Source organism: Streptomyces sp. H51, from assembly GCF_035656535.1.
Lineage (GTDB): Bacteria > Actinomycetota > Actinomycetes > Streptomycetales > Streptomycetaceae > Streptomyces.
Map to the genome: position 1 here is coordinate 1 of NZ_JAYMHD010000070.1, position 57,671 is coordinate 57,671.

42 protein-coding genes and 2 pseudogenes (1 of these 44 running past the window's edge) are annotated in these 57,671 nt (G+C 72.2%); 30 read left to right on the plus strand and 14 right to left on the minus strand.

All coding sequences use genetic code 11. The features are described 5' to 3' along the window. Positions 1-182, minus strand: a pseudogene (locus tag VKA29_RS25380) (hypothetical protein); the annotation flags it as partial. Here VKA29_RS25380 and VKA29_RS25385 point away from each other — a divergent pair. From VKA29_RS25385 to VKA29_RS25405, 5 genes are all read left to right on the plus strand, one after another. After that, a complete protein-coding gene (locus VKA29_RS25385; protein WP_324788293.1) occupies positions 112-4,851 on the plus strand; it encodes an SDR family NAD(P)-dependent oxidoreductase in 4,740 nt (1,579 codons plus the stop codon). The pseudogene VKA29_RS25380 and the gene VKA29_RS25385 sit on opposite strands and share 71 nt — an antisense overlap. Before the next feature lie 71 nt (positions 4,852-4,922). Next, complete coding sequence (locus VKA29_RS25390; protein ID WP_324788294.1) at positions 4,923-5,309, plus strand: nuclear transport factor 2 family protein; 387 nt, start codon at positions 4,923-4,925, stop codon at positions 5,307-5,309. An 83-nt stretch (positions 5,310-5,392) separates the two neighbouring features. Then, the gene (locus VKA29_RS25395) at positions 5,393-6,175 is read left to right on the plus strand and encodes a thioesterase II family protein (protein ID WP_324788295.1); all 783 of its coding nucleotides are present in this window, start codon (positions 5,393-5,395) and stop codon (positions 6,173-6,175) included. 45 nt (positions 6,176-6,220) lie between these two features. Beyond that, the gene (locus VKA29_RS25400) at positions 6,221-7,048 is read left to right on the plus strand and encodes a class I SAM-dependent methyltransferase (protein WP_324788296.1); all 828 of its coding nucleotides are present in this window, start codon (positions 6,221-6,223) and stop codon (positions 7,046-7,048) included. A gap of 161 nt (positions 7,049-7,209) precedes the next feature. Next, the gene (locus VKA29_RS25405; protein WP_324788297.1) at positions 7,210-8,115 is read left to right on the plus strand and encodes a tyrosine-protein phosphatase; all 906 of its coding nucleotides are present in this window, start codon (positions 7,210-7,212) and stop codon (positions 8,113-8,115) included. Positions 8,116-8,356: 241 nt separating this feature from the next. On the opposite strand, the gene VKA29_RS25410 is transcribed toward VKA29_RS25405, so the two are convergent. Beyond that, a complete protein-coding gene (locus tag VKA29_RS25410; protein WP_324788298.1) occupies positions 8,357-8,611 on the minus strand; it encodes a ferredoxin in 255 nt (84 codons plus the stop codon). Further along, positions 8,608-9,702: a cytochrome P450 gene (locus VKA29_RS25415; RefSeq protein ID WP_324788299.1), complete on the minus strand. Its 1,095-nt coding sequence runs from the start codon at positions 9,700-9,702 to the stop codon at positions 8,608-8,610. The genes VKA29_RS25410 and VKA29_RS25415 overlap by 4 nt, the downstream gene beginning before the upstream one ends. 410 nt (positions 9,703-10,112) lie before the next feature. Here VKA29_RS25415 and VKA29_RS25420 point away from each other — a divergent pair, with 410 nt between their 5' ends. Then, entirely contained in the window at positions 10,113-11,081 is a 969-nt protein-coding gene (locus VKA29_RS25420) for an ABC transporter ATP-binding protein (protein WP_324788300.1), read from the plus strand. Next, a complete protein-coding gene (locus VKA29_RS25425; RefSeq protein WP_324788301.1) occupies positions 11,078-12,706 on the plus strand; it encodes a hypothetical protein in 1,629 nt (542 codons plus the stop codon). The genes VKA29_RS25420 and VKA29_RS25425 overlap by 4 nt, the downstream gene beginning before the upstream one ends. 67 nt (positions 12,707-12,773) lie before the next feature. Here the strand turns inward: VKA29_RS25425 and VKA29_RS25430 are convergent, their stop codons facing one another. Beyond that, a complete protein-coding gene (locus VKA29_RS25430; RefSeq protein ID WP_324788302.1) occupies positions 12,774-13,223 on the minus strand; it encodes a nuclear transport factor 2 family protein in 450 nt (149 codons plus the stop codon). Between the two features lie 23 nt (positions 13,224-13,246). Next, positions 13,247-13,690, minus strand: a complete 444-nt coding sequence (locus VKA29_RS25435; protein WP_324788303.1) for a nuclear transport factor 2 family protein — start codon at positions 13,688-13,690, stop codon at positions 13,247-13,249. Between the two features lie 233 nt (positions 13,691-13,923). Here VKA29_RS25435 and VKA29_RS25440 point away from each other — a divergent pair, with 233 nt between their 5' ends. The 3 genes from VKA29_RS25440 (at position 13,924) to VKA29_RS25450 (ending at position 19,048) form a co-directional block, all read left to right on the plus strand. Beyond that, complete coding sequence (locus tag VKA29_RS25440; protein ID WP_324788304.1) at positions 13,924-15,342, plus strand: FAD-dependent oxidoreductase; 1,419 nt, start codon at positions 13,924-13,926, stop codon at positions 15,340-15,342. A gap of 63 nt (positions 15,343-15,405) precedes the next feature. Next, positions 15,406-18,162 (plus strand): helix-turn-helix transcriptional regulator, encoded by a 2,757-nt coding sequence (locus VKA29_RS25445; RefSeq protein ID WP_324788305.1) that lies wholly within the window; start codon positions 15,406-15,408, stop codon positions 18,160-18,162. Positions 18,163-18,289: 127 nt separating this feature from the next. Then, a complete protein-coding gene (locus VKA29_RS25450; RefSeq protein WP_324788306.1) occupies positions 18,290-19,048 on the plus strand; it encodes a thioesterase II family protein in 759 nt (252 codons plus the stop codon). Positions 19,049-19,100: 52 nt separating this feature from the next. On the opposite strand, the gene ccrA is transcribed toward VKA29_RS25450, so the two are convergent. Further along, positions 19,101-20,468, minus strand: a complete 1,368-nt coding sequence (ccrA, locus tag VKA29_RS25455; RefSeq protein ID WP_324788307.1) for a crotonyl-CoA carboxylase/reductase — start codon at positions 20,466-20,468, stop codon at positions 19,101-19,103. Positions 20,469-20,679: 211 nt separating this feature from the next. Here ccrA and VKA29_RS25460 point away from each other — a divergent pair, with 211 nt between their 5' ends. The 3 genes from VKA29_RS25460 (at position 20,680) to VKA29_RS25470 (ending at position 23,607) form a co-directional block, all read left to right on the plus strand. Beyond that, complete coding sequence (locus VKA29_RS25460; RefSeq protein WP_324788308.1) at positions 20,680-21,516, plus strand: class I SAM-dependent methyltransferase; 837 nt, start codon at positions 20,680-20,682, stop codon at positions 21,514-21,516. A gap of 449 nt (positions 21,517-21,965) precedes the next feature. Further along, positions 21,966-22,982, plus strand: a complete 1,017-nt coding sequence (locus VKA29_RS25465; RefSeq protein ID WP_324788309.1) for a zinc-dependent alcohol dehydrogenase family protein — start codon at positions 21,966-21,968, stop codon at positions 22,980-22,982. A 214-nt stretch (positions 22,983-23,196) separates the two neighbouring features. Further along, a complete protein-coding gene (locus VKA29_RS25470) occupies positions 23,197-23,607 on the plus strand; it encodes a cupin domain-containing protein (protein WP_324788310.1) in 411 nt (136 codons plus the stop codon). 112 nt (positions 23,608-23,719) lie between these two features. On the opposite strand, the gene VKA29_RS25475 is transcribed toward VKA29_RS25470, so the two are convergent. Next, entirely contained in the window at positions 23,720-24,247 is a 528-nt protein-coding gene (locus tag VKA29_RS25475) for a DinB family protein (protein ID WP_324788311.1), read from the minus strand. 158 nt (positions 24,248-24,405) lie between these two features. On the opposite strand from VKA29_RS25475, the pseudogene VKA29_RS25480 reads away from it, so the two are divergent. From VKA29_RS25480 to VKA29_RS25510, 6 genes and pseudogenes are all read left to right on the plus strand, one after another. Beyond that, positions 24,406-25,053 (plus strand): annotated as a pseudogene (locus tag VKA29_RS25480) (class I SAM-dependent methyltransferase); the annotation flags it as partial. Positions 25,054-25,068: 15 nt separating this feature from the next. Then, complete coding sequence (locus tag VKA29_RS25485) at positions 25,069-25,746, plus strand: helix-turn-helix domain-containing protein (protein WP_324788403.1); 678 nt, start codon at positions 25,069-25,071, stop codon at positions 25,744-25,746. Next, a complete protein-coding gene (locus tag VKA29_RS25490) occupies positions 25,743-26,375 on the plus strand; it encodes a TetR/AcrR family transcriptional regulator (protein WP_324788312.1) in 633 nt (210 codons plus the stop codon). Before VKA29_RS25485 ends, VKA29_RS25490 begins: the two co-directional genes overlap by 4 nt. Positions 26,376-26,744: 369 nt before the next feature. Continuing rightward, positions 26,745-27,518 carry a polysaccharide deacetylase family protein gene (locus VKA29_RS25500; RefSeq protein WP_324788404.1) on the plus strand — a complete coding sequence of 258 codons (774 nt, stop codon included), beginning with the start codon at positions 26,745-26,747 and terminating at the stop codon, positions 27,516-27,518. Between the two features lie 127 nt (positions 27,519-27,645). After that, positions 27,646-27,999 carry a hypothetical protein gene (locus VKA29_RS25505; protein ID WP_324788313.1) on the plus strand — a complete coding sequence of 118 codons (354 nt, stop codon included), beginning with the start codon at positions 27,646-27,648 and terminating at the stop codon, positions 27,997-27,999. After that, entirely contained in the window at positions 27,999-30,557 is a 2,559-nt protein-coding gene (locus VKA29_RS25510; protein WP_324788314.1) for a DUF4132 domain-containing protein, read from the plus strand. Before VKA29_RS25505 ends, VKA29_RS25510 begins: the two co-directional genes overlap by 1 nt. 54 nt (positions 30,558-30,611) lie before the next feature. On the opposite strand, the gene VKA29_RS25515 is transcribed toward VKA29_RS25510, so the two are convergent. Continuing rightward, the gene (locus VKA29_RS25515; RefSeq protein ID WP_324788315.1) at positions 30,612-32,015 is read right to left on the minus strand and encodes a PLP-dependent aminotransferase family protein; all 1,404 of its coding nucleotides are present in this window, start codon (positions 32,013-32,015) and stop codon (positions 30,612-30,614) included. A gap of 75 nt (positions 32,016-32,090) precedes the next feature. Between VKA29_RS25515 and VKA29_RS25520 the strand changes: the two genes are divergently transcribed. Continuing rightward, positions 32,091-33,479 carry a pyridoxal phosphate-dependent decarboxylase family protein gene (locus VKA29_RS25520; RefSeq protein WP_324788316.1) on the plus strand — a complete coding sequence of 463 codons (1,389 nt, stop codon included), beginning with the start codon at positions 32,091-32,093 and terminating at the stop codon, positions 33,477-33,479. Positions 33,480-33,574: 95 nt separating this feature from the next. Further along, positions 33,575-34,474: an NAD-dependent epimerase/dehydratase family protein gene (locus tag VKA29_RS25525; protein WP_324788317.1), complete on the plus strand. Its 900-nt coding sequence runs from the start codon at positions 33,575-33,577 to the stop codon at positions 34,472-34,474. Positions 34,475-34,654: 180 nt separating this feature from the next. Here the strand turns inward: VKA29_RS25525 and VKA29_RS25530 are convergent, their stop codons facing one another. Continuing rightward, complete coding sequence (locus VKA29_RS25530; RefSeq protein WP_324788318.1) at positions 34,655-35,176, minus strand: MarR family transcriptional regulator; 522 nt, start codon at positions 35,174-35,176, stop codon at positions 34,655-34,657. Positions 35,177-35,215: 39 nt separating this feature from the next. Here VKA29_RS25530 and VKA29_RS25535 point away from each other — a divergent pair, with 39 nt between their 5' ends. Continuing rightward, a complete protein-coding gene (locus VKA29_RS25535; protein ID WP_324788319.1) occupies positions 35,216-36,148 on the plus strand; it encodes an EamA family transporter in 933 nt (310 codons plus the stop codon). Positions 36,149-36,414: 266 nt separating this feature from the next. Here VKA29_RS25535 and VKA29_RS25540 read toward each other — a convergent pair whose 3' ends face one another. Beyond that, entirely contained in the window at positions 36,415-38,016 is a 1,602-nt protein-coding gene (locus tag VKA29_RS25540) for a protein kinase domain-containing protein (RefSeq protein WP_324788320.1), read from the minus strand. 574 nt (positions 38,017-38,590) lie between these two features. Here VKA29_RS25540 and VKA29_RS25545 point away from each other — a divergent pair. Continuing rightward, positions 38,591-39,034 carry an ATP-binding protein gene (locus tag VKA29_RS25545; protein ID WP_324788321.1) on the plus strand — a complete coding sequence of 148 codons (444 nt, stop codon included), beginning with the start codon at positions 38,591-38,593 and terminating at the stop codon, positions 39,032-39,034. A 302-nt stretch (positions 39,035-39,336) separates the two neighbouring features. Here the strand turns inward: VKA29_RS25545 and VKA29_RS25550 are convergent, their stop codons facing one another. From VKA29_RS25550 to VKA29_RS25560, 3 genes are all read right to left on the minus strand, one after another. After that, the gene (locus tag VKA29_RS25550) at positions 39,337-40,002 is read right to left on the minus strand and encodes a hypothetical protein (protein WP_324788322.1); all 666 of its coding nucleotides are present in this window, start codon (positions 40,000-40,002) and stop codon (positions 39,337-39,339) included. 254 nt (positions 40,003-40,256) lie between these two features. Next, complete coding sequence (locus tag VKA29_RS25555) at positions 40,257-42,521, minus strand: heavy metal translocating P-type ATPase (protein ID WP_324788323.1); 2,265 nt, start codon at positions 42,519-42,521, stop codon at positions 40,257-40,259. Between the two features lie 131 nt (positions 42,522-42,652). Beyond that, a complete protein-coding gene (locus VKA29_RS25560; protein WP_324788324.1) occupies positions 42,653-42,940 on the minus strand; it encodes a heavy-metal-associated domain-containing protein in 288 nt (95 codons plus the stop codon). Between the two features lie 151 nt (positions 42,941-43,091). On the opposite strand from VKA29_RS25560, the gene VKA29_RS25565 reads away from it, so the two are divergent. Then, positions 43,092-44,072, plus strand: a complete 981-nt coding sequence (locus VKA29_RS25565; RefSeq protein ID WP_324788325.1) for a hypothetical protein — start codon at positions 43,092-43,094, stop codon at positions 44,070-44,072. 162 nt (positions 44,073-44,234) lie between these two features. Then, entirely contained in the window at positions 44,235-45,668 is a 1,434-nt protein-coding gene (locus tag VKA29_RS25570; RefSeq protein WP_324788326.1) for an MFS transporter, read from the plus strand. Between the two features lie 275 nt (positions 45,669-45,943). Here VKA29_RS25570 and VKA29_RS25575 read toward each other — a convergent pair whose 3' ends face one another. Beyond that, positions 45,944-48,502, minus strand: a complete 2,559-nt coding sequence (locus tag VKA29_RS25575) for a helix-turn-helix transcriptional regulator (RefSeq protein WP_324788327.1) — start codon at positions 48,500-48,502, stop codon at positions 45,944-45,946. 1,567 nt (positions 48,503-50,069) lie between these two features. Here VKA29_RS25575 and VKA29_RS25580 point away from each other — a divergent pair. From VKA29_RS25580 to VKA29_RS25600, 5 genes are all read left to right on the plus strand, one after another. Beyond that, positions 50,070-51,575 carry a cytochrome P450 gene (locus VKA29_RS25580; protein ID WP_324788328.1) on the plus strand — a complete coding sequence of 502 codons (1,506 nt, stop codon included), beginning with the start codon at positions 50,070-50,072 and terminating at the stop codon, positions 51,573-51,575. Positions 51,576-51,627: 52 nt separating this feature from the next. After that, on the plus strand, positions 51,628-54,204 hold the full coding sequence (lanKC, locus tag VKA29_RS25585) for a class III lanthionine synthetase LanKC (protein ID WP_324788329.1): 2,577 nt from the start codon (positions 51,628-51,630) through the stop codon (positions 54,202-54,204). Positions 54,205-54,600: 396 nt separating this feature from the next. Continuing rightward, positions 54,601-56,295, plus strand: coding sequence for an ABC transporter ATP-binding protein (locus VKA29_RS25590; protein ID WP_324788330.1), 1,695 nt, complete (start codon positions 54,601-54,603; stop codon positions 56,293-56,295). A gap of 56 nt (positions 56,296-56,351) precedes the next feature. Next, on the plus strand, positions 56,352-57,602 hold the full coding sequence (locus VKA29_RS25595; protein ID WP_324788331.1) for a cytochrome P450: 1,251 nt from the start codon (positions 56,352-56,354) through the stop codon (positions 57,600-57,602). Between the two features lie 36 nt (positions 57,603-57,638). Continuing rightward, positions 57,639-57,671, plus strand: partial view of a radical SAM protein gene (locus VKA29_RS25600; RefSeq protein ID WP_324788332.1) — the start only. Its footprint extends 1,014 nt past the window's final position; only the first 33 of its 1,047 coding nucleotides appear in the window; its start codon is at positions 57,639-57,641; its stop codon lies beyond the right edge, outside the window.

A 57,671-nucleotide genomic window follows, 5' to 3' on the forward strand; every position in this document is an offset into this window, starting at 1 on the left:
GCGTCGGTGTCGTTGCCGGTGGGTGAGGTGGGGGTGTGGTTGGAGCGGTTCGGTGGGGTGTTGTCGGTGGCGGGGGTCAATGGTCCGGGGTCGGTGACGGTGGCGGGTGAGGTGGCGGCTCTGGAGGAGCTGGTTGCGGGTCTGGAGGGGGAGGGTGTCCGGGCGAAGGTGATCGGCTCCACGGTGGCTTCGCATTGTGCGCAGGTGGACCGGTTGCGGGGGCGGATCGTGGAGTTGCTGTCGTTCGTGCGTCCTGGTGTGGGGAGTGTGCCGTTGTATTCGACGGTGTCGGGGGAGGTGCTTCAGGGGCCGGAGCTGACGGCGGAGTACTGGTATGAGAACTGCCGTCGGCCGGTGTCGTTCGAGCCGGTCGTGCGGCGTCTGCTGGCGGAGGGCCACAGCACGTTCATCGAGTGCAGTGCTCATCCGGTGTTGATGTACGGGGTGGAGGAGACGGCTCAGGACGTGGGTGTGGAGGTGTGCGCGACGGGCACCCTGCGCCGTGGTGAGGGCGGCCTGGCGCGTCTGTACGCCTCGCTCGGCACCGCGTGGAGCCGCGGCGTCCCCGTCGACTGGACCACCCTGTACACCGGACGCGGCGCCCGCCGTGCCGACCTCCCGACGTACGCCTTCCAGCGCGGCAGTTACTGGCTCTCCGCCGCGCCCGCCCAGCCCGACCCGGTCCCCGCCACCGCCGCCGACGAGACCGAGGCGCGGTTCTGGCAGGCCGTGGAGGCCGAGGACCTGGAGGCACTCGCGGGCACACTCGACCTCGCCGAACGGCGGGCGCTCGGCGAACTGCTGCCCGGACTGGCCGCCTGGCGCCGCCGCAGCCGGGAGCGCGCCACCCTCGACTCCTGGCGCTACCAGGTGACCTGGACCCCGGTGCCCGTACCGGCCACTCCGACACCCCTCGGCACCTGGCTGATCGTCACCTCCGAGCAGACCTCCGAGCAGACCGCCGGGCCTGTCGCCGCGGCGCTCGCCGCCCACGCCGAGACCGTCACCCTGGAGATCGACCCCGCCCGGGCCGCGGTCGCGGGGACACGTGAGGCCCTCGCCGCGCGGCTCGCCGACACGGTCGCCGCGCTGCCGCGTCTGGACGGCGTGCTGGCACTCCTCGGACCGCACGAGGAGGGCGGCGGGGCAGCCGCCACCGCCCTCGTCCTCGCCCAGGCACTCGCGGACGCCCAGGTCACCGCGCCCCTGTGGTGCGCCACCCGGGGAGCGGTCGCCGCCGGCCGGACCGACCGGGCGCCCGTGCCCGCGCAGGCCGCGGTGTGGGGGCTCGGCCGGGTCCTGGCCCTCGAACACCCCGCCACCTGGGGCGGCCTCGTCGACCTGCCCGACCCGCTCGACGAGCGGGCCACGGCCCGGCTCACCCACGTCCTCGCCGGCGGCCTCGGCGACGAGGACCAACTCGCCCTGCGCACCAGCGGAGTGCTCGCCCGGCGGCTGACCCGTGCCCCGCTCGGGGACGGTGAGCCGGTGCGGCGCTGGCAGCCGCGCGGCACCGTCCTGGTCACCGGCGGCACCGGCGGCGTCGGCGCCCGGGTGGCCCGGCGTCTGGCGGCCGGCGGTGCCCGGCACCTGGTCCTGACCAGCCGCCGCGGCCCGCAGGCGCCCGGAGCGGCCGGTCTCGCCGACGAGATCCGCGCGCTGGGCGCCGAAGTCACCCTCGCCGCCTGCGACATGGCCGACCGTGAGCAGGTACGGGCGGTCCTCGACGCGATCCCGGCCGAGACGCCCCTGACCGCCGTCGTGCACGCCGTCGGCGTGCCGCAGTACACGCTCGCCACCGACACCGCCGCCGAGGAGTTCCGGCAACTCGCCGCGGGCAAGGCCGACGGCGCCCGGCACCTCGACGAACTCCTCGGCGACACCGAACTCGACGCGTTCGTGCTGTTCTCCTCCAACTCCGGCGTCTGGGGCGCCGCCCGGCACTCCGCGTACGCCGCCGCCAACGCGTTCCTCGACGCGCTTGCCGCCCGGCGCCGCGCCCGCGGCCTCACCGCCACCTCGCTCGCCTGGGGCGCCTGGGGCGGCGGCGGAATGATGGAACTCGACGGTGCCGGCGCGTACATGCGCCGCCGCGGCGTGCTGGAGATGGACCCCGAACTCGCCCTGGACGCCATGGTCCGGGCCGTCGAGCACGACGACACGTTCGTCGCCGTCGCCGACGTCGACTGGACCCGGTTCGCGCCCGGCTTCACCTCCGAGCGGCCCAGCCCGCTCATCGCCGACCTGCCCGACGTCCGCGCCACCCGGGTCGCACCCGAACCGGCCCCGCCCGCCGAGGAGTCCGCCTCCGCACTGGTGCGCAGGCTGCGGGCCGCGCCGCCCGCCGAGCGCGGCGGCCTGCTCGCCGACCTGGTGCGCACCGAGGCCGCCGGCGTCCTCGGGCACCCCTCCGCGGACGCCGTCGAACCAGGGCGGCCCTTCAAGGACCTCGGCTTCGACTCGCTGACCGTCGTGGAACTGCGCAACCGCGTCACCACCGTCACCGGCCTGAAACTGCCCGCCACCCTCGTCTACGACCACCCCACCCCGCAGGCCCTCGCCCGCTTCCTCGAAGCCGAACTCCTCGGCGAACCCGACGAGTCGGCGCCCGCCGCGCCCGCGGCGCCCGCCGAGGCGCAGGACGACGACCCGGTCGTCGTGGTCGGCATGAGCTGCCGGCTGCCCGGCGGCATCGAGAGCCCCGACCAGCTGTGGCAGGCCGTCGCCGTCGGCGAGGACCTGGTCGGCGACCTGCCCCACGACCGCGGCTGGACCCCCACCGACGACGGCGACCTGCAGGCCGTACGGTCGCTCACCCAGGCCGGACTGCTCAGCGGCGTCGCCGGGTTCGACGCGGCCTTCTTCGGCGTCTCCGAGCAGGAGGCGCTCGTCATGGACCCGCAACAGCGGCTCCTGCTGGAGACCGCCTGGGAGGCGTTCGAGCACGCCGGCGTCGACCCGCGCGGCCGCGCCGGCGAGCAGATCGGCCTGTACGTCGGCGTCGGCTACCAGGGCTTCGTCCCCCGCGGGCGCATCCCCGAGGAGAGCGAGCCCCACCTCGGCGGCGGCATCGCGCCCGCCATCGCCTCCGGCCGCCTCGCCTACGCCCTCGACCTGCACGGCCCCACCCTCACGGTCGACACCGGCTGCTCCTCCTCCGCCGTCGCCCTGCACCTGGCCGTGCAGTCGGTACGCCGCGGCGAGTGCGGCATGGCCCTCGCGGGCGGCGCCACCGTGCTGTCCCAGCCGGTCGCCTGGCACCACATGGGCGGCGCCGCCGCCGACGGACGCTGCAAGCCGTTCTCCGAGGACGCCGACGGCACCGGCTGGGGCGAGGGCGTCGGCATGGTCGTCGTCGAACGGCTCTCCCGCGCCCGCCGCCTCGGCCACCGCGTCCTCGCCGTCGTACGCGGCAGCGCAGTCAACCACCACGGCGCCACCAACGGACTCACCGCCCCGAGCAGCAGCTCCCAGCGGCACCTCATCCAGCAGGCGCTCACCGACGCGGGCCTGACCGCCGAGCAGATCGACGCCGTCGAGGGCCACGGCACCGGCACCCCGCTCGGCGACGCCGTCGAGGCCGAGGCGCTCCTCGCCGCCTACGGCCGCGGCCGCCCCGCCGACCGCCCGCTGCTGCTGTCCACGGTGAAGTCCAACATCGGCCACCCGCAGTCCGCCTCCGGCGTCGTCGGCGTCATCAAGACGGTGCTGTGCCTGCGCCACGGGCTGCTCCCGCAGACCCTCAACGTCAAGGAACCCACCAGCCGCGTCGACTGGTCGTCGGGCGCCGTGCGTCTCGTCACCGACGCCACCCCGTGGCCCGACACCGGCCGCCCGCGCCGGGCCGGGGTCACCTCCCTGGGAGCGAGCGGCACACAGGCCCACTTCATCCTGGAGGAGGCGCCGTCCGGGAGCGAGGAGACGCCCGCCGCGGCGGACACCCGGGGGCACCGGAGCGACGCCGTGCGGACCGCGGCCGGCCGTGCGCACGGCGGCGCCGTCCTGCCCGTCCTGCCCGTGCCCCTGTCCGCCCGCACCCCCGACGCCCTGCGCGCCCAGGCCGCCCGCCTGCGCGCCGCTCTGGACGGCGCCGGCGCACCCGGCCCCGCCGACGCCGGCTACACCCTCGCCGTCGGCCGCGCGGCCTTCGAGCACCGCGCCGTCGTCCTGGCACCGGACCGCGCCGGACTCCTGGAAGCCCTGCGGGCCGTGGCAGAGGGCGCGGACCACCCGCACGTCACCACCGCGGCGGACCCGTCCCTGACCTTCCACGGCACCCCGGCCGCCGCGGAGGCGCTGTACGCCGCGTACCCCGTCTACGCCGACGCCCTGGACCACGTACGCGCCCACCTGGACGTCCGGATCGCCGCCCCGCTGCCGCCGCTCGCCGAGGCGTTCGCGCACGAGACCGCCCTGCACAGGCTCCACGAGAACTGGGGTCTGCTGCCGCAGGCGCTCGCCGCCCACGGTCCCGGACGGCTCGCCGCCGCCCACGCCGCGGGCGTCCTCGGCCTGGAGGACGCTGTCGGCCTGCTCGCCTCCCACGTCGAGGGCGCCGCCGCCGGGCCGGCCGTCGAGGTGAGCGAACCGGGCGTGCCGGTCGTCGACGCGGTCACCGGGGAGCGGCTCGCCGCCGCCGGCCTCACCGATCCGGACACCTGGGCCCCCGCCCCCGGCAGCGGCGGCACGGCGGACGCCGACGGCGTCACCGGGGCCCTGCGCACGGCCGCCCGCTTCCACGTCGCGGGCCGGCCCGTCGACTGGGCGGCGGTGTTCGCGCCGACCGGAGCCCGCCTCGCCGACCTGCCCACCTACCCCTTCCAACGGCGCCGCTACTGGCTGTTCGGCTGAAGCGGCCCCTCGAACGGCGCGCCACCGGTCCCGACCGGGCGCCGGACCAACCACCACCGGAGGAGAGAGACATGCTGGACGAGCAGAAGCGCAAGGAGATCGTCGCGGAGTACTTCCGCAAGGTGAACGAGGGCGACGTGGACGCCATCCTCACCCACTTCACCGAGGACGCCCGCATCGAGGACCCCGTCGGCCGTGAGCCGCGCGTCGGCCGCGCCGCGCAGCGGGAGTACTTCATGAGCAACATCGCCGCCGAGGTCACCGTCGAGCCGGGCCACGCGTCCGCCGGCCAGGACGGCAAGCAGGTCGCCGTGCCGGTCGCCGCGACGATGACGAACATCCTCGACCCCAACCGCGCGCGCACCAACATCAACGCCGTCGACATCTTCACCATCAACGCCGACGGACTCATCGAGGACATGCGAGTCTTCTGGGGCATGAGCGACATCGGCGTCTGAGCGGTCCCCGCACCGCGCACCGGCGCCCGAGCGGCCCCCGGCACCAGCGCAGAAGCGCAGGAAGAGAAGGAGACGGTACGCCCATGAGCACCACCGACGAGCACAGCGAGCTGTGGATACGCAACTTCCACCCCGCGCCGCGGCACCCGCACCGCCTGGTGCTGCTGCCGCACGCCGGAGGATCCGCCTCCTTCTTCTTCCCCTTCTCACGCGAACTGTCCGCCCACACCGACGTGTCGGCCGTGCAGTACCCCGGCCGCCAGGAGCGGCGGGCCGAACCGCTGCTGGACAGCGTCGACGCCCTCGTGGACCAGATCCACCGCGCACTCCTGCCCCTCGCGGACAAGCCGCTCGTCCTGTTCGGCCACAGCATGGGCGCGGTGCTGTCCTTCGAACTCGCCCGCAGGATCGAGGCGGAGGGGCGGATCCCCTTCCTCGGACTGATCGCCTCCGGCCGCCGCTCCCCCCTCGTCCACCGCGAGGAGAACGTGCACACCCGCGGCGACGAGGCGCTCATCGCCGAGATCCGCGCCCTGAGCGGCACCGACGCCGGCGTCCTCGCCGACGAGGAACTGCTGCGCATGGTGCTGCCCGCGATCCGCAGCGACTACAAGGCGATCGAGACCTACCGCTACCGGCCCGAGGGGCCCGGGCCCGCCCTCGGCTGCCCCGTCAGCGTCCTGACCGGGGAGACCGACCCCCGGGTCGGCCTCGACGAGGCCAGGGCCTGGAGGGACCTGACGCGCGGGGGATTCGCCTTCCGCAGCTTCCCCGGAGGGCACTTCTACCTCACCCCGCAGCGGGACGCCGTGGTCCGGGCGATCGTCGAGGACCTCACGACGTTCTTCCGGCTCCCGGTCAGCTGACCGCCCGGCCGGCACACCGACCGAACGATCCGAGATGGGTGTTTCATGGAGACCAAACAGGTGCAGTTCAGCGCCGAGACCCGCAACCTCCTGGTGGCCCTGTACTCGCGGGCCCATGACGCCAAGTCGGACCGCCCGATCCTCGGCGACCGGCTCGCCGCGCGGGCCGTGGAGTCCATCGAGGACTACGACCGGCTGAAGACCCAGCTGAAGATGCGCGACGACGACGCCATCGCCCTCGCCATCCGCGGCCTGGAGTTCGACCGCTGGATCCGTGACTTCCTCGCGCGCAACCCGCGTTCCGTCGTACTGCACCTCGGGGCGGGCCTGGACGGCCGCGTCTTCCGCATCGACCCGTCCGACGACGTCGAGTGGTACGACCTCGACCTGCCGGAGATCGCGCAACTGTACCGCGACCTGTTCCCGCGACGCGACCGCCACCACCATGTCATCGGCGCCTCCGCCCTGGACCCGGCGTGGCTGGCGGACATCCCAGCCGACCGCCCCGTCCTGGTCGTGGCCGAGGGCCTGCTCGTGTACTTCACCGAGGACGAGGTACGCGACCTCGTCACCCGCCTGGTGAACCGCTTCCCCTCCGGCGAGCTGCTGTTCGACGCCTACACCCCGTTCTCGGTGAAGGCGATGAACAAGCACTGGACGGTCAAGGCGACCGGCAAGTCCTTCGTCTGGGGTCTCGACGACCCCAAGTCCCTGGAGGACTGGGCGCCCGGCCTGGAGCACCTGCTCGAGTGGACCTTCACGGACTCCCCGTACGTGGCACACATGCCGTGGACGTCCCGGATCATGTGCAGGATCATGAACGCCATTCCGGTCCTGCGGAAGTACAACCGCGTCATGCGGTACAGCTTCTGACGGACCATCACCACACGGCGGCCGAGAGGGGGCGTGGTGGACGGCGAGCCGCTGACGGCCGACGGTGAGCACCCCTCACCGCGCCCCGACGCCCGCTCCGGACGCCGAAGACACCCGCATCCGACCACCCAGGGGGCCCCGTGAGATCTGCCCTGCTTCCCTTGTCCGGCACCGTCGCGCTCGCCCTGCTGTTAGCAGCGCCACCCGCCCACACCGCGCCCGCCGGCCGTCCCGGGCCGGTGGCGGCCACCCGTACCACCGGGCCGGCCGACACCACGGTCCGCGTCCCGCTCCAGGGCGCGGTCAACGCCCGCGACCTGGGCGGGCACCGTACCTGGACGGGCGCCCAGGTCGCCTACGGCCGCGTCCTGCGCTCCGACGCCCTCAACCGGCTCACCGACGCCGACCTGGACACCCTGGCCGCGCTGGGCGTGACGACCGTCGTGGACCTGCGGACGCCGCAGGAGGCCGCTCAGGGCCCCGACCGCCTCCCGCCCGGCGTCACGGCGCTGTCCCGCCCGGTCGACGACCACAGCCTGTACCGGACGATCGCCACCGCCATCGCCTCCAAGGACCCCGTCCTGCAGCAGCAGACCCTCGGCGACGGCAAGGCCGAGGAACTGATGACGGCCGCGTACGAGGGCTTCGTCACCGACCCCGCCAACCGGGCCGCGTTCGCCGCCGCCCTGCGCGACATCGCGGGCGCCCAGGGCCCGTTGCTGGTGCACTGCTCCTCGGGCAAGGACCGCACCGGCTGGCTCGCCTACGTCCTCCTGCGCACCCTCGGTGTGCCCGCCGCGGAGGCCGAGCGCGACTACCTGCTGTCCAACACCTACCGGGCCGACGCCGACCGGCAGGCCCGTGACTACCTCAGGTCGGCCGGCTACATGGAGAACCCCGATCTGCTGATCCCGCTGCAGGAGGTCCGCGAGGACTACCTGCGGTCGGCCGTGGAGCGGATGGAGCGCGACTACGGCGGCCTGCACGGCTACCTCACCGACGGCTTGGGCCTGACCCCGCGAACCCTGGTGGCCCTGCAACGGCGCCTGGTCCGCCACGACCTCTGACACCGCGCCCCTGACCGCAACGCGCGGACCCGGAACGCGCGGACCCGAAAGGCGCGGACCAGTGACGCGCGGACCCGGTACACGCGGACCCGGAACGCGCGGACCCGGTACACGCGGACCCGGAACGCGCGGACCCGAAAGGCGCGTACCAGAGGTGTGCGGCCAGGAACACCCGGGAGCAGAAGCGTGCGGGCCGGACACGTGACGTGTCCGGCCCGCAACGCTGTCCTCGTCCCCGGCGTCACAACTCCGGCGCCAGCACCACCCCCGTACCCGTCTCCGTCACCCGGATCGCCTCCAGCGGGCAGTTCTCCGCGGCGTCCAGGACCGCCGGGTCCGGCTCCACCGACTCCCGGACCGCCTGCGAGCGGCCCTTGACGAGGGCGAAGTGCTCCGGCGCCGAGTGCACGCACATGCCCGTGCCCGCGCACGCCGTACGGTCGACGCTCACCGCCCACCGCGCGCCGGCCGTGACGGCCGCCTCCCCGTCGCTCACCACTGCACCGGCAGGGACAGCGGGCCCCGCACGAGCAGACTGGAACGCCACCGGATGACGTCGTCGGCGACCGCGAGCCGCAGATCGGGGAACCGGTCCAGGACCACCCGCAGGGCGACTTCCAGCTCCATGTGGGCCAGCTGGGCGCCGGCACAGAAGTGCACCCCGTGGCCGAACCCCATGTGGTGGTTGTCCTCCCGCGTCAGATCCAGGGCGTCCGGATCCGCGAACACCGCGTCGTCCCGGTTGGCCGAATGGATGTGCACGTACACCGCGTCACCACGGGAGATCGGCACCCCGCCGATCTCCAGGTCTTCGGTGGCGATCATCGCAGCGTGGTGGCCGGTGCCCAGCGGGATGTACCGCATCAGCTCGTCCACCGCCCGCGACAGCAGCTCCGGCCGCCGCCGCAGCAGCGCCAGCTGCTCGGGGTGACGCAGCAGCGTGTAGAGGAAGTTGGTGATCTGGTTCGCGGTGGTCTCGTGGCCGCCGGCGAGCAGGACGACCGTCAGCGAGACCAACTCCTGCTCGGTCAGCCGGTCGCCGTCGTCCCGCGCCTGGATGAGCGCCGACAGCAGGTCGCCGCCGGGCCGCTGCCGGCGGTCGGCGATCAGCCGTGAGATGTAGCCGACGAGCTCGTTGACGCGCCCGGTGAACTCGTGGTGCGGCAGCGTGTCGCCCTGCATCAGCGCGTCGGCGCCCCGCCGGAACACCCCGCGGTCCGAGTACGGCACACCGAGCAGCTCGCAGATCACCCGCGTCGGCAGCGGCCAGGAGAAGTACTCCACGAAGTCGGCGGGCGACCCCTTGCGGGCCAGGTTCTCGGCCAGTTCGGCGGCGATCGACTCCACCTTGGGACGCAGCTCCTCCACCCGGCGTCTGGTGAACGCCCTCGTCAGCAGGCGTCGCAGTCGGGAATGGTCCGGAGGGTCCATGTACATGATGCCCTCGGGGCCGACGCGCATCTCCTGACGGCGCGGCACATCGGCGTTGACCACGGCGGCCCGGCTCAGCCGGGGGTCGGCCAGGGCCGCTCTGACATCGCTGTACCGGGTCACGAGCCAGGCGTCCCCGCCGTACGGCAGCGTCACGCGGCTGACCGGTTCCTCCCTGCGAAGATCAGCCAGAACCGGCTCGATTTCCAGCCCGTTGACGGGAGTGAAGGGAAAATGCCGGGCTGCTGGGCATCTGGTTGGCGAAGGCATGAAACTCCTTGAAGGAGGGGGCTGCGTGGCCCTACAACGGTCCGAGTCCCGCTCGACGCCGGTCAACCCCTACCGGGAACCCCTAGCGACCCTTGAATGCCGGTTTCCGTGCCGGGGGAGATTGCTGTCGCCAATGCCCCGCGGAACCCTGAACCCGGGCGCCTGCCGCCGTCGAGCCGTCAGCCGGACGGAGCGCGCGGGGCCGCGGGGGACAACCGGCGCGACCGCGGGCCGGCGTTCCGCCAGTGACGGCGGGACGCCGACGGACCACGACTCGGGTGAAAGGTGGTGCGCGGGTGGCGCACACGGATGACGCGATTGCCGCGTCCGGACTCGTCAAGACATTCGGCCGCACACGGGCCCTGGACGGCCTCGACCTGACCGTGCGCAGGGGTGAGGTGCACGGCTTCCTCGGGCCGAACGGTGCGGGCAAGTCCACCACGATCCGCGCCCTGCTCGGCCTGCTCCGGCTCGACGGCGGCCGGGCCACCCTGCTCGGCAAGGACCCCCGCCGCGACGCCGTCGAGGTGCACCGCCGCCTCGCCTACGTACCCGGCGACGTCAGCCTGTGGCGCAACCTCTCCGGCGGCGAGGCCATCGACCTGCTCGGCACCCTGCGCGGCGGCGTCGACACGACACGCAAGGCGGCCCTGATCGAGCGGTTCCAGCTGGACCCGACCAAGAAGTGCCGCGCCTACTCCAAGGGCAACCGGCAGAAGGTCGCCCTGGTCTCCGCGTTCGCCTCCGACGCCGAACTGCTCGTCCTGGACGAACCGACCTCGGGCCTGGACCCGCTGATGGAGGCCGTGTTCCAGGACTGCGTCCGCGAGGTCAGGCAGCGGGGCCGCACCGTGCTGCTGTCCAGCCACATCCTCGGCGAGGTCGAGGCGCTGTGCGACCGCGTGAGCATCATCCGCAAGGGCCGCACCGTCGAGAGCGGTACCCTCACCGAACTGCGCCACCTCACCCGCACCCGGCTCTCCGCCGAGACCCGGCAGCGGGTCACCGGCATCGACGCGCTCGAAGGCGTCCACAACGTCGCCGTCGACGGCGACCGGATCAGCCTGGACGTCGACGACGACCACCTCGACCGCGTCCTGACCCACGTGACCTCCTTCGGGGTGCGCGCGCTCACCAGCAGCCCGCCCACCCTCGAGGAGCTGTTCCTGCGGCACTACGGCGACGACGTCGAAGCCGGCGGTGCCGGTCACGCGGACTCCACCTCGGACGCGGGCCGCACCGCGGCGAGGACGGCCGCCCGATGAGCGACTACACCGCCACCCGCACGCTGCTGAAACTGGCGCTGCGCCGGGACCGCGTCCAGCTCGCCGCGTGGATCTACGGCACCGGCGCGCTCGGCTACAGCGCGGCCGACAGCGTCGGTTCGACCTACCCCGACGCCGCCGACCGCGTCGACGCGGTCAAGACCCTCACCGACACCCCGGCGCTGCTGCTGACCCGCGGCGCACCCGTCGGCACCAGCGAGGGCGCCGTCGCCATGGTGCAGATCTTCACGTACCTGTGCGTGCTCGCCGCCCTGATGAGCACCTTCGCCGTGGTGCGGCACACCCGCCAGAACGAGGAGACCGGCCGCGCCGAACTCCTCGGCGCCGCCCCGGTCGGCCGCCGGGCGCCGCTGACCGCGGCCCTGCTGCTGGCGATCGAGGCGAACATCGGACTGTTCGTGATGCTGGCGATCGTGCTGCCGCTGGCCGGGCTGCCGCTGTCCGGTTCCCTCGCCGCGGCCGCGGCGGCCGCCGCGACCGGGCTGTTCTTCGCCGCGGTCGCCGCGATCACCGCCCAGCTCTCCGGCACCGCCCGCGGCGCCAACTCCCTGGCCGGCGCGGCCGTCGGCGCCGCGTTCCTGATCCGCGGCATCGCCGACGCCGGCGGTGAGGTGCGCGGCGGCGGCACCTCCGTGGACAGCACCGCACTCGCCTGGCTGTCACCGATCGGCTGGGCGCAGCGCGTCGAACCGTTCGGCGGCGACCACTGGTGGGTCCTGCTCGTCCCCCTGGTCCTGGCCGCGGCCTGCGCCGTGTGGGCCTTCCGCCTCAACGACGGACGCGACCTGGGCGCCGGCCTGCTGCAGGACCGGCCGGGACCGGCCTCGGCGGCCCCCGGACTGCTCAGCCCCCTCGGCCTGGCACTGCGGCTGCACCGCGGCTCCCTGCTCGGATGGGGCGCGGGCATCGCCGTCCTGGGCGCCGTCATCGGCGGCATGGGCAAGTCGGCCGGCGACGCCCTGCGCGACAACGCCGACCTCACCGACACCCTCGGCAAGATCGGCGGCGGTGGCGGCGACCCGGTCGACACGTTCTTCGCCTCGATGATCGTGATGGTGGGCGCGGTCACCGCCGGGTTCGCCGTGCAGACCCTGCTGAGGCTGCGCGCCGAGGAGACCTCCGGCCGTCTGGAGGCCCTGCTGGCCACCGCCGTCAGCCGGGGCCGCTGGCTCCTCTCGCACGTGACGGTCGCCGTCGCCGGTTCGCTGCTGCTGCTCCTGATCGCCGGGGTGAGCGCGGGCCTGACCTACGGGGCCGCGGCGGGCGACCTCTCCGGCGGGCTCACGGACCTGACCGGCGCCGCCCTGGCGCAGGCGCCGGCGGTGCTGGCGCTGTCCGGGTTCGTGGTGCTCGCCTTCGCCGCCGTACCGGCACTGTCCTCCGGCGCGGCCTGGGGGGCACTCGCCCTGTGCCTGATCGTCGGCCGGCTCGGCGGACTGCTCGGACTGCCGCAGGCGGTGCGGGACGTCTCCCCGTTCTCGCACCTGCCCGCGCTGCCCGCCGCCGACGCCAGGGCGCTGCCGCTGCTCGCCCTGACCGCCGTCGCCGCCCTGCTGACCTGGGCCGGGTCGAGCCTGTTCGCCCGCCGCGACCTGACCGGCTGAGCGGCGCGACCCGCGGCGTGCCGAGGGGCCGCCCCCGCAGCGTGCCGAGGGGCCGCCCCCGCACCTCTCACTCCTGACCGGGGTCCAGCAGCGACAGGTCCGACTTGCCCCAGTACACCCACACCGCCTCGATCAGGCCGTGCGAACCGGCCCGGAAAACGCTCGTGAGGGAGAACTTGATCCGCTTGCGGAACGGGTCCGCCGGCTTGTCCAGATAGCCGTGCTTGGTGAGCGTCGGCCCCAGCGGCAGGTAGTTCATGTACACCGACACCGGTATCGCCACGTGCAGTCCGTCCTGCGCGGCCACCGGCACACCGGCGACATCCACCGTCCTGGCCTGAGCCGCCCGCTGGAAATGGACCCGCAGTTCCTCGTGCCCGATCATCGGGGGTGAGCCCACCGGATCCTCGAACCGTACGTCCTTCGTGTACAACTCGAGCATCCGGTCGACGTCACCGCTCGTCATTCTCCGGCAGTGTTCCAGGGCGAGTTCTTTCCGGGCCGTCTCGTCGAGCATGGAAACTCCCTTTCCGGTCGTCTTCATTCCGTCCCCGACAGGGAGACGTCACTCGCCCCCCAATACGCTTTCATCTCCTCGATGAGGCCGTCGTCCCCGGCGCGGATCACCATCAGGAACCGGAACCGCATCCGCTGCCGTGCCGGGTCGGCCGGCGCGGGCAGCACGCCGTGCCGGGTCAGCACCGGACCCAACGGCAGGTAGTCCATCGTCGCCACCACCGGCACCGCCGCGTGCCGCCCGTCCTGGGCGGCCACCGCATGCCCCGGAATCTCCACGGCATTGCTGGTCACGGCGCCGGTGGCGTGTGCGCGCAGCGCCTCGTGCCCGGCCTGCGCGCCCGCCCCGACCGGGTCCTCGAACCGCACCCGCGGGGAGTACAGGCGCAGCAGCCCCGCCACGTCGCCGGCGTTCACCCGGGCGCAGTGTTCCAGGATCAATTTCTTGAGCGCCGCCTCGTCCAGCATGAACTCGTCTCCTCACGTCCATTCGGCAGACGCTTCCCATCGTGGCGACCCGTCGGCCCGGCCGCGACAGCCGACCGAGCTGATACGGATCCGATAGGGGTTGTTAGGGGTTCAGGCACATCGGCGGCGACTGCTAATTTCGCTGAAATCGCGGCTGCCGAAAACGGCGGTTCGAAATCATCCCGGTATTCGCGCAAGGCATCCGACGGATCCGACGGAAAGGTCACGCACTCATGACCGCTCGAACCCGCGCCGTGGTGATCGGCGGAGGTCTGTCCGGAATGCTGACGGCGTCCGTCCTGGTCCGGCACGTGGACCGCGTCACGGTCCTGGAACGGGACGTCTACCCGGCCGGCCCCGACCTGCGCAAAGGCGTTCCGCAGGCCCGCCACGCCCATCTGCTGTGGTCCGGCGGCGCCCGCGCGATCGAGACCGTCCTGCCCGGCACGCTCAAGGCGCTCCTGGACGCCGGTGCGCACCGCCTGTACCTGCCGCGCGACATCGTCTGGTACACGCCCTACGGCTGGCAGCACCGCTTCCCCGGCAGCCAGTTCATGATCACGTCGAGTCGGCCGCTGCTCGACTTCGTGGTGCGTGAACGCGCCCTGGCCGACCCCCGCGTCGAGGTGCTGCAGGACACCGACGCCCTCGGCCTGCTCGGCACCGCCGACCGCGTCACCGGAGTGCGGCTGCGCGCCGCCGACGGCACCGAGCGGACCCTCGACGCCGACGTCGTCGTCGACACCTGCGGCCGCGCCTCGCAACTGCGCCGCTGGCTGCCCGAACTCGGCCTGCCCGAGGTCGAGGAGGACATCGTCGACTCCGGCATCAAGTACGCCACCCGCATCTACGCCGCGCCCGAGGGCGCCGCGCACCGCTTCCCGATGGTCAACGTCGCCGCCGACCCCGGCCTGGGCGAGCCCGGCCGCAACGGCGCACTCGTCCCCATCGAGAACGGCCGCTGGCTGGTCACCCTGGCCGGCACCCGCGGCGGCGAACCCACCACCGGCGACGACGCGTTCACCGACTTCGCGCGCGGCCTGCGCCACCCCGTCATCGCCGACCTGCTGCGGCGCGCCGAACCCCTCGGCCCCGTACTCGGCTCCCGTTCCACCGTCAACCGGCGCCTGTACTACGAGCGTCTGGAACCGTGGCCCAAGGGCCTGCTCGTGCTGGGCGACGCCGTCGCCGGCTTCAACCCCGTCTACGGCCACGGCATGAGCTGCGGCGCGCTGAGCGCCCGCGCCCTCGGCGCCGTGCTCGCCCGGGGCGGCCTCACCGACGACACCGCGGAGCGCACCCGGCACGCCGTCGCCAAGGTCGTCGACGACCCGTGGGTCCTCGCCACCACCCAGGACATCCGCTACCCGGGCACCCGCAACCAGGCCGCCGACCCGCGCATCGCCCCGCGCAAGGAGCAGGACCGGCAGTTCGCCGACCTGCTGGGCACCGTCGCCCTGTACGACCCGGTGGTGAACGCCGCCGCCATGCAGGTCACCGCGCTCGCCGCGCCCGTCGCGAGCCTCGAGTCGCCGCACCTGGTCGCCGCCCTGCGCAAGGCCGGCGACCACAGCCCGCTCGGCGCCCCGCCGTTCACCGACGCCGAACTCGCCGCCCTCGGCGGGAACACCGCCGCACTCGACGTCGCCTGACCGGCCCCACGAGGGCACCTCGGTCACACTCCAGTCTCGCTCAACCGTTCCCCTCCAGGATGCGTGTGCCACGGGGAACGCGAGACGGAGAGGCCCAACACGATGCTCCTGTGCCGGGAAACCGCATGCACGCAGCTGGACCGAGCCCTCGAAGCATGCATCGGCGGAACGTCGGGGGTCGTCCTGCTGGAAGGCGCCGCGGGATGCGGCAAGACGGAACTGCTGCTGCAGTTCGCCGAGACGGCCACCGGGTACGGCGCCACCGTGCTGCGCGCCGCCGCGCCCGGTGACGCCGACACCGGCGCACCGCACGCCACGGTGCACCGGCTGCTGGCCGACCTGACCGGCGCCGACGGACCACCGCCGACCGCCGCGTCCACCACCGTGCCCACCGCCCACGAGTTCACCGCGGCCCTGCGCCGCGCCGCCGCCCACGCACCGGTCGTGGTCTGCGTCGACGACCTGCACCGCATCGACGGCGCCTCACTGGCATACCTGCTGCACGCCGCGCACGCGCTGCGCGGCACCGCCGTCCTGCTGGTCCTCGCCTGCGCCCCGCTGCCGCACGCGGACAGCCCGCTGGCCCGCACCGAGCTGCTCCGCCACCCCCACTTCCTGCGGATCGGCGTGGAACGCCTCGACGAACGGGGCAGCGCCGCCCTCCTGGCCCGGTACACAGCACGGTCCGCCGACCCGGCCACCGCCGCCCTGCTGCACCGCATCAGCGGCGGCAACCCGCTGCTGCTGCGCGCCCTGCTCACCGAACTGCCGCTGCCGGCGGACGACCGCGGACCCACCTCCGACGGGCCGTTCGCCGACGCCGTCCTGACCTGCCTGGAACGCGCCGGTGACGACGTGCGCCGACTGGCCACCGCCCTGGCCGTCCTCGGCACCGCCGCCGACGACGCCCCCCGGCCGGCCGCCGATCTCGCCGGCACCACGCCCAGCGCCGCCCTGCGTGCCGCCCTAGCCCTGGAGGACGCCGGCCTGACCGAGCACGGCCGGCTGCGCCACCCCGCCGTCGCCGCCGCCGTCCTCGACCGCGTCCCCGCCCCCGAACGCGCCGCCCTGCACGCCCGCGCCGCCCGCACCCTGCACGAGCACGGCGCCCCCGCCGACACCGTCGCCCGCCACCTGCTCACCGCCGGCACCCCGGCGGCCGACGCGGCGCTGCGTGGCACGGACGCGGTCAAGACGCTGCGCGAGGCCGCCCTGCAGGCCCTCATCGCCGACGGCGACCCAGACCACGCCGCGGCCTGCCTGGAACTCGCCGTGCGCCTGAGCCCCGACACGCAGGCCGGCTGGGAGATGTCCCTCCGCCTGGCCGCCGTGACCTGGCCGCGCAGCCCCGGCGCCGCCGAACACCAGCTCGACGAGCCGCTGGCCGCCCTGCGCCGCGGCGATCTCGCCCCCGGCCACGCCGGACGCCTCGCACGCCTGCTGGTCGCCCAGGGCCGCATCGAGGACGCCGCCGAAGCACTGGAGCGCACCGCACCGCGCACCGCCCGCGCCGACCCGCTGCGCGAACTGTTCGCCCTGCCGCCCCAGACCGCCCCCGCCCCCGCGCCCGCCGCCGAGCAGGGCGAACGGCACCCCCAGCCGGGCTCCGCCGAACTGCGCAACTCCGCCGCCCTGTGGACCCACCCCGGCAGCGACAACGACGACCGGGCCGCCGAGCAGCTCCTGAAGGGCACCCCGCTCGCCCACGCCAACTTCGACCCGATCGTCCAGGCCGTGCGCACCCTCGTGCACACCGACCGCCCCGACCGGGCCGTCGTGTGGTGCACCCGCATCCAGGCGCAGCTCGCCGACGGCCGTACCCCCGGCTGGCAGGCCGTCCTCGGACTGCTGCACGCCGAGGCCCTGCTGCGCACGGGCGACCTGCCCGGCTCCGAACGCGAGGCGCGGGCCGCCCTCGACGCGGTCGCCGACCGCGGCGGGGTGTTCCTGTTCGGGCCGCTCGCGGCACTCGTCGCCGCGCAGACGGCGGCCGGCCGCGTCGACGCCGCCGCACGGCTGCTGCAGATGCCCGTCCCCGAAGAGCTGTTCTCCTCCGTCTACGCCCTCACCTATCTGCGCGCCCGCGGCCAGTACTACCTCGCCACCCACCGCAGCCGCGCCGCCCTCGACGAGTTCCTCGACGCCGGACGCCTCGCCCAGCGCTGGGGCCTGGACCGCCCCCGCCAGCTGCCCTGGCGCACCGACGCCGCCGAAGCCCTGCTGCAGCTCGGCGAACACCGCCAGGCCGAACGGTTCGTCGTCGAGCAGCTCGCCACCCCGGACGCCCGCAGCCCCCGCGTGCGCGGCCTGTCCCTGCGGCTGCGCGCCGCCACCGCCGAGCCCCGCCAGCGCCCGAAGCTGCTCACCCGAGCCGTCGACGAACTCCGCCGCTGCGGCGACCGACTGGAACTCGTCCGCGCCCTCGCCGACCTGGGCCGCGCCCTGCAGTTCCTGGGCGAGGGCAACCGGGCCGCCATGATCTCCCGCCGTGCCCGCTACCTGGCCACCGAGTGCGGAGCGCTCCGCCTGGCCGAGCAGATCATGCCCGCCCCGGCCACCCAGGACCCCGGCACCCCGCCGGCCGAGCCCGGCGCCACCACCGCCCCGGACGCCGAGCAGCTGAGCGAGTCCGAGCGCCGGGTGGCCGCACTCGCCGCCTACGGCTACACCAACCGGGAGATCTCCGCGAAGCTCTTCGTCACCGTCAGCACCGTCGAGCAGCACTTGACCCGCGTCTACCGCAAGCTGAACATCTCCCGCCGTCAGGACCTGCCCATGGACCTGCAGTTGGAGAACCTGGAGAGCCTGTCCTCCGCCTGAACACGACAGGGGTGCGCCGCACCCGGTCAGGGGTGGGAAGGGGGAACGCGGGCCGCCTAGCGTGGTCGACGACGAGACACCGTCAGGACGCCGTGGACGAGAAGCCGAATCCGGTCGGGGGAGCACTGTGGTCGACAACCCGTGGGACGTGACGAGCCCGGACGCACCGGTGCGCCTGTTCTGCCTGCCCTGGGCGGGCGGCAGCGCCGTCACCTACCAGCGCACCTGGCCCCGCGCCCTGGCGCCCGACGTCGACGTCCACGCCGTGGAGCTCCCCGGCCGCGGCATCGCCTCCGACGTCCCGCCGGTCCGCCGCCTGGAAGAGCTGCTCGACTTCCTCCTGCCCCGGATCGCCCCCTCGGTCGACCGCCCCTACGCCGTCTTCGGGCACAGCATGGGCGCCGCCCTGGCCCTGGAGATCGTCCGCCGCCTGACGGCCGCGGGGCTCCCGGAACCGGTGCGCGTGTTCGTCTCCGGCAGCGCCGTCCCGGGCCGCGCCCCGCGCGCCGCCCGCCCCCTGCACGAACTGCCCGAGAACGAGTTCCGCGCCTGGCTGCGCGACACCGGCGGCACCCCCGCCGAGGTCTTCCGCAACCCCGAGCTCCTCGACCGCCTCTCACCGCTGCTGCGCGCCGACTTCGAGCTGTGCCACTTCTACCGGCCCACCCCGGGAGCCCCGCTCGGCTGCCCCCTCACGGCCATCGGCGGCGACGCCGACCCGTACGTGAGCGTCGACGCGCTCGCCGGGTGGTCGGAACTGACCACCGGTCCCTTCGACCGTCTCGTCCTCGGCGGCGGCCACTTCGCCTTCCAGGACCACCTGGACCGCGTCCACACCTACGTCGCCACCGCGCTGCGGCACACGGTGCGCGACCTCGCCCGCTGAGGCGGGCCACCCGTTGCGCCGCCCCCGCCGACGGGGGCGGCACCGTTTTCGGTCACGGCCGGGCGGGACGCTCCACGCGGAAGCGGTCGATGGCGTCGATGTGCTTGGCGCGCATCTCCCCGTCGCGTACGCCCAGGCCCTCCTCGGGGGCCAGGCACAGCACGCCGACCTTGCCCTGGTGGAGGTTGCGGTGCACGTCGTGGGCCGCCTGCCCGGTGTCCTCCAGGGAGTAGACCTTGGAGAGCGTCGGGTGGATCCTGCCCTTGGCGATGAGGCGGTTGGCCTCCCATGCCTCGCGGTAGTTCGCGAAGTGCGAGCCGATGATCCGCTTCAGGGACATCCACAGGTAGCGGTTGTCGTACTCGTGCAGGTACCCGGAGGTGGAGGCGCAGGTGGTGATGGTGCCGCCCTTGCGGGTGACGAACACGCTCGCGCCGAAGGTCTCGCGGCCGGGGTGCTCGAAGACGATGTCGATGTCCTCGCCGCCGGTCAGCTCGCGGATGAGCCTGCCGAAGCGCTTCCACTCCTTCGGGTCCTGTGTGTGCTCGTCCTTCCAGAACCGGTAGCCCTCGGCGCTGCGGTCGATGATCAGCTCCGCGCCCATCGAGCGGCAGATCTCCGCCTTCTGCGGCGAGGAGACGACGCAGACGGGCGTCGCCCCGCCGGCCAGCGCCAACTGCGTGGCGTACGAGCCCAGTCCGCCGCTGGCCCCCCAGATCAGCACGTTGTCGCCCTGCTTCAGGCCGGCGCCGTTGCGGGAGACCAGCTGGCGGTAGGCGGTGGAGTTGACCAGGCCGGGCGCGGCCGCCTCCTCCCAGGTCAGATGCCCCGGCTTGGGCATCAGCTGGTTGGACTTCACCAGGGCGATCTCCGCGAGGCCGCCGAAGTTCGTCTCGAAGCCCCAGATGCGCTGCTCCGGGTCGAGCATCGTGTCGTCGTGCCCCTCGGAGGACTCCAGCTCGACCGACAGGCAGTGCGCGACGACCTCGTCACCGGGCTGCCACCGGTTGACGCCCGGCCCGGTCCGCAGCACCACCCCGGCGAGATCGGAGCCCAGCACGTGGTACGGCAGGTCGTGCCGCCGGGCGAGCGAGGAGAGCCGGCCGTACCGCTCCAGGAACCCGAACGTCGGCAGCGGCTCGAAGATCGACGACCACACCGTGTTGTAGTTCACCGACGACGCCATCACCGCCACCAGCGCCTCACCCGGCCCCAGCTCGGGCACCGGAACGTCCTCGACGTGCAGCGACTTGCGGCAGTCGCGCTCCGAGGGCGGAATGCCGTCGAACATCTCCGTCTCGTCCCTGTGCACCGTGACCGCACGGTACGACTCGGGCAGAGGCAACTCGGCGAAGCCGACGGCGGACGCCCCGCCGTCCGACGCGTTCGACGCGTTGATCGCCTCGAGGATTTCCTTCACAGTGGCCTCCGGCTGGTCGGGCGTGACATCCACAGATACGCACGCCGCCCGCCGAAATCCCGCCCCGGAGCACCAGTCAAGGGGTGTCGGCCCCGCGTTTAGGGGGCACCCGCCGGGTTCGGACCATGGCGTCGAGTCGTACATCCGTTCTCTGGCCGAAACCGGCCTTGCCGCAGCAGCCGGAACCCCACTCGCCACTATCCTCGCCCCCGTGATCAAGGTTCAGCTCACCGGCGCCCAGGAGACCCTCCTCGCCACCCTGTACGGCCGCGCCCTGGATGCCCGAAGCGAGCACCCCATCCTGGGAGACACCCTCGCCGACGACACCGTGCGGCACATCGACTACGACTTCTCCCAACTGCACCTGACCCCGGGCGACGCCGCGGGCGTCGCCCTGCGGGCCCACCAACTGGACACCTGGACACAGCAGTTCATCACCGACCAGCCGGACGCCGTGGTCCTCCACCTGGGCTGCGGCCTCGACACGCGCGTGCACCGCCTCGCCCCGCCCCCCACCGTCGAGTGGTGGGACGTCGACCAGGCCGACGTCATCGACCTGCGCACCCGCCTCTACCCGCCCCGACCCGGCTACCACACCGTCGGCGCCTCGGTCACCGACGCGGCCTGGCTGGCCGCCGTCCCGTCCGGCCGTCCCACGATGGTGGTCGCCGAGGGCCTGCTGATGTACCTCACCGAGCAGGACGGCAAGCACCTCATCACCCGTCTGCTCGACCACTTCCGGGCAGGCGGCCGCCTCGCCTTCGACGCCTACAGCCCCCTGGGCATCCGCCTGCAGGGCCTCAACCGGGCCGTGAGGGCCTCCGGCGCCACCCTCCACTGGGGCATCACCAGCGCCGCCGAACTGGCCGACCTCGACCCCCGGCTGCGGGTCCTGGACGAGGTGAAGGCCTTCGACATCCCCGGCCGTGACCAGCTGCCCGCCCCCTACCGGGCGGCCACCACGGCTCTGGCACACGTCCCCGGCGTCAACCGCTTGGCCCAGCTCCACCTGCTGGCCTTCACCCCGCACGGACCCGCCCCGGCCTGACCACCGCGCCACCCGGGTCGGTCGCGGGCGGCGCAGGAGCGGGTGTCCGGGAGATCCCCGGCGCGCAGCAGATGGCACCACGGAGGGCGGGCCCGCGCGAACGCGGGGCGCGGCAGCCGTTCTCGGACCGGTCTTCGAGACGGTGCCGGTGCTCCCGCGGGGTGCGGGCGGTCTCGGCGATCGTGCCCCACCCCGCGGGCTCGACGGTACGTCCCGGACGTCGCCGGAGGGATGTACCGCCGGTACACCCTTCGCCGGTGACTCGTCAGGCACGCGAAGCTGCGGTTACCTGGTGGAGGTGGTGCTTCCGTTCCGGTCGTGACGTCGGCCGGTGGAGGCCCGCGTCCGGTCCCCGGGCGGCGGCTCGCCGTCGGTGACCGGTCGGTCCCGCACTCGGCGCCTGCCGGCCCGCCCGGTACCGCACGCCCCGGCACGCAAAGGAACCCCTCATGCGCGGAGCAGTGATCCACGCCCCCCGTGACATCCGCTTCGAGACCCTGGACGACCCGAAGATCCTGCACCCGACCGACGCGATCATCCGCACGGCCGTCACCTGCGTCTGCGGTTCGGACCTGTGGGCCTACCGCGGCCCGGAGCCCGTCGGCGACCCGCACCCCATGGGCCACGAATACGTCGGCATCGTCGAGGAGGTGGGCAGCGAGGTCACCCACGTCCAGCCGGGCCAGTTCGTCGTCGGCTCGTTCGCGACCTCCGACAACACCTGCGCCAACTGCCGCAACGGCTACCAGTCGAACTGCCTGCACCGGGAGTTCATGTCCACCTGCCAGGCCGACCGCGTCCGCATCCCCAACGCCCAGGGCACCCTGGTCGCCACGGACGAGGTCCCCGGCGAGGAGTTCTGGCCCGGTCTGCTGGCCGTCTCCGACGTCATGGGCACCGGCTGGTGGGCCGCGGAGGCGGCCGAAGTCGAGCCCGGCTCCACCGCCGTGGTCGTCGGTGACGGAGCGGTCGGCCTGTGCGCGGTGATCGCCGCGAAGGAGAAGGGCGCCGAACGGATCATCGTCATGTCCCGTCACCCCTCGCGCCAGCAGCCGGCCCGGGAATTCGGCGCCACCGACGTCGTCACCGAACGCGGCGAGGAAGGCAGCGCCCGGATCAAGGACCTCACCGGCGGCATCGGCGCCGACAGCGTGCTGGAATGCGTCGGCACCGAGCAGTCCGTGCGGCAGGCCCTGCGCTCCACCCGCCCCGGCGGCAAGGTCGGCTTCGTCGGCGTCCCCCACGGCGTCGCCGTCGACGGCCAGGAACTGTTCTTCTCCCACGTCGGCCTGCGCGGCGGCCCCGCCCCCGTACGCCGCTACCTGCCCGACCTCATCGACCGGGTCCTGACCGGCCGCATCGACCCGGGCAAGGTCTTCGACCTCACCCTTCCCCTCGACCAGGTCGCCGAAGGCTACAGGGCCATGGACGAACGCCGCGCCGTCAAAGCCCTCCTCAAGCCCTGAACCGCACGGCTCGCCTCCCTGCGCGGCGGGCCGTCCGCCCGGCCCACCCGCTCTCGGGAGTCCCCCACCAGCGCCGTCTGCGCTCGGGACGGCCCAGGAGGGCGCCCTGGCCGTCCCGTGGCTGTGCGGCCCCGGTGCCGGCTTCGCCGCCGGCGTCGCCCGGTGACAACGGCCCGCCGCGTCCCCCGCTCCCAACCCGGAAGGAAGAACAGCGATGGAACACATCACCGAGACACCCACCGCCAAGGGCCCGGTCGAACGCTTCACCGGTGACGTCTACCTCGACGTGATCGAAACCCCTACCGACCCCGCGAACCTCGCCGCGGCACTGGTCCGCTTCACCCCGCGCGCCCGCACCAACTGGCACTCCCACGCCAACGGGCAGACCCTCTACATCACCGACGGCGCGGGCCTGGTCGGTACCCGCGACGGCAACGTCGTCCGCGTCACGGCCGGCCAGATCGTCAAGTGCCCGGCAGGCGAGGAACACTGGCACGGCGCCACCGACACCACCCTCATGGCGCACATCGCCATGGTCGTCGGCGTCGTCGGCGGTGACGGCACCACCTGGCTCGAACCCGTCACGGACACGCAGTACGACCAGGCCCTGACCGCCCAGCGGTAGGCCCGCTCCGGGTTTCCGGCCGCACCCGGGGGGTGAGGGGCGGATCCGTTTCGGGGCTGCGCGCAGGGCGGTACCCGGGTGCGACGGGTCCGTCCGGCCGCGCACGTACGTCCTACGGGCCGGTCACTCCGTCGATCCGCTCGCGGATGAGGTCGGCATGGCCATTGTGGCGTGCGTACTCCTCGATCATGTGCACCATGATCCAGCGCAGGGAGACTCCCTGATCGCCGACGAGACCCGCTTCGTGTTCGGACAGGTGGCCGGAATCGTCCAGCGAGGCTTCAGCGATCAGCTCACGGCCCTGAGCGACCTCCGCCCGCCACGCGCTCATCACCTCGTCGAACCCGCGTTCCGGCTGGAGGTCGAAGCCGTGCAGGTCGCCTTCCCCGAAGATGCGAGGCACGTCCTGACCCGCGAATACCCGCTTGAACCAGTTGCGTTCCACTTCAGCCATGTGCTGAACGAGACCGAGCAGTGTCATCGGGGAAGGCGGCACAGCGGCAAGCCGTAACTGATGGTCTTCGAGGCCCGAACACTTCAGGGCAAGGGTCGCACGGTGGAAGTCCAGCCATGCCTCCAGCATGGCGCGCTCGTCGGCATGCGCGGGCGGGACAGGACGTCCGTCTGGTGTCGTATGCATCATCAGACTCTCGCAGCAGCAGTCCGGGTCCACGACCGCCTTCGCTGTCGACGAACACGCGTCTCGGCCAACTCCCGGGCGAGACCGTGAAGTCGTCCGCCTGTGAGCAGGACGCCGCCGTCCGACCGTCCCGGACCGTCCCGACTACAGTCGCGAGCATGGTCGAACACGATGCCCTCGACGCCACCCGCGAGGCCTACGACGCGGTCGCCCCCGAGTACGCGCGGCTGTTCAGCGGCGAGTTGCGCAACAGGCCCCTGGACCGTGCGGTCTTGAGCGCCTTCGCCGAGCTGGTCGGCGCGGGTGGTGACGCGTCCCGGGTCGCGGACCTGGGATGCGGACCCGGCCATGTCACCGCCCACCTGCGTGACTCGGGGCTCGCGGTGTTCGGCGTCGACGCCTCTCCCGCGATGATCGAGCTGGCTCGACACACCTATCCGGACCTGCGGTTCGACGTCGGCTCGATGGCCGCCCTGGACATCGCCGACGGAGTGCTGGGCGGCATCCTGTCGCGCTGGTCCGTCATTCACACACCACCGGCCGAACTCCCCGCCATCCTGGCGGAGTTCCACCGCGTACTGGCACCCGGCGGCCACCTCCTGATCGGCTTCTCCGCCAGCGACGGCCCGACTCACCCGACACAGGTCTTCGATCACGCCGTCGCGCCCGCCTACCGGTGGTGGCCGGACCACCTCGCCGCGCTGCTGCACGAGTCCGGGCTGGCCGAGGTGGCCCGGACGGTGCGCCGGCCCGAGCCCACCGACCGGCGGCAGTTCCAAGAAGTTCACCTGCTCGCCCGCAAAGCAGTGAAAGGACCCGGGATGCTCCCGGACCGGGCCCGGCGGCAGGGGGAGAGCGAAGCAGCGGCACGCAAGACCGATCGCCGCCACCGCCAGGGTGACGGCTCCCGGCGCGCGATCCTCGAAGCGACGCTCGAGATCGCGGCAGGCAACGGCTACGACGGCACCACGGTCGCCGCCGTGACCGAGGCGACCGGACTGCCCGCCAGCTCGATCTACTGGCACTTCCGGAGCAAGGACGCCCTGCTCGCCGCGACCCTCGAATTCTCCTGCCGCGAGTGGCGGGCGCTCGCCCCGGCCCGGTCCGGCCCCGTCAGGGCCGGCTCGGTCGCCGAGGAGGTCGAGACCCGGTTCCAGCGGGCCGCCGTCTCGCTCACGACCTCGCCGGAGTTCTGGTCCCTCGGACTCCTGCTCACCCTCCAGCAGCGGATCAAGGAGCCGGCCGCGCGCCGCCTCTACGCCGACGTCCGGCAGGACACCGAGAACGAGATCACCGACTGGTGGGTCCAGGTCCTGCGGCCCGAGGCGGTGGCGGAGGACCCGCGACTGCCGCGGCGCCTCGCCCGGTTCCACATGATGCTCATGGACGGCCTCTTCATGCACGTCCGCTCGACCGGCGGCCGCGACGTCAAGCGCGTCGTCGACCTGGTCGCCCTGGGCCTCGCCGAGCACCTCGTCCGGACGGGAGCGGCGGCATGAACGCGCAGCAGGAACCCGCGCCGGTGCCCGAGGAGGAGACGACCGCCCGGTCCGCCGACCGCATCCTCAAGGCGGCCGGCGAGCTGGCCAAGACCCACGGAGTGGCCGGCACGACCATCGCGGCCGTCTGCCGGCGCTCGGGCCTGCCCGTCAGCTCGGTCTACTGGCACTTCGAGGACAAGGACGGACTCTTCGCCGAGGTGATCCGGCACAGCTTCGCCGAATGGCTCGTGACCGTGCCCCGGTGGGAGGCCGGGGACGGGACGACCCTCGGCGAGGGTGTCCGCGAGGTCCTGGGCCTCTCGTACCAGACCCTCGGCACGGTCCCCGACTTCGTGCGCGTCGGGATGCAGGTCCTCCTCGAGAAGAACGACACCCACGCCAAGACCCGCCGCGCGTTCCTCGACTGCCGCCTCCAGGTCAGGCGGATGATCTCCGCCTGGGCGCGCCGCGTCGAGCGGAGCGCCCCCGCGGACCGCGCCGACGACGTCGCCACCCTCGTCGTGGCCTTCGCCGACGGCGCGGCCGTCGGCTCGCAGACCTACCCCGACTGGGACTTCGAGGAGTACGTCGACCTCCTCTCCGGCGTCCTCGCCTGCCTCCCGCCGACGGACACCGCCACGAGCTGACCGGCGTCCGGCCCGTTCCCCCTGCCGCGGGCGCGGCTGGAGCCGGCATCGGGCCACGTGATCGTACGGCTCGACGGCGACCACGGCGCGGGCCGGACGACGACCGGCCCACCGGCGCGGCAACTGGCGCGGGAGTCACGGGCGTTCGCCGCCGAGAAGGTCGGCGAGACACCCGCCGGGGCGGCCCTCCGGATCGCAGAGGCCCTCGAAAGCCGAGGTACGGCCGCTGCCGGGCCGGTTGTCCGCGAAATCCCCCGGAATTGTCAGTGATCGGTAACAGACGCATCCGGCGACCGCCGTTCGTCGTCCCATCAAGTGGTCGGAAGGCGACCGGTGATCGGCGAGGAACAGCGGGAAGCGGGGGCGGACATGGCGCGGCACGGTGGCGGGCGGGGCTGGTACGGCAGGCTGGCCATGGCGGCAGCCGGGGTGACGGTACTGGCCGCGGGCGTCTCGGTGTGGACCGCCCAGGCGGGCGTCGTGGACGGCGCGTCGCCCCGGCCGACCGCGTCGGCCACACCGGGCGGCGACGTCCGGCCGGTGGAGATGAGCATCGTGCACGCGTCGGACAAGGGAGCACACGCCGTCAACATCACCATCGACGACGGACCCGACCCCGTGTGGACGCCGCAGATGCTGGACCTGCTCCGGGAGAACGGGGCGAAGGCCACGTTCTGCATGGTCGGAACGCAGGCGAAGGCATACCCGGACCTCGTGAAGAAGGTGGTCGCGGCCGGGCACCGGCTGTGCGACCACTCCATCTCGCACGACACCACCATGGACACCAAGTCCCAGGCCTACCAGTCGAAGGAGATCCTCGACGCCGAACGCATGATCACCGAGGCGTCCGGGGGCGTGCGGCCGATGTACTACCGGGCGCCCGGCGGGGCGTTCACCCCCTACAGCCGCAAACTGGCCGCCTCCCGGGGCATGCGTCCGCTGGGCTGGAACGTGGACTCCAAGGACTTCGAACGGCCGGGCGCGGACGCCATCGTCGCCACCGTCGAGAGGGAACTGCCCAACGGGCCGACGATCCTGTTCCACGACGCGGGCGGCGACCGCTCCCAGACCGTCGAGGCCCTGCGCCAAGTCCTTCCCTGGCTCAAGGAGCAGGGATACGAGTTCGGCTTCCCGGTGCGCTGAGCCGCGGGCCCGCCGGTCGACCCGCGGCCGGCGGCCGACGTGAGCAGAAATTACTCAGAAAGCGGAGCCGACGGCGAGATCGGGGCTGTCCCGGCCATTGTCAGTAGCGGGGTTTAAGGTCCTCTCCATGATGAATCCGAAGACAGCTTCCGCTTACGACGACGATCCGCACGAGCAAGCTCCGGCAGCGGCCGGGGAACGGGTGACCTTGAGAGAGGTTCTCCGGCGCCGCGTGTTCGAGGAATTCGGCCGGCGCGGCGGAAGCGAACTCGCCGGCAGGGTGGGAAACGCACGGCAGCCGGGCGCGGACCGGCCCAGGGACGCGTGGCACGCCTTCGAATCGGCGCTGGAGGCGTTCCACCGACGGCAGTTCGTGGTCCTGGTGGGGGACCGGCAGGTCGAGGATCTGGATGACGAGGTGGTCCTGTCGCCGGACGAGGACATCACTTTCCTGAAGCTCGTTCCGCTGGCAGGTGGCTGATGACCTCGTCACGAAATCCGGGCCGGCCGGAAGCCGTCTCCCGATTCGCCTTGGAAGGCGACACCTACCGCCTGGCGCGGGAACTGATGGACGCCGCGATTCTCGGTGAAATCGAGGAAGCCGGCGAAGTCGGTGCACTCGACGAAATTCGCCGGATCTCCGACACACTGCTTTCCCTGTCGGATTTCCACGCGGCGAAGCTGGCCAACGACATCGTCCACCTCTACCGGGCCACAGTGATGCGGGAGTGGGTCCGCCACGGCTGGTCCGAGCACGACTGCCGGGGCCACGAGCACTCGCTGTGGAACCGCATGGCGCGGCTGAAGGAACTGCTGATCAACGGTCTGCCCAGCGTCCGCTCCCTGGCCGGAAGGCTGCGCGAAGTGGACGACCTCGGGCGGAGCTTCACCCTGGACACCCCGCACAACCGCGAACTGTGGAGGATCATCGAGAAGGACTCCGAGCTGGCGGCGGGCACGATGCCTTCCACCGCGTTCGTCGCCACACTGCGCCGCACCGCACGGAAGAACGGCTATGAACCCCGGGGCATCAAGCACCTGAGCCAGGAACAAGTCGCTCATCCCCTCCTCAACCCTGGGGAGGCCTGGACCGACCACGCGCTCGGCGAACTTCCCGGCCTGCACGAGAGCTGGCCGCCGCTGCTCCGGCACGCGCTGACCGCGACCGCGGTGCGGCCGACCGCCGCCTGGAACGCGAGGGCGAAGGACCTCATCGACGACATCGGCCCCGAGACGGTCCACACCACGGTCGTCTCCTGGCTCGGCATGGTCGACCGGCCACGCACGGTGCCCCTCGTCCACAACGGCACCAGCACCTTCCCCGGCATGCTCGATCCGTACAACGCGGTGGCCGTGCGAGGTCTGGTCTGGCTGCTCGCCCTCACCCCGGAGAGCGCCGACTCCGCACGTGTCCTGGGACACCTGGTGGACTTCTGCGTGCGCAAGGTCCCCGGGCTGGGGCCACGCCACCCCAGAATCGCGAACGCGGCCGTCCACACACTCCGCGAACTCCGGGGAGAGGCGTCCCTGGGCGAACTGGCGCGGCTCTCCGCCCGCCTGACCGCCAAGCCCACGCTGAAGCTCGTCGACGCGGCCCTCGACTCCCGGGCCACGACCATGGGCGTGTCCCGGGAGGAGATCGAGGAACTGGCCCTTCCCGGCTACGGACTCACCGGTGTCGGCCACGGCGAACACGTCCTCGGCGACACCACCGCCGTACTCTCGGTGCGCGACGGAAAGGCCTCCCTGACGTGGCGCGGCACCACAGGCCGCGTCACCAAGACCGCCCCGGCTCCGGTACGGCGCGACCACGCCGAAGACGTCAAGGCGCTCAAGGCGGCGGCCAAGGACATCGACAAGATGCTCACCGCCCAGAGCACCCGGCTGGAACGCCTCTGTCTCGCGCGCCGCACCTGGACGTTCCCCGCCTGGCGCGAGCGCTACGCCGACCATCCACTGCTCGGCACGCTCACCCGGCGCCTGCTGTGGAGCGTCGACGGCGTCACCTGCGGATACGCCGACGGCCAGTGGCGCGCCCTCGACGACAGCCCGGTGCGGGCCGCACCCGACGCGCGCGTCGAACTGTGGCACCCCGTCGCCCAGGACCCCGACGAGGTCCTCGCCTGGCGGGACTGGCTGCGGCGGCACGGCATCACCCAGCCCTTCAAGCAGGCACACCGCGAGGTGTACCGGCTCACCGGGGCGGAGCGGCAGACCCGCGACTACTCCAACCGGTTCGCCGCCCACATCCTGCGCCAGCACCAGTTCAACGCCCTCGCCGCCGCACGCGGCTGGCGCAACAGACTGCGCATGGCCGTCGACGACGTCTACCCTCCCGCCACCATCGACCTGCCCGCATGGGGACTGCGCGGCGAATACTGGATCGAAGGCATCGACGACGACGTCGCGGGATCGGGAAGCTTCCTGACCGTCCGGACCGACCAGGTCCGCTTCTATCCGCTCGACGCTCCCCAGAACCTCGCGCACGCCGGCGGCGGCGCCTACACCATGCCCGGCGAATCCGTCGATCCGCTGCCCCTGGAACGGATACCCGACCTGGTCCTCAGCGAGGTCCTCCGCGACGTCGACCTCTTCGTCGGTGTCGCGAGTGTCGGCAACGACCCCACCTGGCAGGACGGCGGCCCCGGAGGACGCTTCCAGCACTACTGGAACGCCTACGCCTTCGGCGAGCTGTCCCAGCCGGCCCGGACCAGGAAGGAACTGCTCGCCGCCCTGCTGCCGCGACTCGGCGTCGCCGACCGGTGCGGCATCGACGGAAGGTACCTCACCGTCCGGGGCACCCTGCACACCTACCGGATCCACCTCGGCTCCGGAAACATCCTCATGAGCCCCGACAACACCTACCTGTGTGTCGTTCCCGCGCCCGGCAACGCCCCTCCGGTGGGCGACACCTACCTCCCGTTCGAGGGCGACCGCATGCTGGCCGTCATCCTCAGCAAGGCCATCATGCTGGCAGACGACACCGCCATCACCGATCCCTCCGTCGTCGGCCAGCTCCAGCGAGGGGAGGCACGGTAGCCGCGGTCGAAGTCGGCGACCCCCAAAACCGCCTCCCGGCGGTCGCCGCACCGCTCAACGGCGGGCCGGGGCCCCGGCCCGCCAGCACTCCCGCAGCACCTCCACCGCCCGCGTCAGCGTCCGCGGTGTCGCCGTGAACGGCAGGCGCAGATGGCGGGTGAGGGTGGCGCGGTCGGCGGCGAAGCGCGGTCCCGGGGTCACCACCAGCCCGCGCGCGGCGGTCCTGGCCGCGAGGTCCGTCGCCCGCGTGCCGTCCCCCAGGTGCAGCCACAGGCTCAGTCCGCCGCCCGGGACGGTGTAGCTCCACTCGGTGCCGGCCAGCAGCGCGGCCAGATGGTCACGCTGGTCGCGCAACTGGTCGCGCCGGTTCGCGAGGAGGTCCGGGAGCGGGTCGCCGAGGAGTTCGGCGGCGATCAGCTGCTCCAGCGGCGGTGGAGCCAGCTGCGCCTGGAGCGGATTGCGCCGCAGCTGCCGTACGAGGTCCGTGTGCGCCCTGATCCAGCCGACCCGCAGACCCGTCCACACGGTCTTGCTCGCGGAGCCGATCTGGATCACTCGCGCGCCGGCGAGGTGCGGTTCGGTGCCGGGCGGGGTCCTCAGGTCCAGGTCGCGCATCGTCTCGTCGGCGAGGACGGTCAGTCCGTGGCGGTCGCCGAGCTCGGCGACCGCCCGGCGCGTCCGCACGTCCATGTGGGCGCCGGTGGGGTTGTGGAAGTCGGGTACCACATAGGCCAGTTGGGGGTGGTGCCGACGCACGGCCGCGGTGAGGCGCTCGATGTCCCAGCCGTCCGTGGCCGAGACGGGCACCGGCAGCAGGCGGATGCGGCGGGCGTGCAGCAGGGCGAGCGCGCCGGGGTAGGCGGGGTTCTCCACCACGGCGGGGCGCCGGCGGTCGGTGTGCAGATGGTCCAGGAGCAGGGCGAGGGCGGCCTGGGCGCCGGAGGTGACGAGAATCTGCTCGGGCCGGGTGGCGAGGCCGGCTCGGGTGTAGCGGTCGGCGAGGAGTTCCCGCAGCAGGGGCAGCCCGCAGCCGGCCACGCCGGAGTCGACGAGCAGCGGCGCGCTGCGCTCGGTGGCGCGGGCGAGGGCGGCGAGGTAGGCGTCGTGCGGTGCGGCGGTGACGGCGAGGGTGAGGTCGAGCTCGGCGTCGGCGGCGCCGCCCCGGTCCAGGGACCACGGGCTGGTGCGCTCCGTGAGCCGGGGAGGCAACCGTACGGTGCTGCCGCTGCCGTGCCGGGTGTGCAGCCAGCCGTCGTCGCGCAGCACGGCCAGCGCGGAGACCACCGTGCCGCGGCTGACCCCGAGGGCCCGGGCCAGTTCCCGCTCGGACGGCAGCCGGGTGCCGACCGGGAGCCGACCGTCGATCACGGCCTCGCGCACCCCGGCCGCCAGGGCGCGGGAGAGCGGGCCCGACCGGATGCGCCAGTCGCCGAGCGCGGCGACGAATCCACTGTCCACACGGCCAGTATGGCTGGTCCAGTTCTCCCCGAGTGGACCAGACATGTGGCCGGCTCCGCGTCCTACGCTGCGGGCATGCACCCCGCTCTCGCCGATGATCTCTCCCGGCTCTCCGAACTCCTGCAGTCCGCCCGCGACTACGCCGCCCGTGAGGTGGCGGGCCTCGCCGAGCGGCCGGCCGCCGTGTCCGGCCGGGCTCCCGAACGTGCACCGCTGCCCGCCGAGGGCGTGGGCGGCGCCACCGCCCTCACCCGGTTCGCCGAGCGGTGGGCGCCGGGCTTCTCCGGCTCGGCGGGCCCCCGCTACCTGGGCTTCGTCACCGGTGGCGCGACCCCCGCGTCGGTCGCCGGTGACTGGCTGACCTCGGCTCTCGACCAGAACGTCTCCGGCGCCGGCGGTTCGTGGGCGCAGGAGCTGGAGCGGGAGACGGTCGGCTGGCTGCGCGAGCTGTTCGGGCTGAGCGAGGCGCACAGCGGAGCGTTCGTGACGGGCGCGACCGTGTCCAACACGATCGGGCTGGCGGTCGGCAGGGAGTGGCTCGGTGAGCGGCTCGGCGTGGACGTCTCCCGGGCCGGTGCGGCGGCGCTGGGCCCGGTCGACGTCCTCTCCGGCAGCCCGCACTCCAGCATCACCAAGGCGATGTCGGTGCTGGGCATCGGCCGGGACCGGCTGCGGCAGGTGCCGCTGCTGTCCGGCAACCGGGAGGCCGTGGACGTGAGCGCGCTGGAGGAGGCGCTGGCGGAGCGGGACGGCCGGCCGGCCGTCGTCGTCGCGAACGCGGGCACCGTGAACACCGTCGACTTCGACGATCTGCGCGCGATCGCCGCTCTGAAGGAGCGCTACGACTTCTGGCTGCACGTGGACGCGGCGTTCGGCGGCTTCGCCGCGCTGTCCCCCGAGTACGCGTCGCTGGTCGACGGTCTCGACGCGGCCGACTCGGTCTGCGTCGACCTGCACAAGTGGCTGAACGTCCCCTACGACGCGGCCGTGCAGTTCACCCGGCGCCGCGACCTTCAGGTGGCGGTGTTCCACAACGCCTCGCCGTACCTCGGGATGCCCGTCGGCGAGCCGGACTTCCTGCATCTGACCCCGGAGAACTCGCGGCGGCTGCGCGCCCTGCCGGCGTGGTTCTCGCTCATGGCCTACGGGCAGGCCGGGCACCGGGAGATCGTCGAGCGGAACGTGGCCCTGGCCCGCCGGCTCGGCGAGGGCATCGACGCCCTGCCCGGTCTGCGCCTGCTGGCACCGGTCCGGCTCAACGTCGTCTGCTTCACGCTCGCCGAGGACCCGACCACGGAACGGGTGAGCGCGCTGGCGCAGGCGGTCGCCGAGTCCGGGGAGGCGTACGTGACGCCGACGGTGTACGGCGGGGTGCCCGGACTGCGGGCCGCGTTCAGCAACTGGCGCACCACCGCGGACGACACCGCGCGCGTGCTGGACGCGCTGGCGGCGGCCTCGCGCTGACCACGGTCCGGCGGCGGTCCTGACCGCCGCCGGAAACGGGCCGGGCCGACGCCGGCACCACCCGGCCACGTCGCTCATTCACCTAGGGAGACCACATGGAAGCATTCGTCATCGGCGCCACGGGATACATAGGCGGCGCCGTCGTGGACCATCTGCTCGAGCGGGGCCACGAAGTGGTGGGCCTGGCCAGGTCCACGGCATCCGCGCAGGCCCTGGAGGCGGCCGGGGTGAAGGTTCAGCCGGGTGAGGTCGGCCGCCCTTCGGATTGGGTGGCGCGAGCGCTTCAGGCCGACGCCGTCGTGTTCGCCTGGCTGGACCCCGTTCCGGACAGGTTCCGGGAGGTGGACACCGCCGCGGTCCGTTCGGTCCTCCAGGCGATGCAGGGCACGGACAAGGCCTTTCTGTACGTGACCGGCTCACTCGGCACCGGGAACACCGGGCCCGACGTGGAAGTCGACGAGTCGACTCCCGACGATCCGCCCGCGTTCCTCGCCTGGCGGTCGGCGCTCGAGGGGGAGATCCGCCGGGCTGCCGGCTCGGGGGTGCGCAGCGCGGTGGTCCGCGCGCCGATGGTGTACGGGCGCACGAGCGGTTTCGTCGCGGCCTCGCTGCTGGCCGACTACAACAGCAGCGGCCGGGTGCACTACGTCGGCGACGGGGACAACCTGCTTGCGTTCGTGCACGTGGACGATCTCGCCGCCCTGTGCGTCGATGCGCTCGAAGGCGCCCCCGCCGGCTCGCTCTATCTGGCGGGCAACGGAGAGAGCATGTCCTACCGGGACTTCTCCGTGATGGCGAGCCGTGCGCTCGGCGGCGGCGGGGAGGTGGCCTCCCTGCCGGTCGAAGTGGCGTCCCAGGCACTGGGTCCTTTCGCCCAGGCGCTGACCTGCTCCCAGCGGCTGTCCAACGCGGCGGCACGCGAGCAACTGGGCTGGACGCCGAAGATGCACGACGTCGCGGAGGAACTGCGACTGCTGAAGCAGCAGCTCGTCTGAGGCCGCGGCCCGCGCGGAACCGGACACACCCGGGCGCTCACCGGGCCGGTGGGCGGACAGGCCTCGTGGGGGACGCGCCTCGTCCTGGCGGTCAGGCGATCACGGGTCGAGGACACGGGCGGGCGGTGACGGGAGTGCCCGCGCCGGTGGGGTGACGGCGGCCCGGCCGCGGGCCGCGGGTCAGTCGCTGTCGGCCGCGCGTGGGTGATCCGTGCGGGACAGCCAGGTGGCGAGCAGCGTTTCCAGTGCCGCCGCCTCGGCGGGTGTGAGCGCGTCCAGCAGACGGCGTTCGTTGCGCATGTGCTCGGTGAACGCCCGGTCGATCAGTTCGCGTCCGGGGGCGGTGAGGGCGACGATCCGTCCCCGCTGGTCGTCCTCGGACCGGCGGCGGGTGACGAGTCCGGCTCGCTCCAGACGGTCGATCCTCTTCGTCATGGCGCCGGTGGTGACCATGGTGTGCGCGGCGAGTTCGCCGGGCGCTCGCTGGTAGGGCTCACCGGCGCGGCGCAGCGCGCACAGGACGTCGAACTCCCCTTCGCTGAGGCCGTAGCGGGCGTAGACGAGGCGGAGTTCCCCGGTGAGCCGGTCGGCCAGCCGGTGAAGCCGGCCGATCACGCCTTGGGGGGAGACGTCGAGGTCGGGCCGTTCGCGGCGCCAGTCGGCCTGGATGCGGGCCACTCGGTCCAGCTCACTGTCTTCCATGGAAGACAGTATAGCTTCCGTGGAAGTAGAATGCCTTCCATGGAAGCCAATGCGCGCTGGGTCGCGCTGACCGCGATAGCACCGGTCGCCTGGGGAGCCAACTACTTCGTCACGCACGAGTTCCTCCCCGCGGACCGCCCCCTCTACGGGGCCGCCGTACGAGCGCTGCCGGCCGGCCTTTTCCTGCTGGTGCTGCGTCGGCAGCGGCCCCGGGGCGCGTGGTGGTGGCGGTCCGCCGTGCTGGGGACCCTCAATGTGAGTGTCTTCTTCGTCCTCGTCTACGCCGCCTCCCAGCTCCTTCCCACGAGCGTCGCCTCGACCGTCATGGCGGTGTCCCCGCTGGCGATGATGCTCGTGGCGTGGCTGCTGATGTCCGAGCGTCCCAGGGCGGCTCATCTGGCCGGCGCCGCGATCGGGCTCGCCGGTGTGTGTCTCATGCTGCTCACGGGAGCCGCCCGGACGAGTGTGCCGGGTGTGCTCGCGGCGGTGTCCGCCATGCTGGTGTCGTCGTTCGGCCACATCCTGACCAAGCGGTGGAGCGCCGATGTCGACGTCCTGGCCTCGACCTCCTGGCAGCTGACCGCCGGCGGCCTCTTCCTCCTCCCGGTCGCCGCGGCCGTGGAGGGTGCCCCGCCCGCGCTGTCCGCGCCCGCTCTGCTCGCCTTCGGCTACGTCGCCCTCGTCGCCACCGCGCTGGCGTTCGTCGCCTGGTTCACGGGACTACGGCACCTGCCCGCGGGAACCGTGGGGCTGATCGGCCTGCTCAATCCCGTGACCGGCGTGCTGCTGGGCATCGCCGTCGCCGGGGAGGCGCTGACCGTCCAGCAGTCGTGCGGGCTGGCACTGGTCCTGGCCGGCGTCGTCCTCGGCCGGCCCGCCCGCGCGAGCCGGCGCCGCGGCGGCCGGGCATCCGCCGCTGCGGTACCCGAAGCGTGTCCCGCGCGAGAGCCCTCCGCGCCCGGTCGCGGGTGACGAGGACCTTCGCGACGGCGGGAAGAAGTGAGGTGGGCTATCCCGCATGCGGAATAGCCCACGACGGCGAGATGTCGCTCCGGGGATGAACGTGACACTCACCACCCGTAGATTGGAACACGCGCCGGAGCGGTGAGTGATGAGCAACCGGTACTCCATTGCGCCGACGACCCGGTCCCGGCCCGCCGGCTGCGAACGAGGCGGAACGGTGAGGGGCGGGCACACCCCCGGCTGCGGGGCCGGCGCACGTGTGGCGCGGAACGCCGCTACGAGACACCCGTCGAAACCCAGACGGTCACCACTTTGAGGTCCGGGTCGACCTGGGTGCCGATCGGCGACTGGTCGACGACGATCCCCTTGCCCCAGAGCGCTTCGTCCTTCGTCTTCTCGGTGAGCTTCCACCCGCCCGCCTCGGCGCAGGCGCGCACCGAGTCGATGTGGTGCAGCTTGAACCACGGCACCGAGATCTTGCCGTCCTGCGAGACCTTGGGTTTGGTGCAGTCCTTCACCGGCATCGTGAGCGAGGTGTCACCCATCACGACGTCGCCGTGCGAGGGGGACGCCGACGCCGACGCCGCGGGTTGCGAAGCGCTCTTGTCCGGACCGACGTCCTCCGGGTCGTCGGCCTTCCCCCCGTTGCCCAGCGTGAGCACGGTCAGTCCGCCGAGCACGAGCACGGCGGCGGCCGACGCCACCCACACCACGGCCTTGCGGCGCGGCGGCGACGAGGGGCGGTGCGGGGCCTGCGGTGCGTGCCCACCGGGGAGCGTCCCCTGATAGGGGTTGGGGTGCACGGCCATCGGCGCCGGACCGCCGGAAGCCGGCGCGGCGGCTCCTTGCGAGGGGTACGCAGACGCCGCGAAGGTGGGCATGTAAGGAGCCCCCACCGCCGGCGGGGGACCGAAGGAGTCGTTGCCCTGCCCGACGCCGGGGTGCCCGGGGGAGTCCGCCGGTCGGGCGGGCGCGGCGGACCCGGCCGGCCCGATCTGCGCGAGCAGTGCCTGGACCGCCTCGCGCATGGCGTCGGCGGACTGGTGCCGCTGCGCGGGGTCCTTGGCCAGGGCTGTGGCGATCAGCCGGTCGACGGACTCGGGCACGGACGCGTTGACCTGCGAAGGCACCGGCGCTGGTGCCTGCACATGCTGGTAGGCGATGGTGAGCGGCGCGTCGCCGTCGAACGGCAGCCGGCCGGTGACCATCTCGAAGAGCATGCAGCCGACCGAGTACAGGTCGGAGCGCTCGTCCACCTGCCGGCCCATGGCCTGCTCGGGGGAGAGGTACTGAGGAGTCCCGACGACCATCCCGGTCTGTGTCATGGAGCCGAGCCCGCTCTCCATCGCCCGGGCGATGCCGAAGTCCATCACCTTCACCACGTTGCGCCGGGTGATCATCACGTTGGCCGGCTTGATGTCCCGGTGGATCAGCCCTCTCGCATGGCTCTCCGACAGGGCGGCCAGGACCTCACTCGTGATCTGCAGGGCCAGCGGTACGGGCATCGCCCCGCTCTCGGCCACATGCTGGTCGAGGAGCTCGCGCAGCGAACAGCCCTCGACGTACTCCATGACGATGTACGGCTCGGCCGCACCCTGGCCCGAGTGCTCACCCGAGTCGAACACCGACACGATGTTGGTGTGGTTGAGGCTGGCGACCGCCTTGGCCTCCCTGATGAACCGCAGCCGGAACGCCTGCTGTCCCGCCAGGTCCGAGCGGAGGAGCTTCACGGCCACCGGCCGGTCGAGCACGGTGTCGTGACCGAGGTACACCGTGGCCATGCCGCCTTCTCCGAGAAGGCTTTGCAGGACGTAGCGCCCGTCACCCACGGCGCGCCCGTCAGCGCTGACCAAAGTGTGCTCATCCCGACCGGTCATTCGGTACCGCCCCTTCACCGTGTAACGCCCCCGCTGCGGGCGGCAGTGCCGGCCGGCCCCCGCGTCGTCGACGGCGGCGCCGCGCACTACGATTTCAGGGCCGCGGCGACCACGCGCCGCCACAGCTGCGGATGCCTGGCCACCATTCACAGGCCGTACTCATCCAACGCGTCATCGAACGTCCGATCATGAGTAATCCATACTCGTTTCGGCGGCGAACACGCCGACAGGGACGCCGTACCGGCGTCGTCGGACCGTCGTCCCGGCAGGGCCGGCCCGGGAGCGGGGAAGCAGGCGGAGGCGTCCACCAGGCTGCCGACCGCCCGTGGGCCGCCGCACGAGTACTCGCTACTCAAGCCCCGCCGCCGGCCCGCGGACGCGGTACGCCGCAGGCCCGGACGCGGCATCCGCACCCGGAACGCCGCTCCTGACCGACCCGGCTGACGCAGGCGCCCGCGAGGTACCGGATTTCGCGGCACGCGCCGGGACAGGGGCCGGACAGGGAACCGACAGGCGGTTCGGCCAGCATCGGAGCCGTCGATGTCCCCGGGAAGCCACCGGATCGGTGATTGTCATGTGTTCCACCACCCACCTGGCCGACGCGCCGACCCGGCGCGTCCTGGCAGGCCCCCCGAGGTCCTACACCCTGCGGCTGGCCCACGACGTGACCGCCGCCGCGTCCGCCCGGAGAGAAGCCCGGATCCTGCTGGCGTCGTGGGGTCTGCCTGAGGAGCAGGCGGACGACATCCTGCTGATCATCTCCGAACTCGTCACCAACGCCGTCGAGCACGCTCTGCCGCCCGTGGCTCTGCGGCTGAGGCGGTTGGGCACCGACGGCGTGCACATCGACGTCAGCGACGCGGGTCCCGCCGCGTCCCCGGGGGCGTGGGCCGCCACCGGAACCCACGCCGAGCACGGCCGCGGCAGGGTCATCGTCGACGCGCTGTCCGCCGGACACGGCACCCGGGCAGAAGCCGGGGCGGTCCACCACTGGGCCACCGTCGGCGTCACGGCCTGACACAGCACGGCAGGCGCCGTCAGCCGCACCGACACCAGGTCCGCGACGGCACCGCCGCACCGACGGCCGGCACCCCTCACCTCGGGGCACCCCGGTGGCGGCCGTGAAGGAGACCACCACGCACAGACTCCCGCACATCGCGGCTTCCCCGGGCGGGACGGCGTCGCGGTCCGGGTCCTGGCCGACGCCTTCACGGACGGCACGGCCATCCGCCTCCGTTCCCGCCCGACCGTGCCCGGCGGCATCGAGGACCGCCGTGGCCGCGGCGGCGTCCGCCAGGCGGGCGGGCAGGACGTTCCGCCTCACTTCTCCAGATCGACACGCATGGTCATGAACTCCATGGACGCCGACATCACCGTGCTGTTCGGGAAGAGAGCCACCCCCGCGGTCGTCGCGTCCGCCCAGCCGCAGATGACGTTCCCGTTCTCGGCGAGCGACGCCGACAGGCACTCCACCGAGCCGCCGAGCGGTCCGGGATCGCTGACCGGCTGCGCCTCGGGAACGCCCTGGCCGAAGTCCCACTCGATGTGTTCCAGCATGCCGCGCCACAGGTGTTCACGGCGCTTGGTGGTGGCCTCGGGCACATGATCGACCGCGACGACCAGAACGGCGTCGTCGCTCCCCCAGTCGGAGTACGCGGCCGACACGAGGTTCATGCCGTCGCGCATCTCGCCCGGGTCGACGTCACGTGCCGGGTTCTTGCCCGACACCTTGGACAGGCCGCCCGCCATCGAAGCGTCGATCACCTGCCTGACCGGGCCCGAAGGCGCCGCGGAGGCGGAGGGGGAGGCTTTGCCGGAGTCCGTCGCGCCGGGCCGGGCCGGAGCTGTGGTCGGGTCCACTGCGCTCGCCGACGCGGCGGGGGACTTCACGGGCTTCGAGCCCTTGAGATCGTCCCCTTGGCACCCGGTCAGCAGCACCAGCCCCAACACCGCCGCCGTGACGGCGGGCACACCCGATACGCGCATGACGAATCTTCCCCCTCTTGGCTGTCGGCGGTCAGGCCGCCGACGCAGGACAGACACCTTTTGCCGGCGGCCCGCGGAAACGTCCCGCGGATCGGCTGCGGCGTCCTCCTTCACCGGAACGCCGGCTCGACCGCCGTTGGCCGGAAATCTACGCACGCCCACTGGGAAGCGGCTGGAAAAGGGATTGCGGGCGCTGGTGGGGAAGCCATGTGCGGGGGCGGCCTCCGGTGGGCCGCCCCCGCTGGACGGGCGCTTCAGCCGAGCGCCTTGAAACCGCGCAGCCGCAGTGAGTTGCCGACGACGAAGACGGAGGAGAACGCCATCGCCGCTCCGGCGATCATCGGGTTGAGCAGCCCGGCCGCGGCCAGCGGCAGCGCCGCCACGTTGTAGGCGAAGGCCCAGAACAGGTTCGACCTGATGGTGCCGAGCGTCTTGCGGGAGAGGCGGATCGCGTCGGCCGCGGCGCGCAGGTCGCCCCGGACCAGGGTGAGGTCGCCGGCCTCGATGGCCGCGTCGGTGCCCGTGCCCATGGCGAGGCCCAGGTCGGCCTGCGCCAGCGCGGCCGCGTCGTTGACCCCGTCACCGACCATCGCGACCGAAAGCCCTTCGGCCTGGAGTCGCTTGACGACGCTGACCTTGTCCTCGGGCATGACCTCGGCGATCACCTCGTCGATGCCGACTTCCGCGGCGACCGCGTCGGCGACCGCCCGGTTGTCGCCGGTGAGCAGCACCGGCTTGAGGCCGAGCGCCCGCAGCCGGGCGATGGCCTGTGCGCTGCTGTCCTTGACCGCGTCGGCCACTTCCAGCACCGCCCGGGCCTCGCCGTCCCACGCGACGGCGATGGCGGTGCGGCCCGCGGCCTCGGCGGCCGCCTTGGCGCGTGCCAGTTCGACCGGCATCACCAGGGCCCACTCGTCGAGAAGCCTCTCGCGTCCCACGAGGACCGCGTGCCCCTCGACGACACCCTGGACTCCGAGCCCGGGAACGTTGGCGAAGTCCTCGGGCGTGGGCAGCGTGCCGACCCGCTCGGCGGCGCCGGTCGCGACCGCCTGGGCGATGGGGTGTTCCGAAGCGTGCTCCAGCGCGCCCGCCAGCCGCAGCACGTCGGCCTCGTCGGTGCCCTCGGAGGTGTGCACACCCAGCAGGGTCATACGGCCCGTGGTGACCGTGCCGGTCTTGTCCAGGACGATCGTGTCGATCTTGCGGGTGCTCTCCAGCACCTCCGGTCCCTTGATGAGGATGCCCAGCTGGGCGCCCCGGCCGGTGCCCACCATGAGCGCGGTGGGGGTGGCCAGGCCCAGGGCACAGGGGCAGGCGATGATCAGTACCGCCACCGCCGCGGTGAAGGCGGCGGACAGCTCGGCGCCGTTGCCGAGCCAGAAGCCGAGAGTTCCCACCGCCAGGCTGATGACGACCGGCACGAAGACGGCGGAGATGCGGTCCGCGAGCCGCTGTGCGGCCGCCTTGCCGTTCTGCGCGTCCTCGACCAGGCGCGCCATGCGGGCGAGTTGGGTGTCGGCGCCGACCCGGGAAGCCTCGACGACCAGGCGTCCGCCGACGTTGACGGTCGCTCCGGTGACCGCGTCGCCGATCCCCACCTCGACGGGCACGGACTCGCCCGTGAGCATCGAGGCGTCCACGGCCGAGGCGCCCTCGACGACCGTGCCGTCGGTGGCGATCTTCTCGCCCGGCCGGACCAGGAAGCGGTCGTGGACCTGCAGTTCGCTGATCGGTACCCGTTCCTCGCGCCCGTCGCGCAGGACCGTGACGTCCTTGGCGCCCAGTTCCATCAGGGCCCGCAGCGCGGCGCCCGCCTTGCGCTTGGACCGGGCCTCGAAGTACCGGCCCGCCAGGATGAACGCGGTCACGCCGGCGGCGGCCTCGAGATAGATGTTCCCCGAGCCGTCGGTGCGGGCGATGGTCAGTTCGAAGGCATGGGTCATGCCCGGGGTGCCGGCGGTGCCGAAGAACAGGGCCCACAACGACCACAGGAACGCCGCCGCCGTGCCCACCGAGATCAGCGTGTCCATGGTGGCGGCGCCGTGCCGGAGATTGGTCCAGGCCGCGCGGTGGAAGGGCCAGGCCGCGTACGTGACCACGGGCGCGGCCAGGGTGAGCGACAACCACTGCCAGTACTCGAACTGCCAGGCCGGAACCATGGCCAGGGCGATCACCGGGACGGCGAGCACGGCAGCGGTGGTCAACCGCTGCCGCAGCGGACGCAGTTCGTCCGTCCCCGCGGCCTCCTCGGAACCCTCGCCGTCCCGTGGTGCGCCGGAATCGCGCGGCGGAGCGGGCTCCTTCGCGGTGTAGCCGACGGCCTCCACGGTGGCGATCAGGTCCGGCACGGTCACCTCGGCCGAGTAGACCACCTTGGCCTTCTCGGTCGCGTAGTTGACGGTGGCGGTGACGCCCTCCATGCGGTTGAGCTTCTTCTCGATGCGCGCCGCACAGGAGGCGCAGGTCATCCCGCCGATGGCGAGTTCGATCTCGGCGTTGTCGGAAACCGAGGTGGTCATCACTCCTCCTGGAGGAAAGTCGAGGGGGCGCCGGGCCCGCTGGACCCGGGCGAGGTCCAGCGGGTGAGAGCGGATCGGCGCTCTCCGCCCGGCCGTCCGGCCGGTGGTCCTACCGGCCGGACGGCCAGGTGTCAGGCCGCCCGGCCGGTCAGTTCGTAGCCGGCCTCGTCGACGACGGCCGCCAGCTTCTGGTCGTCGGGCTCGGTCGAGGTGGTGACCGTGACGAGGCCCGCCTTGACGTCCACCTCCACCCCGACCACGCCGTCGAGCACCCCGATCTCGCGGGTGAGGGTGGTCTCGCAGTGGCCGCACGTCATGCCGGACACCTTGTAGACGGTCGCGACCGCGGTGCCCTCGACGGCAACGGTGGAAGCGGCGCTGGTGGAGCAGCTGCCGTCAGAAGTACAGCAGGAACCCATGGCACATTCCTTTCAGGTCGATCCATACCCTGGGGGGGTATGCACTATGCTGGCATCGTATACCCCCTCCCCGTATGTTGAGCAACTCGCGGCAGGTACGGGTACCCCCTAGGGGTATCAAACCCTGCCGGTCCCTCTCCAGGAGCCTGTGATGAACGTTCTGTGGAAACTCGGCGGCTTCGCCGCCGCGTCGGCGGCGGTCTTCGGAACCGCGTACGGGGTCGGCGGCGCCGTCGCCCCGTTGGCGGACGACACGGCCGCGCACTCCGCCCACTCGGCGAGCGAGGCGCCGGAGCGGGGCGGGGGGCACGGCGGCCACGCGGGCCACGGCGAGGCCGAAGCGTCAGCCGTGCCCGGTGGCCTGCAGGTCGCCGACGGCGGCTACAGTCTCGATCTGCGAAGCCCGCGCCTGGCCGCCGGCCGGAAGGGCGATCTCCGCTTCGTCGTCCGAGACGCGAAGGGCCGGCCGGTCACCGCCTATGAACGGGCGCACGGCAAGGAACTCCACCTGATCGTCGCTTCCCGCGACCTGGGAACCTACCGGCATCTGCATCCCCGTCGCGCCGCCGACGGCACCTGGAGCACCCCCGTCGACCTTCCCGCCGCGGGCGGCTACCGGGTGTTCGCCGACTTCGAACCCGCGAACCGGTCGAAGGGGCTCACCCTCGGCGCCGACCTGGCCGTCTCCGGCGCCTACCGGCCGGCCGAGGTGCCCGAGGCGTCGGCCACCGCCACCGTCGACGGCTACACCGTGAGGCTGAGGGGCGACCTGCGGGCCGGTGCGGAAAGCCGTCTCACCCTCACCGTCGACCGCGGCGGCCGGGAGGTCACCGACCTCCAGCCCTACCTCGGCGCCTACGGGCACCTTGTCGCCCTGCGCTCCGGAGACCTCGCGTACCTGCACGTCCACCCCGACGGCGAACCCGGGGACGGCGCCACGAAGTCCGGCCCCGACGTCTCCTTCGGCACCACCGCACCCAGCGCCGGCACCTACCGGCTCTTCTTCGACTTCAAGCACGGCGACACCGTGCGCACCGCGGCCTTCACCGTCCGGGTCGGTACGCCTGCCGAGCCGCGGACGGCTCCGGCCGGTGACGCCACCGGCCGGCACGAGGACAGCCACCGGCACTGAACGCCGGCGGTGCGAAAGCCCAGGTTCCGAGGCGCCGCGGCTCTGTGCGGGCCGCCGGAACGATGTGCCCGGCACCCCCTTTACTCGGATACCCCCTCGGGGTATATATTGTCGCCAGCTAGATACCCCCCAGGGGTATGCAACTCAGTGGAAGGCAGAGCAATGTCAACCGTCAATCCGCGGCGCTGGTGGGCCCTCGTGGTGCTCGCAGCCGCTCAGTTCATGGTCATCATGGACACTTCGATCATCGGTGTGGCGCTCCCCGAAATGCAGCGTGACCTGGACTTCTCCCAGGGCGATCTGCAGTGGGTGTTCAACGCCTACGTCGTCGCCTTCGGCGGGCTGCTGCTGCTGGGAGGCCGCCTGTCGGACCTGCTGGGAGCGCGGCGCGTCTTCGTCAGCGGCTGGGTCGTCCTCACCGCCGGCTCGGTGGTGGCGGCGGCCGCCACGACGGCCTGGGTGGAGATAGCGGGCCGTGCCGTCCAGGGCGTCGGCGGGGCGCTCATCGCGCCGGCCTCGATGACGCTGCTGATGATGCTCTTCGGGCACGACCCCAAGGAACTGGGCAAGGCGCTCGCGCTGTACGGCGCCGCGGCACCGGCGGGCGGCACGGCCGGTGTCTTCCTCGGCGGCGTCTTCACCGAATGGGCGAGCTGGCCCTGGGTGTTCATCATCTACATCCCCATCGGCATCGCCACCCTGGCCGCCACCGGACTGCTGCCCGCCGTGGCCGGCAACCGCGGCTCGGTCGACCTGCTGGGCGCGGTGGCCGTCACCGGCGGCCTGGCCCTGGCGGTCTTCGCCACCGTCCGCGCTCCCGAGGTCGGCTGGGGCGACACCCAGACCGTCCTGGGGCTCCTCGGCGCGGCCGTCCTGCTGGCCGGCTTCCTGCTCATCCAGAAGACGGTCCGCACCCCCCTCATGCCGCTGGGTATCTGGCGCGTCCCCGGGCTGGGCATCTCGAACGTGGGAATGACCCTGATGGGAGCCGCCTGGATCCCGATGTGGTACTTCCTCAACCTCTACCTCCAGCAGGTCCTCGGATTCGGGGCCTTCGCGTCCGGTGCCGCGCTGCTGCCCATGACCGGGCTGCTGATGATCTTCATGACGCTCATCACCGCCCGGCTGCTCGGCCGGTTCGGCCCCAAGCCGCTCATCGTCGGCGGCCTGTTCGTCCTGGCCGTGGGCCTGGTCTGGCTGTCGGCCGCGGAACCGACCGGGACCTTCGCGGTCGACGTCCTGCCCGCGTCGCTCGTCGCCGCGACCGGCATGTCCCTGGCCTACATCCCGCTCATGATGTCGGCCATGTCCGGTGCCCCGCAGGAGCAGGCCGGTCTCGCCTCCGGCATCGTCAACACCACCTATCAGGTGGGTTCCGCTCTCGGCCTGGCGGCCCTGACGGCACTGGCCACCTCCAAGGGGGCCGACCGGACCGGCGACCCCGCGGCCCTCACCAACGGCTTCAGCGCCGCCTTCCTCGGCGCCGCCGCGGTCGCCGCCGTCGGCGGACTGCTCACCGCCGCCTTCATGCGCGGCAAGTCCGGCGCCGCTCCCCAGGAGCCGGCCGCCGCGCCGAGCGAGTCGGCGAGGGCCTGACGGCCTCGAGCGGTGGATGACGTCAGGGGCCGGCGGCAGCCGAACCGCCGGCCCCTGGCGCGCAGGCCGGTACCGGGAACCCCCGGTACCGGCCTGCGCCATGACCCGGTGAGCGCGCGGACCGCGAGCCGTGCGGGGCCCTCGTCCGCACGGCAGTTCCACAACCGCGGCGCACCCACGGCGACACCCTCTCGTCGGCGCGGTGAGCCCGCAAGGACACGTCGACGAGCCCTGCCCGGTCTCCGGGCAGGGCTCGTCGACGTGATCGCCCTTCGCTAGAAGGCCGAGGCCTCCAGCAGTTGCCGCAGGTGACGGCGTCCGGGTATGTCCAGCTTCTGGTAGACGCGGTAAAGGGTGTTGCTCACGGTCCGCGGCGACAGGACGAGCTGTTCCGCGATCTCCTTGTCCGACAGCCCCTCGGCCGCGAGCCCGGCGATGGTCCGCTCCCTGGTCGACAGGGACGCCGGCTGGTCCAGGAAGCGCAGCGCGGGGGTCCGCACCGGGTCGCAGGCACCGAGATGGGCACGGGCCGCCGCCACCGCGGCGGCAGCGGCACCGCTGTCCCCGGTCCTTCGGCGCATGCGGCTGATCTCGGCGTACGCCTCCGCCGCGTAGAGTTCCGCGCCGGCCGCGGCGAAGGAGCGGGCGACCGACTTCATCAACGCGTGATCGCCGGTGGCCAGCGCCTGCGCGTACCGCAGGCGAGCCTGCAGATACGGCCCTTGCACGGCGACGGACCACTGTGCGCGCGTGTCCGACGCCAGGCCGATGCGCGCCATCTCGTGCACGATGATCGCCACATCGGTGCCGGCCCCCTGCGCCTGGGCGTCACGTACCGCGTTCTGCAGGAGCGCCAGAGCCGTGGCCTGGTCTCCGCGGGACATGGCACGGTGGGCGCGCACGATGGCGAGATGCGTGTAGTGCCCGCTGGGCAGGGTGTCGAGCTGGGCGTGAGGAGCCTTCCGCTGGCTGTCCGGGAGGCAGTTGGACGCCAGTTCGGCGTAGATGCCGGCACGCGCGTGCCACTGTTCCCACCCCACCTGATAGGCGGGGGAGAGGACGAAGTGGGCGAGGGCCCTGCGGACCAGTCCTCGCTCGTAGAGCGTGAAGCCGAGCGCGAGACCCCTCTGGGTGTCCGTGCGGAAGGACATCCTGCGCGCGGCGTCGCCGTATTCCTGTTCGAGTATGTCCTGGGCGCCGCGCAGATCCCCCGACAGGTGCAGTGCGCAGGCCCGCAACTCCTCCAGGGAGTCCGTGTGCGGTGCCCACACGTCGTCCTCGCTCCGCATCGCACGTGCGGCGTCCTCGTACAGAGCCAGGGCGTCCAGTGGTCGTCCCAGATGACACAGAGCGGACATCGCGAACACCGTGGCCTCGACGCGCATGGCGGGACTCGCGGTGGCCAGCAGCGGAGAACAGCGGTGCAGGCAGTCCTGGTAGCGCCCCTGGAAGTAATCCGAGAGGGCCGCCAGCAACTCCTTCGCCGGCCCCTGCATCTCGCTGATGGCCGCCTCGGCCTGCGCGTAGTCACAGCCCAGGATCCAGGCGCGCGCCCGCCACGGCTGGAGCGCCCGCCCGACCTCGGCGTCGTCCTTCTCGACCGCTTCGAGACACAGTTTGTGCAGGTCGTCGAGCGACGCGCTGGCCAAGAGTGCCTGGCCATAAAGGTCGGCAGCGCTCGCCGACCGGTACGTGCGCCACGCGACCCGCGCCAAGTGCGTGGCGGTCGGCAGGTCGTGGCGGCTGAGCGCGTACCTGCACGCCTGGAGCAGCCGGCCTTCCGACAGGGTGTGCCCGCTCTGCTGCTCCCAGCTGACGATCCGCACGTATTCGTCCGGTTGTCTCTCGCTCTCCGGCAGTGCCGTCTTCCAGGAAGCGAGCAGCTGCTTCCGGCGTAGGGGGCCCGTCTCCTGGCGCAGCACGTGGCCGAGCAACGGATCCGCAACAGTGATGTGAGCCGTTGCGTCATCCACGGTCGTGGTGATGAGCCGTCTGTCCTCGAGCGACACGAGAACGTCCGGGTCGACGAGTTCTTCGACGGCCGTGAGCCGTGCCGGTTCCGCCAGGGCGATGAGCTCGAGAGCTTCCCGCGGCGCCGTTTCGAGTACCGCGATGCGCGCGTCCGCGAGTTTTCTGAGTACGACCGACTCAGGAATCATCAATCTGGAGTCACCGAAAATGGAAGCAGGACGCTCGTTCTGGAGGGCGCGGATGATTTCTCGAAGCACCGAAGGGTTTCCGGCGGAAAGGTCGGCGAGTCGCGCCGCGCACTGCTGGGAAATCCGTTGCCCGGAGAAATGGCCGGCCAACCGCCGTGTCGTGGAGGCGTCGAGCGGTCCCACGTGAATGGTGTGCAGGTAGGGGCTGCGGCACAGGGCGTCACCGGCTCCGGTGCCCCCGGCGTCCAAATTGATCTCCGCGAGCAGCCGGACGTGCTGACGGCACACGGCTTGCAGGAGCAGCGGCACCGCGGCCGGATCGAGCAGGTGAGCGTTGTCGACACGGAGCAGAAGGCGCAGGCGGACGGCCCGGGCGATCGTCTTCTCGAGGAAGCCGACTGCCTCAGGGGTACGCAGCACCTCCTGCAGCGCGGGGTCGACGTCCACGGCATCCCGTCCGTGGAGCGAGACGATCTCGTCCGCCAGTCGGGACTTGCCGATCCCCGTGACCCCCGTCAGGAGGACCCCGGCCGGTCGGCTGGTGGCGCCGAGTACCCGGCAGGCTTTGTCGAGTTCGACTTCACGGCCCGTAAGAGGCGTCGCCTCGTCGATCAGTAAAGGATTCTGGAGTTTGGTCTGCTGATCGGTGGATGAACTGAAGGCGTGTGGGATCATCTTCTTCCGCAGAGTTCTGTGCGGGTGCCCCAGTGGACACGTACCAGATCGGGTTCCGCTCTGCCCGCCGACGGCGCGCCCGCGGAGCAATTTCCTAACGCGAGGACCCGGGTGGGTAAATCAGTCCTGCGTACGCGGCGCCGATGCCGCTCTGCATATCGCCTCCCCCGAACGAATGCTTCAAGCGTGAAATTGGTGAAAGAAGCCCACTGGTTGTGGTCGCAAGCGCGCCTGTCGATTGAAGTCGCCGGAGACATCACGGCTGAGCCGTACGAGGACAGGGTTGCCCAGACCCTGCGTCGCTGTGCCTCTCGGGTCGCCCAGAGTGACCATGCTGGGCGATATCCCGCTACGCTGCGGCATGGACGATAGGGGACCGTCGTCCACTTAGGCAAGGCGAAGGACGTCGGCCGAGTCCTGAGAACCTCCGTGCGGGGTGACCGGGAGAGCCGGCCTTCTGGAGTCTTTCACCTGGTCAGGCGGGATGCGAGGCCGCCGGGGGCATGCTCGGGCCCCTCTTGGCTTCGTGACCGCTGCGGTCGGCCGGAGGGCGGGCTTCAGCGGTTGACGGCGTGCCTGCCGGTGCCCGTACCGCCCCGGGCCGTCGCCGGCGCGGCCGGCGGGCGTCTTGGAAACGACTGGGAACCGTCTCCCGTTCTTTCCAGTCATCTGCAAGAGCGGCTGTCTACCGTGCGTGTACCGGCCGCCGACAACGGGGGAGAACACATGCTCACTACGCGACTCGGACCTGAGCGGCGCCTTGCCCACGCCGCCGGCCCGGGTGCGCTGTCCCGGTGCCACGTCACCCGCAGCGCCTGCCATAGCAGGGACATGTCACATCTGCCCGGTCCCACCGGGCAGTTGAGCGTACGTCGACCGGTTCCGGGTGCCCGCCCGGCCGGCGTCGTGCGGGCCGGCCCTCCGCAGGGGTGACGCCCTCACCCTGCGCGTCTGCCGCCCAGGGCAGATGTTCTCCACCGGAGCCCACCGGTCGCGGACGGCGTTCGCCCACACGCTCATCCGTGCCCCGCAGCTGCGGTCCTGACGTTTCGGAACACCACACATGTCACAGGTGTGTCACTCGAACCCTCCTTGACGTGTGCACGGCCGACTGCCGCACCTCCGGGTGCGCGCTCGCCGCCGGCGCGACTCCCGTTCGGTCTTTTCTCTTCCGCTCCGCCGTCGCACCCGGCGGCCGCGCCGATGGCCGGGGATTCAGCTGCTTCAAACCTCCCATCACGACTCGAACATGGAACAGAGCATTCCGCGGGACGAGCGGGTTCGTTGAGTAACGATTACCTCTCCTGTTCTGCCGCACGCCCGCTTATGGTCTGTTCAGCGCTGCAAGAGTTTTCCGGAAATTCACAGCGCGTCTTCATCGTCTTTTTCGAGTCCATTGGTGGGGGGAGTGAGTGATCCGGTGAAGTCGGATGCAGAAACTCGATCCGTCCGCTCGGGTGGCCCGTGGGACGGTGCGGAATCGCCGAGTCACTGTCTGGTCGTCATAGGCGAAACACCGCTGGGTACGGATTTCCTGGAATCCGGCGGAATCCCGCGGAACTGGAGTGTGCGGAGCGTCGACGCGCCGCAGGGCGACCTCGCCCGGTGCATCGACGTACTGACGGACTTCCTGACCCGCGACGACAGCCCCGACCGTGGGGTACTGCTCGGAGCGGACCGGGCCGCGCACGCCGCGTTCGAGATCGCGGACCGCCACCCCGAGCGGGTGGCGGCGGTGGTGGCCCTGCTTCCCGGCGAGGAAGCCGCCGCGGGTGGTTCCCCGGAGCCTCCGTGTCCGGCGCTCCTGCTGTCACTCGACGAGGATCCCGACCGCATCGAATCGGCCGTGGTCGACCATCTGCGCGAAATGGGCCGGCCGGCCGCCGTACCGAGTACCTACCCGGTGCGGCTTCCGCCCCTGACCGCGATGCTGCTCCACGACGCCGAGGCCATGCGGCAACGCGCCGAACTGGGGCCCGTGCACCGCCTGGAGGCCGCCGACGCGACCACCACGTGGATCGTCACCGGACATCAGGCGGCAGGCGAGGTCCTCGCATCCCCCCACTTGAGAGGCGACGTCGAGATCACGCCGGGCTTCCGGGCCCAGTGCCCCGAACTGGCGGCCGAGCATCGAGGCGGCACCGACACGATCAGCGTCGACGCTCGTGAACACCGGCGGCTCAGGGAACTCATCGGCCGGCACCTCACGACGGAGCACGTCTCCCGCCTGCGGGAACGCGTCCAGCGCCGCGTCGACGGACTCCTGGACGGCCTGCCGGCCTCCGAAGAGACCGACTTCGTCCGCCGCGTCGCGGTGCCGCTGCCGGTACTCGCGCTGTGCGAGTTGTTCGGTGTCCCGGACGCCGACCGCGACTACCTCCACGACTGGCTGGTACGGCGGCTCTCCGTCCCGCCGCCAGGCGCGCACGAGGACGTGGACGCCTACCTGCGCCGACTGATCGAAGCCGGCCGGAAGCGGCCCGGCGACGACTTCATCGGATGGGCGATCGCCGCGGAGGGCGACCGCCTGGCCGAGGACGATCTCGTGTCCGCCGCCCGGCTCCTGCTGGTGTCCGGGTGCCGGCCCACGACCACCCTGCTCGCCAACGGAGTGGCCGCTCTGCTCCTGCACCCCGGGCAGTGGCAGCGGCTCGTCGACGATCCGGCTGCCGCTGAGGACGCGGCCGAGGAACTGCTGCGGTTCGTGACGCCCTATCCGCTCGGCCTGCCACGCCGGGCACGGTGCCCGGTCGACGAGGGCGGTGTGCGGATCCCGGAAGGACAGCTCGTCGCGGCCTCGCTGATGGCGGCCAACCGTGATCCGAGCGTCTACCCGGACCCCGATGTCCTCGACATCGGCCGGGCCGGAAAAGCCCACGCCGCATTCGGCCACGAGCATCACCGATGCCTCGGTGAGCCATTGGCCAGGATGCTGACGAGCACAACGCTGGAAACACTGGCACGCCGTTATCCCGCAATGGCTCTTTCCCGGGACGGGAGAGGCCTGCAATACAGAAAGAACCGGGTGCGCTACCTGCTCGAGCTCATGGTAGTCCTCGAGCCGCGTTCATAGCGTCGATGCCCAGGCATCACGGATTGCCACATCTGGACAGGAGTTTCAACGCGTGGAAGCCAGCACCATTCCGGAACTCATGGCGTACTGCCAGGCCGATCCGGTCTTCTTCGAGCCGCCCTGGCACATGAAGGACGAGGACAGCCTTTTCGCGGCGTCCGGCCGCGCTCTCCCGGACGGCTGGACCCGGCGGGAGAACGGGCTGTGGGTCGTCGCCGAACCCGCGGGCGCCGAACTGCCGGACCAGGGCTGGAAGATCCATGTGTCGGCGACCGATTCCGACGCCGAAACGGTCGTCGACCTGGTCGTGGACTTCTGCCTGTCCCGGGACCTGACGTTCAAGTTCCTGCGGAGCAAGGCCGCGATGCGGATGCTCAACAACAAGTACGCCGGCCGGGGCAGCAGCGGCAAGCTCCTGACCCTCTACCCTCACGACGAGGAGCAGCTCGCCTCCGTGCTGCCCGCGCTGGCCGATCTGCTCCGGGGTTTCACCGGCCCCTACATCCTCAGCGACGTCCGGTACGAGGACGTCCCCGTGTACGTGCGCTACGGGGCCTTCGTACCCATGACCTACCTGTCGCCGAGCGGTGAGCAGGTGTACGCCGTCCGCACCCCCGACGGCCGGCTGGTGCCGGACAGGCGCGACCCCGTGTTCACCGTGCCGGAGTGGGTGGAGGTCCCGGAGGTGCTCCGGGCGTCGGTCGAGCGGCGCACCGCCGGCGGGGACGAGTTCCCCTACCGGGTCGAGAAGCCCCTGCACTTCTCCAACGGCGGCGGGGTGTACCTGGCCCGGGAGAAGGACTCCGACCGGTATGTGGTGCTGATCGAGGCGCGCCCCCACGCGGGTGTCGACCGTGACGGCCAGGACGCCGTGACCCGGCTGAAGCGGGAACGGGACATGCTGCTGCGGCTGGAGGGCCTCGACTGCGTCCCCCGGGTTCTGGACCACCTGGTGATCTGGGAGCACCACTTCCTCGTCCAGGAGTACATCGAGGGCGAGACCCTGCTGAGCGAGGTCTTCGACCGCTACCCGCTGAGCAGTCCCGATCCCTCCGCCGAGTGGCTCGCCGAGTACACGGCGTGGGCGACGGACGTCCTGGCGAAGGTGGACCGTGCGCTGATGTCGGTGCACGCCAAGGGGGTCCGGTTCGCCGACCTCCATCCCTCGAACATCATCCTGCGGCCCGACGGCCGGGTCGCGCTGATCGACTTCGAGATCGCATCGGACCTGACCGACACCCAGGCGCCTCCCCTCGGGGCGCCCGGGTTCACCGCCCCCCGGGGCATGTCCGGCCGCGACGCCGACCACTACGCCCTCGACTGCCTCCGGCAGTGGGTGTTCCTTCCGATCAGCCCGCTGCAGGAGCGCGACCCCGTCAAGTACGCGACCCTGACCGATGTCGTCACCGAGCACTTCCCCGTCCCCGAGGGGTTCGGGGCGCGGCTCGTCCGCCGCCTCGGAACCGGACACGAACCGTTCGGACCGGACCTGCCGGCCCGCATGTTCACGGCGGAGGAACCGCACTGGCCGGCCATCCGCGACTCCCTCGTCGCCGGGATCCACGCGAGCGCCTCACCCGACCGCAAGGACCGTCTGTTCCCCGGCGACCCGCAGCAGTTCGGGACCGGAGGCATCACCGTCGCCTCCGGTGCCGCCGGGGTCCTGTGGGCCCTGCACCAGGTGGGCTCCGCCGTACCGGACCACTACGTGGACTGGCTCGTGGACGCCGTCGGCCGGGCCGACAACCCGCGCCCGGGCCTGATGGACGGCCTGCACGGAGTGGCCGCGACCCTGCAGGCGCTCGGACGCCACGACGACGCCCGGGACATGCTCGGCCGCGCCCGTGCGACGCACGACCGTCTGGCGGCCCCCGGGCTGCACGGCGGCATCGCGGGAGCGGGCCTGAGCCTGCTGAACTTCGCCCGGATCACCGGTGACGAGAGCCTGCGCCAGGAAGCGCTGGAGATGGGCGAGACACTGGCGTCCCAGCTCCGCGCCGCAGGATCACCGATGTTCCCGCCGCAGGGCAGGGTCGGTCTCGAACACGGGCTGACCGGTGTGGCCCACTACTTCCTCCGGCTGCACGACGACACGGGCGAGGAGCGCTACCTCGACCTGGCCCGGACCGCACTCCAGCGGGAGGTCGAGCGCGGGCAGTTCGCCAAGGACGGCGGTTTCAATCTCCTCTACAACAACCGCTACCTCCTCTACCTGGGGCCCGGCAGCGGAGGCCTCGCCGTCGTCCTCGCCGACTACCTGAGCAGACGCGCCGAACCCGGCTTCGCCGAGGTCGTCTCCGGTGTCCGGCGCGCGTGCGGCGCGGCGTTCGTGCGTCATCCGGCTCTGTTCATGGGCCGCGCCGGCTTGATCGTGACCCTCGCCCTGCTGGGTCAGGACGAGGACCGGCCGCTCATCCGCGAACACATCCGCAGACTTTCCTGGCACGCACTGTCCCACGAAGGACACCTGGCTTTCCCCGGCAACCAGCTCCTGCGCCTGTCCATGGACCTGGACAGCGGCTCCGCGGGACTCCTCGTTGCCCTAGGCGTCGCGTTCGACCGGAACGCGTCGATCATCCCGTTCCTCGATCTGCGGAACACCGCGGTCGGGGAGCAAGGAAGGAGGTGACCACCATGGCCAACGTTCTGCAGCTCCAGTCCCTCTCCGAGGAACTGTCCGCGCACCCGTGCACCAGCATCGTGACGTCGTACTACCAAACCTGCTGACGGGGTCGGTGGCACCGGGAGCCGTGATCTGCTCCCGGTGCCACCGGATGTGCCCTGCCGGCCTCTCGTCATACCGCCGGTCACGGCCCGCGGAGGCCGGAGGGGCCTGACGACGGCGGAGCAGATCCCGGCAGCAGCCGCACCGCACACACATCTCACGTGCCTGTCCACCTCAGGGACCGCCTTGAACCCACCACACGCCGGCCGCGCCACAGCGTCGGACACACCCGGAACGTCGGAGAACCCCCCCGCGCCTTCCGCCGACACAACGCCCACCTGGCGGGTTCTGCTCGGCCACATGCGGCCGACCTGGCCGCAGCTGCTTCTCGGCGGAGCGCTGAATCTGCTCACCGCCGCAGCCGGCCTGGCGGTTCCCCTCGCCGCCGAGCGGCTGATCGACGGCCTCGCCTCCGGACGGCCGCCGCGGGACGTACTCCTGGTGATGGGGGCCCTGGTCACCTTCACCGCACTGGTCGGACCGCTCGGCGCGTACACGCTGCGGCGCGCCGCCGAGACGATCGTCCTGAACGCACGTCGTCGCCTGACGTCACATCTCCTGCGGCTGCGCGTCTCGGAGTTCGACCGTACCGAGCCGGGCGACCTCATATCCAGGGTCACGTCCGACACCACCATGCTGCGGCAGGTCACCACCGAGTCGCTCGTCGGTACCGTCACGGGGGCCCTCACCCTCGTGGCCACCACGACTCTGATGTGCCTGCTCGACCTGGTGCTCACGGCGGTGACCCTGGCGGTCCTGCTCGTCGCCGGCTGGATCGTCCGCTCGGTGATGTCCCGGGTCAACGCCGCCGGCATGGCGTCCCAGGAGTCGCTGGGCCTCGTGGGAGCCAGCGTGGAGCGTGCGTTGGGCGCGCTGCGCACGGTGAAGGCGTCCGGAGCGGAGGAAGCCGAGGAGGCGGCCGTTCACCATGCCGCCGAGGACGCGTGGACCGCGAGCGTCCGCGCGGCCAGATGGCTGGCGATGGCGGGCAACGTGGCGGAGATGGCCATGCAGGTGGCCTTCTTCACCGTCCTGGCGGTCGGTGGCGTGCGCGTGGCCTCGGGAGCGCTGGAGGCCAGCAGGCTCATCGCCTTCCTGATGTACGTCTTCTATCTCGTCCCCGCCATCCAGCAGCTCATCGGGGGAGTCAGCCAGTACAACCTCGGAGCCGCGGCGGTGCACCGCATCCGGGCCGCGGAGGCGCTGCCGGCCGAGCCGCAGGGCACCGGCGGCGGCCGGCCCGGCAACGCCGAACCGGCCGAACTGTCGTTCAAAGACGTCCACTTCCGCTACGCACCCGAGCTGCCACCCGTACACAGCGGCCTGACCTTCACCGTCCCTCCCCACGGCATGACCGCCTTCGTCGGACCGTCCGGGGCCGGTAAGACCACCCTGTTCTCACTGATCGAGCGCTTCTACGAGCCGACGGCCGGCAGCATTCTCCTGGACGGCCGGGACATCGCCGAGTGGGACATCGGCGAACTGCGCTCGGCCATCGGATACGTCGAGCAGGACGCACCCGTCCTCTCGGGTTCGCTGCGCGACAACCTGCTGCTCGGCAGCCGGGAGGCCAGCGACGACGAGGTGCGGCAGGTCCTGCGCACGGCACGCCTGGACGACCTCGTCGAACGCCTGCCCGAGGGCCTCGACTCACTGGTCGGCCACCGCGGTACCAGGTTGTCGGGCGGACAGCGCCAGCGTGTCGCCATCGCCCGCGCACTGCTGCGCAGGCCCAGGCTCCTGCTCCTCGACGAGGCGACCTCCCAGCTCGACGCCGTGAACGAGGCGGCACTGCGGGACACGGTGGCGGACATCTCCCGGACGACCACGGTGCTGGTCGTGGCCCACCGGCTGTCCACCATCGCCATGGCCGACAGGATCGTCGTCCTCGACAGCGGCATCGTCCAAGCGGTCGGCACCCACCAGGAACTGGTGGCCGCCAGCCCGCTCTACGCCGAACTCGCCACCACCCAGTTCCTTGAGGCCGCGCGGTGATCACCCGCGGCCGTCGCCACCCCGCAGAGCTCCAGCCGTACGGAAAGGTTCGCCAGATGCAGAGCAACAGCCCGGATGTCCCGCGTCGGCCGCAAGCCGAGGACCTCGCCGAGGCCCTGGGCGCCGAAGTCTGCCCCGCCGGGTTCCCTGTCATCGGCGCGCGGATGCTCAGAGACCCCGCCGCACTCGGCACCCTGCGCGACGCCGGCCTCGCCCGCGTCAGTCTCGGAGGTGGCGAGAACGGCTGGATGGTCGCCCGCTACGACGCCGCCACCGCCGTGCTGAAGGAGCCGGGCCTGCGCGGCGAGCACCCTCTGGCGCAGACCATGCGGACCGCGGCCGACGAGGAGGTGTGCGACGAGGAGATGCTCTTCTTCCCGCCGACGGAGGAGCACCTCAGGCTGCGCCGCCTGATCTCGCGCCAGCTCACGCACCGGCGGGTGGGTGGACTCGTCCCGCGCATCCAGCAGGAGGCCGACCGGCTGCTGGACGAGGTCCCGCACTCCGAACCGATCGACCTGGTCCAGTCGTTCTGCCGTCCCTTCCCGGTGGCGGTGCTCTGCGAGCTGCTCGGCATTCCGATGTCCGAGCGCCGCTACATCAGGAACTACGTCTACGGCTGGGTCGCCGAGTACGGCGAGGCCAGCTCGGTGACCAAGAAGGCCGGCATCGAACTGGCCGGCTATCTGCGGGAGCTGGTCGCCGAGCGCAGGAAGTCCCCCGAAGACGACCTGATCAGCGCGATGGTCAGCGGCGACGAGGCCGAAACGCTGGAGGAGGACGTCCTGTCCGCCGTGCGGCTGCTGCTGATAGCCGGACACAGACCGATGACCCGCCTGCTCACCGAGGGAGTGGAGCTTCTGCTGGGCGAGCGGGACCGATGGGACCGGCTCCGCCGGGAGCCCGGCTGGCTGGAGCCCGTGACCGAGGAGCTGCTCCGCTACGTCACACCCACCACCCTGGCGTCCCGGTACGCGGAGGAGGAGGTGGAGGTCGAAGGCATCACCCTGGCCCCCGGAACCGGTGTGCACTGCGCCCTCGCCGGTGTGAACCGTGACCCCGCCCACTTCGAGAACCCCGACACCTTCGATCCGGACCGGTCCGAGAACCGGCATGTCGCCTTCGGCCTCGGTCACAAGCACTGTCTGGGAGCGGCGCTCACCCGCGCGGAGGTGCGAGTCGCCCTGGAGACGTTGACGGCACGCTTCCCGCAGATGGTTCTCGCCGACGTGCGACTGTCCGGTGAGCCGCGGAGAAGGCAGCTCCCGGTGGTTCTCCGGCCCGAGACGTGCCCGGTGCGGCACTGACGGCACCCACCGCGTGCACTGAGAGAAAGCGGAGCCATGGACGCCTTGCCCATACCGGACCACCCCCTC

Bases quoted from the DNA above. Each gene is read 5' to 3' on its own strand.
- VKA29_RS25525 (WP_324788317.1), top strand. From the start codon at position 33,575: ATGGAAGCATTCGTCATCGGCGCCACGGGATACATAGGCGGCGCCGTC.
- VKA29_RS25490 (WP_324788312.1), top strand. From the start codon at position 25,743: ATGAACGCGCAGCAGGAACCCGCGCCGGTGCCCGAGGAGGAGACGACC.
- VKA29_RS25475 (WP_324788311.1), bottom strand. From the start codon at position 24,247: ATGCATACGACACCAGACGGACGTCCTGTCCCGCCCGCGCATGCCGAC.
- VKA29_RS25545 (WP_324788321.1), top strand. From the start codon at position 38,591: ATGTGTTCCACCACCCACCTGGCCGACGCGCCGACCCGGCGCGTCCTG.
- VKA29_RS25500 (WP_324788404.1), top strand. From the start codon at position 26,745: ATGGCGCGGCACGGTGGCGGGCGGGGCTGGTACGGCAGGCTGGCCATG.
- VKA29_RS25530 (WP_324788318.1), bottom strand. From the start codon at position 35,176: ATGGAAGACAGTGAGCTGGACCGAGTGGCCCGCATCCAGGCCGACTGG.
- VKA29_RS25565 (WP_324788325.1), top strand. From the start codon at position 43,092: ATGAACGTTCTGTGGAAACTCGGCGGCTTCGCCGCCGCGTCGGCGGCG.
- VKA29_RS25435 (WP_324788303.1), bottom strand. From the start codon at position 13,690: ATGCTGGACGAGGCGGCGCTCAAGAAATTGATCCTGGAACACTGCGCC.
- VKA29_RS25550 (WP_324788322.1), bottom strand. From the start codon at position 40,002: ATGCGCGTATCGGGTGTGCCCGCCGTCACGGCGGCGGTGTTGGGGCTG.
- VKA29_RS25560 (WP_324788324.1), bottom strand. From the start codon at position 42,940: ATGGGTTCCTGCTGTACTTCTGACGGCAGCTGCTCCACCAGCGCCGCT.
- VKA29_RS25590 (WP_324788330.1), top strand. From the start codon at position 54,601: ATGCGGCCGACCTGGCCGCAGCTGCTTCTCGGCGGAGCGCTGAATCTG.
- VKA29_RS25390 (WP_324788294.1), top strand. From the start codon at position 4,923: ATGCTGGACGAGCAGAAGCGCAAGGAGATCGTCGCGGAGTACTTCCGC.
- VKA29_RS25465 (WP_324788309.1), top strand. From the start codon at position 21,966: ATGCGCGGAGCAGTGATCCACGCCCCCCGTGACATCCGCTTCGAGACC.
- VKA29_RS25570 (WP_324788326.1), top strand. From the start codon at position 44,235: ATGTCAACCGTCAATCCGCGGCGCTGGTGGGCCCTCGTGGTGCTCGCA.
- VKA29_RS25575 (WP_324788327.1), bottom strand. From the start codon at position 48,502: ATGATCCCACACGCCTTCAGTTCATCCACCGATCAGCAGACCAAACTC.
- VKA29_RS25430 (WP_324788302.1), bottom strand. From the start codon at position 13,223: ATGCTCGACGAGACGGCCCGGAAAGAACTCGCCCTGGAACACTGCCGG.
- VKA29_RS25485 (WP_324788403.1), top strand. From the start codon at position 25,069: ATGCTCCCGGACCGGGCCCGGCGGCAGGGGGAGAGCGAAGCAGCGGCA.
- VKA29_RS25595 (WP_324788331.1), top strand. From the start codon at position 56,352: ATGCAGAGCAACAGCCCGGATGTCCCGCGTCGGCCGCAAGCCGAGGAC.
- VKA29_RS25425 (WP_324788301.1), top strand. From the start codon at position 11,078: ATGAGCGACTACACCGCCACCCGCACGCTGCTGAAACTGGCGCTGCGC.
- VKA29_RS25395 (WP_324788295.1), top strand. From the start codon at position 5,393: ATGAGCACCACCGACGAGCACAGCGAGCTGTGGATACGCAACTTCCAC.
- VKA29_RS25440 (WP_324788304.1), top strand. From the start codon at position 13,924: ATGACCGCTCGAACCCGCGCCGTGGTGATCGGCGGAGGTCTGTCCGGA.
- VKA29_RS25540 (WP_324788320.1), bottom strand. From the start codon at position 38,016: ATGACCGGTCGGGATGAGCACACTTTGGTCAGCGCTGACGGGCGCGCC.
- VKA29_RS25520 (WP_324788316.1), top strand. From the start codon at position 32,091: ATGCACCCCGCTCTCGCCGATGATCTCTCCCGGCTCTCCGAACTCCTG.
- VKA29_RS25470 (WP_324788310.1), top strand. From the start codon at position 23,197: ATGGAACACATCACCGAGACACCCACCGCCAAGGGCCCGGTCGAACGC.
- VKA29_RS25535 (WP_324788319.1), top strand. From the start codon at position 35,216: ATGGAAGCCAATGCGCGCTGGGTCGCGCTGACCGCGATAGCACCGGTC.
- VKA29_RS25400 (WP_324788296.1), top strand. From the start codon at position 6,221: ATGGAGACCAAACAGGTGCAGTTCAGCGCCGAGACCCGCAACCTCCTG.
- VKA29_RS25555 (WP_324788323.1), bottom strand. From the start codon at position 42,521: ATGACCACCTCGGTTTCCGACAACGCCGAGATCGAACTCGCCATCGGC.
- VKA29_RS25505 (WP_324788313.1), top strand. From the start codon at position 27,646: ATGATGAATCCGAAGACAGCTTCCGCTTACGACGACGATCCGCACGAG.
- VKA29_RS25510 (WP_324788314.1), top strand. From the start codon at position 27,999: ATGACCTCGTCACGAAATCCGGGCCGGCCGGAAGCCGTCTCCCGATTC.